This is a genomic window from Lysinibacillus sp. RS10, assembly GCF_041956855.1.
GTDB classification, from domain to species: Bacteria; Bacillota; Bacilli; order Bacillales_A; family Planococcaceae; genus Lysinibacillus; species Lysinibacillus xylanilyticus_A.
Genome location: NZ_CP167122.1, coordinates 865,070 through 922,740, shown reverse-complemented (window position 1 = coordinate 922,740; position 57,671 = coordinate 865,070). Strand labels below are relative to the sequence as shown.

Annotated in this window: 61 protein-coding genes and 1 riboswitch (2 of these 62 running past the window's edge); of the genes, 12 read left to right on the top strand and 49 right to left on the bottom strand. The window is 37.0% G+C overall.

The genetic code is table 11. From position 1 onward, the window contains the following. The 5 genes from ACB089_RS04685 to ACB089_RS04665 form a co-directional block, all read right to left on the bottom strand. Window positions 1-804, bottom strand: the 5' portion of a protein-coding gene (locus ACB089_RS04685) for a hypothetical protein (RefSeq protein ID WP_374965500.1). Its footprint begins 168 nt before the window's first position; the window shows 804 of its 972 coding nt (coding positions 1-804); it begins with the start codon at window positions 802-804; its stop codon lies beyond the left edge, outside the window. Window positions 805-1,397: 593 nt separating this feature from the next. Next, window positions 1,398-1,943 carry a collagen-like protein gene (locus ACB089_RS04680; protein WP_374965499.1) on the bottom strand — a complete coding sequence of 182 codons (546 nt, stop codon included), beginning with the start codon at window positions 1,941-1,943 and terminating at the stop codon, window positions 1,398-1,400. Between the two features lie 322 nt (window positions 1,944-2,265). Beyond that, on the bottom strand, window positions 2,266-2,628 hold the full coding sequence (locus ACB089_RS04675; protein WP_374965498.1) for a hypothetical protein: 363 nt from the start codon (window positions 2,626-2,628) through the stop codon (window positions 2,266-2,268). A gap of 187 nt (window positions 2,629-2,815) precedes the next feature. After that, on the bottom strand, window positions 2,816-3,064 hold the full coding sequence (locus tag ACB089_RS04670; RefSeq protein WP_374965497.1) for a hypothetical protein: 249 nt from the start codon (window positions 3,062-3,064) through the stop codon (window positions 2,816-2,818). Window positions 3,065-3,076: 12 nt separating this feature from the next. Further along, entirely contained in the window at window positions 3,077-3,304 is a 228-nt protein-coding gene (locus tag ACB089_RS04665; RefSeq protein WP_374965496.1) for a hypothetical protein, read from the bottom strand. Between the two features lie 151 nt (window positions 3,305-3,455). On the opposite strand from ACB089_RS04665, the gene ACB089_RS04660 reads away from it, so the two are divergent. Further along, window positions 3,456-3,704: an XRE family transcriptional regulator gene (locus ACB089_RS04660; RefSeq protein ID WP_374965495.1), complete on the top strand. Its 249-nt coding sequence runs from the start codon at window positions 3,456-3,458 to the stop codon at window positions 3,702-3,704. Window positions 3,705-3,774: 70 nt separating this feature from the next. On the opposite strand, the gene ACB089_RS04655 is transcribed toward ACB089_RS04660, so the two are convergent. The 3 genes from ACB089_RS04655 to ACB089_RS04645 form a co-directional block, all read right to left on the bottom strand. Continuing rightward, window positions 3,775-4,206, bottom strand: a complete 432-nt coding sequence (locus ACB089_RS04655; RefSeq protein ID WP_374965494.1) for a DUF4259 domain-containing protein — start codon at window positions 4,204-4,206, stop codon at window positions 3,775-3,777. Window positions 4,207-4,928: 722 nt separating this feature from the next. Further along, window positions 4,929-5,984: a tyrosine-type recombinase/integrase gene (locus ACB089_RS04650; protein ID WP_374965493.1), complete on the bottom strand. Its 1,056-nt coding sequence runs from the start codon at window positions 5,982-5,984 to the stop codon at window positions 4,929-4,931. Window positions 5,985-6,127: 143 nt separating this feature from the next. Next, window positions 6,128-6,499 (bottom strand): HesB/IscA family protein, encoded by a 372-nt coding sequence (locus ACB089_RS04645; RefSeq protein WP_368637803.1) that lies wholly within the window; start codon window positions 6,497-6,499, stop codon window positions 6,128-6,130. Window positions 6,500-6,680: 181 nt separating this feature from the next. Here ACB089_RS04645 and ACB089_RS04640 point away from each other — a divergent pair, with 181 nt between their 5' ends. Continuing rightward, a complete protein-coding gene (locus tag ACB089_RS04640; RefSeq protein WP_374965492.1) occupies window positions 6,681-7,373 on the top strand; it encodes a DUF2225 domain-containing protein in 693 nt (230 codons plus the stop codon). A 53-nt stretch (window positions 7,374-7,426) separates the two neighbouring features. Here ACB089_RS04640 and ACB089_RS04635 read toward each other — a convergent pair whose 3' ends face one another. Next, a complete protein-coding gene (locus ACB089_RS04635) occupies window positions 7,427-7,663 on the bottom strand; it encodes a NifU family protein (RefSeq protein WP_374965491.1) in 237 nt (78 codons plus the stop codon). A gap of 83 nt (window positions 7,664-7,746) precedes the next feature. Here ACB089_RS04635 and ACB089_RS04630 point away from each other — a divergent pair, with 83 nt between their 5' ends. Next, window positions 7,747-8,082, top strand: a complete 336-nt coding sequence (locus ACB089_RS04630; RefSeq protein ID WP_374965490.1) for a YuzD family protein — start codon at window positions 7,747-7,749, stop codon at window positions 8,080-8,082. A gap of 304 nt (window positions 8,083-8,386) precedes the next feature. Here ACB089_RS04630 and ACB089_RS04625 read toward each other — a convergent pair whose 3' ends face one another. Further along, a complete protein-coding gene (locus tag ACB089_RS04625; RefSeq protein ID WP_374965489.1) occupies window positions 8,387-9,451 on the bottom strand; it encodes an NAD(P)/FAD-dependent oxidoreductase in 1,065 nt (354 codons plus the stop codon). Window positions 9,452-9,797: 346 nt separating this feature from the next. Here ACB089_RS04625 and ACB089_RS04620 point away from each other — a divergent pair, with 346 nt between their 5' ends. Further along, window positions 9,798-10,034, top strand: coding sequence for a YuzB family protein (locus ACB089_RS04620; protein WP_368637806.1), 237 nt, complete (start codon window positions 9,798-9,800; stop codon window positions 10,032-10,034). Between the two features lie 176 nt (window positions 10,035-10,210). Here the strand turns inward: ACB089_RS04620 and ACB089_RS04615 are convergent, their stop codons facing one another. Together ACB089_RS04615 and ACB089_RS04610 are read right to left on the bottom strand one after the other, a co-directional pair. Then, the gene (locus ACB089_RS04615; RefSeq protein WP_374965488.1) at window positions 10,211-10,963 is read right to left on the bottom strand and encodes a TIGR01457 family HAD-type hydrolase; all 753 of its coding nucleotides are present in this window, start codon (window positions 10,961-10,963) and stop codon (window positions 10,211-10,213) included. After that, window positions 10,960-11,412, bottom strand: coding sequence for a DUF86 domain-containing protein (locus ACB089_RS04610; RefSeq protein ID WP_374965487.1), 453 nt, complete (start codon window positions 11,410-11,412; stop codon window positions 10,960-10,962). The genes ACB089_RS04615 and ACB089_RS04610 overlap by 4 nt, the downstream gene beginning before the upstream one ends. Before the next feature lie 88 nt (window positions 11,413-11,500). On the opposite strand from ACB089_RS04610, the gene ACB089_RS04605 reads away from it, so the two are divergent. After that, window positions 11,501-11,767 carry a DUF3055 domain-containing protein gene (locus ACB089_RS04605; RefSeq protein ID WP_100546184.1) on the top strand — a complete coding sequence of 89 codons (267 nt, stop codon included), beginning with the start codon at window positions 11,501-11,503 and terminating at the stop codon, window positions 11,765-11,767. Window positions 11,768-11,939: 172 nt separating this feature from the next. Here the strand turns inward: ACB089_RS04605 and ACB089_RS04600 are convergent, their stop codons facing one another. The 15 genes from ACB089_RS04600 to sufC form a co-directional block, all read right to left on the bottom strand. Beyond that, complete coding sequence (locus tag ACB089_RS04600) at window positions 11,940-12,131, bottom strand: hypothetical protein (RefSeq protein ID WP_175401764.1); 192 nt, start codon at window positions 12,129-12,131, stop codon at window positions 11,940-11,942. Between the two features lie 72 nt (window positions 12,132-12,203). Then, window positions 12,204-12,731 (bottom strand): D-glycero-alpha-D-manno-heptose-1,7-bisphosphate 7-phosphatase, encoded by a 528-nt coding sequence (locus ACB089_RS04595; RefSeq protein WP_374965486.1) that lies wholly within the window; start codon window positions 12,729-12,731, stop codon window positions 12,204-12,206. A gap of 66 nt (window positions 12,732-12,797) precedes the next feature. After that, window positions 12,798-13,163, bottom strand: a complete 366-nt coding sequence (locus tag ACB089_RS04590; RefSeq protein WP_374965485.1) for a hypothetical protein — start codon at window positions 13,161-13,163, stop codon at window positions 12,798-12,800. A 281-nt stretch (window positions 13,164-13,444) separates the two neighbouring features. Then, the gene (locus tag ACB089_RS04585; protein WP_374965484.1) at window positions 13,445-13,798 is read right to left on the bottom strand and encodes a YutD family protein; all 354 of its coding nucleotides are present in this window, start codon (window positions 13,796-13,798) and stop codon (window positions 13,445-13,447) included. A gap of 32 nt (window positions 13,799-13,830) precedes the next feature. After that, window positions 13,831-14,754 carry a lipoyl synthase gene (gene lipA, locus ACB089_RS04580; RefSeq protein WP_368637812.1) on the bottom strand — a complete coding sequence of 308 codons (924 nt, stop codon included), beginning with the start codon at window positions 14,752-14,754 and terminating at the stop codon, window positions 13,831-13,833. A gap of 103 nt (window positions 14,755-14,857) precedes the next feature. After that, a complete protein-coding gene (gene yunB, locus ACB089_RS04575; protein WP_374965483.1) occupies window positions 14,858-15,658 on the bottom strand; it encodes a sporulation protein YunB in 801 nt (266 codons plus the stop codon). A gap of 35 nt (window positions 15,659-15,693) precedes the next feature. After that, the gene (locus ACB089_RS04570) at window positions 15,694-16,788 is read right to left on the bottom strand and encodes an HD-GYP domain-containing protein (RefSeq protein WP_374965482.1); all 1,095 of its coding nucleotides are present in this window, start codon (window positions 16,786-16,788) and stop codon (window positions 15,694-15,696) included. Window positions 16,789-16,823: 35 nt separating this feature from the next. Next, window positions 16,824-18,191, bottom strand: a complete 1,368-nt coding sequence (locus ACB089_RS04565; protein ID WP_374965481.1) for a bifunctional metallophosphatase/5'-nucleotidase — start codon at window positions 18,189-18,191, stop codon at window positions 16,824-16,826. Window positions 18,192-18,292: 101 nt separating this feature from the next. Then, window positions 18,293-19,120 carry a sulfite exporter TauE/SafE family protein gene (locus ACB089_RS04560; protein ID WP_374965480.1) on the bottom strand — a complete coding sequence of 276 codons (828 nt, stop codon included), beginning with the start codon at window positions 19,118-19,120 and terminating at the stop codon, window positions 18,293-18,295. Further along, a complete protein-coding gene (locus tag ACB089_RS04555) occupies window positions 19,120-19,977 on the bottom strand; it encodes a DUF72 domain-containing protein (protein ID WP_374965479.1) in 858 nt (285 codons plus the stop codon). Before ACB089_RS04555 ends, ACB089_RS04560 begins: the two co-directional genes overlap by 1 nt. A 574-nt stretch (window positions 19,978-20,551) precedes the next feature. After that, a complete protein-coding gene (gene sufB, locus ACB089_RS04550) occupies window positions 20,552-21,949 on the bottom strand; it encodes a Fe-S cluster assembly protein SufB (protein ID WP_031417705.1) in 1,398 nt (465 codons plus the stop codon). Window positions 21,950-22,065: 116 nt separating this feature from the next. Continuing rightward, window positions 22,066-22,491, bottom strand: coding sequence for a Fe-S cluster assembly sulfur transfer protein SufU (gene sufU, locus ACB089_RS04545; RefSeq protein WP_374965478.1), 426 nt, complete (start codon window positions 22,489-22,491; stop codon window positions 22,066-22,068). After that, the gene (locus tag ACB089_RS04540) at window positions 22,481-23,710 is read right to left on the bottom strand and encodes a cysteine desulfurase (protein WP_374965477.1); all 1,230 of its coding nucleotides are present in this window, start codon (window positions 23,708-23,710) and stop codon (window positions 22,481-22,483) included. Before ACB089_RS04540 ends, sufU begins: the two co-directional genes overlap by 11 nt. Beyond that, the gene (gene sufD, locus ACB089_RS04535; protein ID WP_374965476.1) at window positions 23,710-25,017 is read right to left on the bottom strand and encodes a Fe-S cluster assembly protein SufD; all 1,308 of its coding nucleotides are present in this window, start codon (window positions 25,015-25,017) and stop codon (window positions 23,710-23,712) included. Before sufD ends, ACB089_RS04540 begins: the two co-directional genes overlap by 1 nt. An 18-nt stretch (window positions 25,018-25,035) precedes the next feature. After that, window positions 25,036-25,815, bottom strand: coding sequence for a Fe-S cluster assembly ATPase SufC (gene sufC, locus ACB089_RS04530; protein WP_276563163.1), 780 nt, complete (start codon window positions 25,813-25,815; stop codon window positions 25,036-25,038). A 598-nt stretch (window positions 25,816-26,413) separates the two neighbouring features. Between sufC and ACB089_RS04525 the strand changes: the two genes are divergently transcribed. The 5 genes from ACB089_RS04525 to ACB089_RS04505 all read left to right on the top strand — a co-directional run bounded on the left by ACB089_RS04525 (window position 26,414) and on the right by ACB089_RS04505 (window position 30,071). Continuing rightward, the gene (locus ACB089_RS04525) at window positions 26,414-26,671 is read left to right on the top strand and encodes a hypothetical protein (protein WP_374965475.1); all 258 of its coding nucleotides are present in this window, start codon (window positions 26,414-26,416) and stop codon (window positions 26,669-26,671) included. Between the two features lie 153 nt (window positions 26,672-26,824). After that, complete coding sequence (locus ACB089_RS04520) at window positions 26,825-27,727, top strand: LysR family transcriptional regulator (RefSeq protein WP_374965474.1); 903 nt, start codon at window positions 26,825-26,827, stop codon at window positions 27,725-27,727. Between the two features lie 26 nt (window positions 27,728-27,753). Next, the gene (locus ACB089_RS04515) at window positions 27,754-27,951 is read left to right on the top strand and encodes a hypothetical protein (RefSeq protein WP_374965473.1); all 198 of its coding nucleotides are present in this window, start codon (window positions 27,754-27,756) and stop codon (window positions 27,949-27,951) included. A gap of 124 nt (window positions 27,952-28,075) precedes the next feature. Next, window positions 28,076-28,786 carry a LytR/AlgR family response regulator transcription factor gene (locus ACB089_RS04510; RefSeq protein ID WP_374965472.1) on the top strand — a complete coding sequence of 237 codons (711 nt, stop codon included), beginning with the start codon at window positions 28,076-28,078 and terminating at the stop codon, window positions 28,784-28,786. A 553-nt stretch (window positions 28,787-29,339) separates the two neighbouring features. Beyond that, on the top strand, window positions 29,340-30,071 hold the full coding sequence (locus ACB089_RS04505; protein WP_374965471.1) for a sensor histidine kinase: 732 nt from the start codon (window positions 29,340-29,342) through the stop codon (window positions 30,069-30,071). 191 nt (window positions 30,072-30,262) lie between these two features. On the opposite strand, the gene ACB089_RS04500 is transcribed toward ACB089_RS04505, so the two are convergent. From ACB089_RS04500 to ACB089_RS04485, 4 genes are read right to left on the bottom strand one after another with little or no spacing between them, the layout of a single operon-like run. Next, window positions 30,263-30,964: a hypothetical protein gene (locus tag ACB089_RS04500; protein WP_374965470.1), complete on the bottom strand. Its 702-nt coding sequence runs from the start codon at window positions 30,962-30,964 to the stop codon at window positions 30,263-30,265. Window positions 30,965-30,987: 23 nt separating this feature from the next. After that, window positions 30,988-31,701, bottom strand: a complete 714-nt coding sequence (locus tag ACB089_RS04495) for an ATP-binding cassette domain-containing protein (RefSeq protein ID WP_374965469.1) — start codon at window positions 31,699-31,701, stop codon at window positions 30,988-30,990. A 6-nt stretch (window positions 31,702-31,707) separates the two neighbouring features. Then, window positions 31,708-32,481, bottom strand: coding sequence for an ABC transporter permease (locus ACB089_RS04490; RefSeq protein WP_374965468.1), 774 nt, complete (start codon window positions 32,479-32,481; stop codon window positions 31,708-31,710). Further along, on the bottom strand, window positions 32,471-33,397 hold the full coding sequence (locus ACB089_RS04485; RefSeq protein ID WP_374965467.1) for an ABC transporter ATP-binding protein: 927 nt from the start codon (window positions 33,395-33,397) through the stop codon (window positions 32,471-32,473). Before ACB089_RS04485 ends, ACB089_RS04490 begins: the two co-directional genes overlap by 11 nt. Window positions 33,398-33,951: 554 nt before the next feature. On the opposite strand from ACB089_RS04485, the gene ACB089_RS04480 reads away from it, so the two are divergent. Continuing rightward, a complete protein-coding gene (locus ACB089_RS04480; RefSeq protein WP_374965466.1) occupies window positions 33,952-34,392 on the top strand; it encodes a hypothetical protein in 441 nt (146 codons plus the stop codon). A 44-nt stretch (window positions 34,393-34,436) separates the two neighbouring features. Here the strand turns inward: ACB089_RS04480 and ACB089_RS04475 are convergent, their stop codons facing one another. The 15 genes from ACB089_RS04475 to ACB089_RS04405 all read right to left on the bottom strand — a co-directional run bounded on the left by ACB089_RS04475 (window position 34,437) and on the right by ACB089_RS04405 (window position 52,146). Further along, the gene (locus ACB089_RS04475; protein ID WP_374965465.1) at window positions 34,437-35,600 is read right to left on the bottom strand and encodes a dicarboxylate/amino acid:cation symporter; all 1,164 of its coding nucleotides are present in this window, start codon (window positions 35,598-35,600) and stop codon (window positions 34,437-34,439) included. A gap of 293 nt (window positions 35,601-35,893) precedes the next feature. Then, the gene (locus ACB089_RS04470; RefSeq protein WP_374965464.1) at window positions 35,894-36,988 is read right to left on the bottom strand and encodes a polysaccharide deacetylase family protein; all 1,095 of its coding nucleotides are present in this window, start codon (window positions 36,986-36,988) and stop codon (window positions 35,894-35,896) included. A 22-nt stretch (window positions 36,989-37,010) separates the two neighbouring features. Then, window positions 37,011-40,202, bottom strand: a complete 3,192-nt coding sequence (locus ACB089_RS04465) for a hypothetical protein (protein ID WP_374965463.1) — start codon at window positions 40,200-40,202, stop codon at window positions 37,011-37,013. Then, window positions 40,199-41,623: a glycosyltransferase gene (locus ACB089_RS04460; RefSeq protein ID WP_374965462.1), complete on the bottom strand. Its 1,425-nt coding sequence runs from the start codon at window positions 41,621-41,623 to the stop codon at window positions 40,199-40,201. The genes ACB089_RS04465 and ACB089_RS04460 overlap by 4 nt, the downstream gene beginning before the upstream one ends. Continuing rightward, the gene (locus ACB089_RS04455) at window positions 41,620-42,663 is read right to left on the bottom strand and encodes a HEAT repeat domain-containing protein (protein WP_374965461.1); all 1,044 of its coding nucleotides are present in this window, start codon (window positions 42,661-42,663) and stop codon (window positions 41,620-41,622) included. The genes ACB089_RS04460 and ACB089_RS04455 overlap by 4 nt, the downstream gene beginning before the upstream one ends. Window positions 42,664-42,665: 2 nt before the next feature. Further along, entirely contained in the window at window positions 42,666-43,562 is an 897-nt protein-coding gene (locus ACB089_RS04450; protein WP_374965460.1) for a response regulator transcription factor, read from the bottom strand. Between the two features lie 868 nt (window positions 43,563-44,430). Beyond that, window positions 44,431-45,270: an amidase gene (locus tag ACB089_RS04445; protein WP_374965459.1), complete on the bottom strand. Its 840-nt coding sequence runs from the start codon at window positions 45,268-45,270 to the stop codon at window positions 44,431-44,433. Window positions 45,271-45,551: 281 nt separating this feature from the next. Further along, complete coding sequence (gene ltrA, locus ACB089_RS04440; RefSeq protein ID WP_374965264.1) at window positions 45,552-46,817, bottom strand: group II intron reverse transcriptase/maturase; 1,266 nt, start codon at window positions 46,815-46,817, stop codon at window positions 45,552-45,554. A 573-nt stretch (window positions 46,818-47,390) separates the two neighbouring features. Next, the gene (locus ACB089_RS04435) at window positions 47,391-48,227 is read right to left on the bottom strand and encodes a MetQ/NlpA family ABC transporter substrate-binding protein (protein ID WP_374965458.1); all 837 of its coding nucleotides are present in this window, start codon (window positions 48,225-48,227) and stop codon (window positions 47,391-47,393) included. Between the two features lie 67 nt (window positions 48,228-48,294). Further along, a complete protein-coding gene (locus ACB089_RS04430; protein WP_374965457.1) occupies window positions 48,295-48,963 on the bottom strand; it encodes a methionine ABC transporter permease in 669 nt (222 codons plus the stop codon). Next, window positions 48,953-49,981, bottom strand: coding sequence for a methionine ABC transporter ATP-binding protein (locus ACB089_RS04425; protein ID WP_068985359.1), 1,029 nt, complete (start codon window positions 49,979-49,981; stop codon window positions 48,953-48,955). The genes ACB089_RS04430 and ACB089_RS04425 overlap by 11 nt, the downstream gene beginning before the upstream one ends. 340 nt (window positions 49,982-50,321) lie before the next feature. Further along, window positions 50,322-50,425: riboswitch (SAM riboswitch) on the bottom strand. A 53-nt stretch (window positions 50,426-50,478) separates the two neighbouring features. Then, complete coding sequence (locus tag ACB089_RS04420) at window positions 50,479-50,790, bottom strand: thioredoxin family protein (protein WP_068985360.1); 312 nt, start codon at window positions 50,788-50,790, stop codon at window positions 50,479-50,481. A gap of 14 nt (window positions 50,791-50,804) precedes the next feature. Next, window positions 50,805-51,146, bottom strand: coding sequence for a hypothetical protein (locus ACB089_RS04415; protein ID WP_068985361.1), 342 nt, complete (start codon window positions 51,144-51,146; stop codon window positions 50,805-50,807). 180 nt (window positions 51,147-51,326) lie between these two features. Beyond that, a complete protein-coding gene (gene gcvH / locus ACB089_RS04410; protein ID WP_368637829.1) occupies window positions 51,327-51,707 on the bottom strand; it encodes a glycine cleavage system protein GcvH in 381 nt (126 codons plus the stop codon). Window positions 51,708-51,789: 82 nt separating this feature from the next. After that, window positions 51,790-52,146: an arsenate reductase family protein gene (locus tag ACB089_RS04405; protein ID WP_374965456.1), complete on the bottom strand. Its 357-nt coding sequence runs from the start codon at window positions 52,144-52,146 to the stop codon at window positions 51,790-51,792. 105 nt (window positions 52,147-52,251) lie between these two features. On the opposite strand from ACB089_RS04405, the gene ACB089_RS04400 reads away from it, so the two are divergent. Beyond that, the gene (locus tag ACB089_RS04400) at window positions 52,252-52,467 is read left to right on the top strand and encodes a hypothetical protein (protein WP_374965455.1); all 216 of its coding nucleotides are present in this window, start codon (window positions 52,252-52,254) and stop codon (window positions 52,465-52,467) included. Between the two features lie 98 nt (window positions 52,468-52,565). Here ACB089_RS04400 and ACB089_RS04395 read toward each other — a convergent pair whose 3' ends face one another. The 3 genes from ACB089_RS04395 to ACB089_RS04385 all read right to left on the bottom strand — a co-directional run. Continuing rightward, window positions 52,566-54,350, bottom strand: coding sequence for an acyl-CoA dehydrogenase family protein (locus ACB089_RS04395; protein WP_374965454.1), 1,785 nt, complete (start codon window positions 54,348-54,350; stop codon window positions 52,566-52,568). A 128-nt stretch (window positions 54,351-54,478) separates the two neighbouring features. Beyond that, on the bottom strand, window positions 54,479-55,651 hold the full coding sequence (locus ACB089_RS04390; protein WP_374965453.1) for an acetyl-CoA C-acetyltransferase: 1,173 nt from the start codon (window positions 55,649-55,651) through the stop codon (window positions 54,479-54,481). A 53-nt stretch (window positions 55,652-55,704) separates the two neighbouring features. Further along, window positions 55,705-57,671: the 3' portion of a 3-hydroxyacyl-CoA dehydrogenase NAD-binding domain-containing protein gene (locus ACB089_RS04385; protein ID WP_374965452.1), read on the bottom strand. It continues 418 nt past the right edge of the window; only the last 1,967 of its 2,385 coding nucleotides appear in the window; its start codon lies off the right edge, out of view; the stop codon is at window positions 55,705-55,707.

The window sequence follows — 57,671 nt, the reverse complement described above, 5'->3', positions numbered from 1 at the left end:
CAGCTTATCTACAGCTGCGCGTTGAGTTTTAGTAAGTTTATGAACGTTACTCTCTGTAAGTTGGGGTAAAATCGCTCTATATAAATCTGTCGGGAATTTTAATGTAACGTGCATCGATCTTAGAGTGTCATACCTATCCTTACGATAAATTCGTCGTTTACCATTTCGTGCTAGTTCTAACTCTCCGAATTTAGTAGAGAACGCAGTATTCACATATTTAACAATCTCGCGCTCTGATCGGGAAGCATCTACATATTTCAATGCTCGTTCTAACGCTTCGAGTATATTTACTTCTACCTTACGCTCCGCCTCTGCTAATTTAGCTGACTGTTCTAATATGGTAGTCTCGTACTTTTTAAATTGCATCTTGAATGTATAATAATCGCTGCCGAAAACTTCTGACTCGATACGTGGCATTAGTTCGCGCAAGTTTTCAATTAATTCCGGCGTCAGTCTATAATAATATTGCCATTCATCGTGTTGTAAGATTTCACCTTTAAAATCAATTCCGTAATCAATCGCTAGTACAGATAGTATTCGGCTAAATTCCCTTGTCTCAACATTTTGTCGCTCTCCTCGATATTTTGACAAAGCGAAATCGCGTAGCGCGCGAATGTGATATGAAATATAATACTCATGGCGTGGTAAATCGATTGTTACCTTTAACTTATCTCCAATCTGCATATGCTGGCGCGTTGGATCGTTCATAAAATCAAAGGTAGCTCCGTACAAAATTTCATCAATTACTAATCTATCGCCACTGTTTTGGTAGTTTCTAATTCGTTCTCTGAAATCTGTCGTCATAATCATATCTGCTCCTTTTCTTCTCCTCAAAAAAAATTACCTGCCTTTTACGTCCCGAAATCGACGAATTACCTGCCTTTTACGTCCAAGCAGAAAACACAGTCAAACGCTTGTCGCTGTAAGGCTCATGACTATTTTTACATTATCTTGTCTATCTTATCAGTAGTATCACGTAAGGATAACGCCTAATATCAACAGTAACGATAAAGGTTCCGTTTGGTTGGAACAACCATTTAAAACCTTTGCGTCCTCATTTTGCAAAGAACGCAAAATAAGTCCGCGTCTATCTATTACATTGATATTATTACAATCACTAGATATCATCAATAATGTAATGAGACGGAGGCTTTAGCTGACGTAGAGGATTTGCGTTAGCAAAGACTCGTAATATCTTTTATCTTCTTAAACGTTTGTTTCGTCAAGGTTACTTTAAACAGTTATACCAAAGTGGAATTTTAAATTTCATCGCTATATTGAATGAATATCTGAAACATATTGTTTAAAGAAAAAAAGGAGTAATTCCTACCCAAAAGGTTAATCACTCCTAACTATGAAATCTATTGAAGTTTTGAAATGAAGAGAGTTTTATATCTCTAGACAATAGGACTTAACATTTTAAGGAGAATAGAAGCATTTACGTTTATTTGTGTGCCTCCTGCTAAAGTTTGAAGAATTACTGCTGCGGCAGAAGAATGATTCCTAAGTGTAAGAAACCCGCCGGATGGTATAGAAATTATTACCTGACCTGTGTTTTGTTGAGTACCAGCTCCTGAACCATAGACTGCTTGCGTAACCGGTGCACCATTTAAATATAGTGTGAATTGGCAATCTTCAACACCTGATACGATGAAAGTAACCTCGTAGATTCCCGGTGTGGTAACAAAAATTTGAGAGGTTCCTGGTACATGCGTAATACCCGGTGTAACTATACCTGTCGAATCAAAAATAATATCTGCCTCTACAGCTACAGTTTCAGGACCTAGATTATATATATAACCATATTCGCAAAGACCGCTACATGCTGTTGGTATTACAGGAGGAATAGAGCCCGTAATTCCACAGAGATCGACTGCTGTGAATGGTCCTATTTGGCTTCCACATAAACAGGAACGTTTATTACAGTTACTACAGTTATCCATTTTTTCACCTCCATTTGTAGTATTTTATTCGTGTGATAAATAGAGCAAAGGGCAATAGGCTATATTCAATTAATAATTTAGACATCATTATCGATATTATATTTCACATAAATTGGTAATACAGTTTAAATAATTTATATAAAGGTTACTGAACATTTTGCCTAGCTTATTTGCTACCGTTGGCGCGATAGCCTTTCCCTAAAGCCAGTTGGCGCTGACTCTAGCGTATTTATTGCCCGTAATGTTGGCGCAAAACGGACGACTCAACTCGTTGGCGTGAGTGAGTTTACTAATAACATTTCACCTAATATATCGTCCAAGGTCAATTAGAAGTCGTTATTACTTCCTCTAACGTTAACGTCATTTTAAAATCTCTTTTCCAGCGTCTGCTAACTTTCTTACGAGTGTTTACCGACGATTCAATTTCCCCTGTTACATTACGTAGTGGATTTAAAACCGCATCCAAGCGAGCCATTTCATCCTTCACTACTCGGCGCTTTTTAAGCGTTTCATGTAATTGAGTAACAAAGCTTAGAGCAAATTCTTCCGATGGATCAATTCCCTCTAAGTCGTGATACATACTACTAATATACTTATCTAGACGAGACAACTCTTTAGTTAATATGCCTCGCTGGTTGTTTAATTCCGACAATAATCCGTTAAATTTTGAATGGTACTCGCACATATTAACTCCCCCAATCGTTTATTCAGGTACAAATGACGTCATAGATAACGTCATCACACTTATTTAGAATGGAATAACGTCATTTTAAGCGTGATTTAACGTCATCCGGAACAAACTCCGTATAATTCACCGTATCAAATTCCTGTATCGGCAGCTGATACCGTAGTTTTCGGCTTGAAATTACGTATTATGAAGCTAAGCGATCAACTTGCGCCAATGCCAATAGAAGTTGCTCCGCTGTATAGTCGCTAAGATTCCCTATGATATTCGCTAATTCTGTTGTATAAACTAGATTGATATCCTGATCATTAATCATTAACGTAGCCTCACATTCATCTGCGCAAGTAATTAGCTGTACACCTTCCATCAATTGCGTTGTTACCATTGTCACTGAGTAGTTGTCGTCTAGAGTTACGTGTTCAATCGTTTGATTCATTTGTAAAACCTCCTATTTATTAATTGCTACAAAAACAAATGTTCCAATTGCTACATATAATGCTGTAGCCCCGTAATAACAGGTTTTCAAATCATCTTCCGAGCCATCATCTGCGAAGAAGTATCCCTCCACCTTTTGCGTTGTGTTAGTCGCTTGTTCCGTGAGTAACTTTACATACGATTTGATATAACCACGCTCAAACGACTGCGCTGATGCCTTACGTGTCGTTGCTTGCTTCATATGCTCACACCCCTAAACTAAATCATACTTTTAAAGTATTACTTATTACGTAATATTAATATATCATGGCTCATATATTACGTCAAGAGTAATACGTAAAAAGATTTAAAAGGTGTATTTGCGTGTTATAATACGTACTAGAGGTGATAATATGAAAATTAGAATAACACTTAATGAAACTTTGGAAGGTAACCGCAAACTAACACGAAACGCAATCGCAGTACAAGCTAAGATACGTCCAGCAACGTTATATGATATTGTAAAAGGAAATTCAAAGAGTATTACATTTGCGACACTTGGCGCAATCTTGGACGCTATGAATGAGCTAGATGATACGCGCAGCTACGATATATGCGATGTATTTGTATATGATAACGAAGAAAAAGCGCAAGCCGACTAATTGGCTGCGCTCTTTTTATTTTGTTCAGGGATAGAGAGAAATGTTATTGGAGTTGGGAGAGTTTTTTATGCTATCCAAGGCTGTGAAGCCGTGCCTCCAACTTGGCAATTAGCTGCTGCACATGTGCCCGCCATTCGTCCCAGCTCGACGATTCTCGCCACAGCTCCGCCAGATCCCCCTCGCAGTCTCCCTCAATATCAGCCCAAATCACATTCAAATGCTTCAGCAAAGACCCAAGCGCGGCTCGATCTGCTGTGAACGCCCGTACTTGTGTCAAGGAGTGCTCCTCCTCATGATCGTAGTCCATGCTGCCATTCTCCTGGAACTCGATATACAGCTCTGCGAGGGCAAGTACTGTTTCGTCATAAAGGAAATCGTCTTCTCGAAACTTCGCCATCAATTCGCCCAAATCCAACGTGTCACGAGGAAGCAAGTCCTCGATCGCTGTCAGTATATCCAACCCTTCATCGCTTTCCAATGCTTTGATTCCCCATGCTCCCATTCGGCTTCCTCCTTGTTTGCGTCTTTCTTTTTTCATTGTAAGGTGCGCATCCAATGCGTGTCAAACAGACTAATATCTAACCCAATGGGTATAAGGCTTTTAATAGTTTTACGCTTGACAACAGAACCCGATTTTTCAACAGAATGGCTGATGAAATTAGGAAATTGGCGCAAAGTTGTTACCTTATATCTAAAACTCAAAAAAGAGTCATAGACATAAAGTAACTACGCGATCATTCAACGTCATGGAGATTTATTGAGGTTGCTCGTCGCCTTGTTTCGTAGCAGACTTTCGTCTGTCACACTCTTACGCAATTATCGTCCTGCGTATGCGGTTGTCGTGAAGCTTGTCCGCATGAGTGCGATTACCCTGCCGTAACAGCCGATAATCCACCGCACCTTTTCAATTGGCAGATGCGCGCCTTCATCACAACCGTAAACAAGGAAACAGCTTGACCTGTGATATAGCCGAATTTACTGCGTTGGCTCGGCGTAACCTGACGTGTTTTTTAATGACGCTTAAACGGCTTCTCGTCAGTGAGCGTTCCTAAAAAAGACAATAGGAAAGCAGGCCTTTGACATTCTAATTTTTTTAAAGTAGAATGAAGGCATCTAAAATCGCTCGTATTAAGTTATGAGTGAAACACTTATGCTGGCAGGCATATTTGTGTTAAATCGGATTAAGAAAGGTCTAGCGTTGCGAGCGCTAGGCTTTTTCTTTTTTTATTTACGGAGCTTTGTTCTCAATTTCCGTAAAGGTGAATACTCTAAGTGCTTAACCTGTACATCACCGTCAGTCATCTGGACATACCTGCGAGTCATTGAAATACTGGAATGTCCTAAAATTCGCATTAGTGTATACGGATCACCACCATTTAAAATGAAATTGCGGGCAAACGTATGTCTCCAGGTATGTGCGGTACTTCGAATTTCTTTACCTACCCCAGTAACATCTCCGTAATACTTTAAACGTTTATTCATCTGCGTATCTCGCACTTCTTCACCGTAACAAGACAAGAAAATACGTTTAGATTCCGGGAAATGTTGCTTATTCTCGTCTACCAACTCAAATAGAAGTTTTAATGTATCCTGCGATATTGGAACAACTCTATATCGACGATTTTTATTAAACTCCGCACCTAAATGAATACAACGAGTCTTAACGTCAATTGATTCAGGTGTAATCGAAAGCAATTCATTCATTCGCATTCCCGTATCCAATAGACAGATTTGAAAAACATAATCGCGGAATCCTACGTAAGTTCGTCGATCGCAGGCGTTTATTAATGCTTCAATTTGTTCATCTGTAAACGATTCTATTTTATCTACATCATCTTTTTGGCATCTGATATTATCCATCGGACTTATGCGTACCATATTCTCCGCCTTCCAAAAGTTAAAGGCCACTTTTAAAGCTCTAATCCGCATATTAATAGTTGCAGACGACAAACCTTTGCCGTAGTCACCGCTCATGTATTTGTGATTCTTAAAACGCGGTGCTTCTTCTGTTAAATATCGAATGTAATCACGGCACATTGTCGATGTAATATCGTTTACATAACGAACTTTATAATCAGCCTCGAATAACCATTCGGTAAAATAACGCCATGTGTTCGAATAATCCTCTTGCGTCCTTCTTCGGATACCTTCGCCAATCTTAGCAGTAATGAAATAATTCCATGCGTCAGACAGACCGATTCTATGAACGGTCGTAATCGATTCATTTTCCCGTGTCTCTACTCTTGCTCTACGTCGTTTAATAGAACGGTTTTCAGACATAAAAAAGCGCTCCCTTCCGTATCGTTTTTCAATACGTAAGAAAGCGCAGTTTAGCGTAAATATTCATATATCCGATAAAAACCAACTAACAACTAGTCGGTATAAATACGTAAGCATGACGTTCTACTGTCCGTTCAACTAAATTAATCACAAATCTCAGGTGTACCTTCGCGTTTTGCTGTTTTAAATGACGTGCCACAGCCGCATGATGCGATTGCATTTGGATTATCGATGGTGAAGCCACCGCCCATTAGCGATTGTTTATAGTCAATTTTTGTTCCCATTATAATCGGCGCATCTTCACGGGAAACAAGAATTGTTAAACCATGTTGTATATCTTCAAAATCATCTTCTTTTTTCTCTTTATCAAAATGCATGCCATACGATAGACCGCTGCATCCGCCACCATTAACAACTACACGTAAAAAAGATCCTTGCTCTTCATTGTGCTCCATCATTTCATTAATATGAAAGATTGCAGCTTCAGTAACTTCAATTACTTGCTTACTTGTCATCCCAATCACCTTCCTTATTTATTATCATATCAATTTTGACTATTGTATGACAAACATTCAGCTCAAGAGGGTTTTTAGTAAAAATTCTAATATTTTTCACATTATAGGTATTTTTTATTCATGTTTATAAAAACTACCTTGGTATAATAGTTATACTAAGTCAATGAAAGAGGTATAAAATATGGAGATTTCACCTTATTACGAAAAAAAAATTCAATGTCATAATTGTCAAAAAGAATTTCCAACATTAAAAGTACGCTCTAAATTCATAAAAGTAGATCATACAGAAACAGATTTTCACCCTATCTATGCAGACGGTGTAAATGCCCTTTATTATAATGTATTTGTTTGTGAGCATTGCGGCTTTTCATTTACAGAAGACTTTACAAAATATTTTGCGCCTGGCACACAAGATGAAATTCGCGCGCACATTACTGAAAAATGGGTTCATCATGATTTTAAAGGAGAGCGCACTGTATTCCAAGCGATACAAGCTTATAAATTAGCATTTCTTTGCGGTACAATAAAAAAAGAAAAATTTGTCGCAATAGCGGGACTTACCTTGCGTCTTGCCTGGTTATATCGTTCACTTAAAAACGAAGGCCAAGAACAACGCTTTATGACACTGGCTAGAGATTACTATATGGATTCTTATTCCACTGAGGATTATAGCTCAACTCAAATGTCAGACGTACGAATTATGTATATGATTGCCGAATTATCACGACGTATCGGTGATTTAGAAAATGCGACACGCTTCTTTTCAAAAGTTATTGAAAAGCAAAGTCATGGCGGAGAAGCAAAAATAATCGATATGGCTAAAGAACAATGGGCAATTATTCGCGAGGAAAAAGAACACGCTCGCCAAATATAAGAAAAAAAGTTCTAGTCTGAGAAATCAGCTAGAACTTTTTTATAATCAATCGATTAGAATACTTGCTCAACTTCAATTATACCTGGTACTTCTTCTAATAATGCACGTTCGATACCAGCTTTCAGTGTAATTGTTGAACTTGGGCAACTACCACATGCACCTAATAAACGTAATTTTACAATGCCGTCTTCTATATCTACTAATTCACAGTCTCCACCGTCACGTAGTAAGAATGGGCGTAATTTATCTAATACTTCTTGAACTTGGTCGGTAATTGTTGCTTCAGCCATTTGTCTCGACTCCTTTCCTTATAATGATTATAATGTTAGCAACAGAAAAAATCCAATATAGAATCACAAGGAGAGGAAATACTATGGAACAAACAAAACCGATGATTGAAATTTATGGAACAGCAGTAATTTGCGCGAGCTGTGTCAATGCGCCATCTTCAAAGGATACATATGAGTGGCTACAAGCGGCCATAGATCGAAAATATCCAAACCAAGCATATGATATTCGCTATATCGATATAGAAGGACCAATTGAGAATGAGCGCGATCAAGATTATGCTACACGTATTCAGGAAGATGAATTTTTCTATCCTCTTGTTCTTATAAATGATGAAGTTGTAGGGGAAGGCTATGTGCAGTTAAAGCCTGTATTCACAACACTTGAAAACTTAGGCTTCACGCCAGACGAAACTGTATAAAATGAAACTTTAATCAGTGGGGGTTCTTTATCCCCACTGGATAAATGAACACAAGCTAAAACCTTCACATCCTGTGAAAACCCTTGTGTGACCAACATCCTGTTGCCCCTAACCAATCGGGCCTTTACGGGCCGTTCATCTTCCCCCTAATTTCTTTGCTTTCGATGAATTTTGAAGTGAGATTCTTGTACCTGACGCTTCGCTTTTGGTACAGATAAATTACTGCCCGTTAATGCGGGATAAAAAATAAGGGATTGCTTCGAAATTTATTTCGAAACAATCCCTTTTTATAAGGCTCAACGAATTAATCATTTTGACGTTTGTAATACCATAATAATCCTGATTTCATCAAGCGAGCAATACGTCCTGTTACTGTTGTATCTGCTAAATATACAAAGCCTTGTTTTTTACCAAGGGCTCCCATGAAACCTTTTAATTTAATGTCAGGCATTTTCTCAGGTAAGTTTTCGCCTTTCCAACGCATGCGAAGTACTTTGACGATTTGTTCTGCTTGCTCCTCAGCTAACTGAGCAGTTGGAGGTAAATCTGAAGCAGCACAGTCACCTACAACATATACATGCTCATCATCAAGAAGATTGAAATATTGTGTTACAAGTGGACGACCTTGTTTATCTTTTTCAACTCCCAAATCGCGAACAATTTTGACAGGCTGTACACCAGCAGTCCAAACTACAGTATCGAGTGCAATTTCTTCTTCGTGATTGTAAATTTTACCTTGCTCAATTTTTGTAATATTTGAATTGGCAATGACTTCAACATTATGTTTCACAAACCAGTCTTTCACGTATTTACTTAACTTTTCTGGGAAGTCCTTCAAAATACGAGGACCACGGTCGAATAGCTTTATTTTTAAATCTGATCGACTTTCACGTAACTCACTTGCAAGCTCAATACCACTTAAGCCAGCACCTACAATTCCGACTGTAGAGCCTGCTGGTAAACCACAAAGTGATTGGAATGTTGAACGTGATTTCGCCATTGTCTGAATGCTATATGTGTACTCCTCTGCACCTGGTACACCATGATATTTATCCTCACAGCCAAGACCAATTACTAAATCATCATATTCAATACGTTGACCATCTTCTAGAATGACTACTTTTTCCACACGATTAATTTCAACGACTTCTCCATAGACAGCCGATAAACGTTCATGCTCTGGGAAATCTACACGAATTTCTTTATCTGTTGCAGTCCCTGCTGCTAATGCGTAAAATTCTGTTTTTAAACTATGGAAAGGGGCTCTGTCTACTAGCACAACTTCTGTGTCTAATGGAATGTTTGGTAATAATCGAAGCATAAGACGCATATTGCCGTAGCCGCCACCTAAAAGTACTAATTTACCCATAATAGTCTCCTTTTATATCTCTTGTAATAATTGTTCACAAAGTATCCACAAATGAGTATAACCGATTGTGAGAAGTTTCACAATATCAGAATGCAATTTTGTGAAAGTTTTCACAAAATGACTGATAACTTGCTCTTTTCTAACGATATTTGCATCATTTACTACTTAAAATACGCCAAATATATTGTTTTCTGTTACTTTATTCTTGCACAAATCACTTGTCCCTGTAGCTTATTTTTGTTTACGTCCTAATATAGCACTTAGTATTTGCTGTTGTTCATGATAAATTTAAATCATTGACGAATGTTTTAAAAGCGAGTAGCATTACTTTGGTGAGGTGACATGTATGAATCCAATGGTTGAATTTTGTATAAGTAATTTGGCAAATGGCTCTCAAAAAACTTTTGAAATACTAGAGCGCGATCCTAACATTGACGTTTTGGAATATGGCTGCCTCAGTTACTGTACAAAGTGTTCAGAATCATTTTACGCAATCGTCAATGGTGAATTAGTTGAGGCAGATTCTCCTGAAGCGTTGACGAATGCTATTTATCAATTTATCGAAGATAACCCTTTATGGTAATGAAAAACCTTCTACTTATAAATTTGAACATATGAAAAGGATGTTATGCCAAAAAATTCGACATAACATCCTTTTTTTTGTTTAGTCCCAATAGACTAATCAATTATACCTCGGCATAATTGCGTCCGGAGGCTTTAACTTCTTTCAGCAGGTGTCCAAACACCTGCTGAAAGAAATTAAACTAAAGCTTCCACTACATAAGTAGGCTGCTGCTCTTTTTCTAGCACAACCTTTGTTGGGGTAACACCTGTATTAACATGGATTGTGTCACAGCCAAAACGAATGCCACACATTATATCTGTGTCATAATTATCGCCAATCATTACCATCTCATCTTTTGCAAAGCTATGCTCTGTCGCAATGACTTCAAGCATTGCAGGTGATGGTTTACCGATGTAGATGGGCTCAACGTCTGCAACCTCACCTACTAATCGGGCGAAGGACCCATTCCCCGGGAGAAATCCATATTCTGTAGGAAATTTAATATCTTGATTCGTTGCGATAAACGTTGCTCCATTTTGCACGGCAATCGTCGCTTTTGCAAGTGCCATATAATCTAGATTTCGGTCAATCCCCATAACAAATACTTCCGGCTCTTCCTCGATAGGTTCAATGCCTTCATTAAATAACGCTTTACGTATACCATCAGAACCTAACATGGCCACTTTTTTGCCTGGGAAATTCAACGCTACATATTTCGCTGTAACTAATGCACTAGAATAAATATGCTCTAACGGTGCTTCCACACCAATAGCGCTTAAAGCTTCCTGCAGCTGCTCTCTTGTCTTAGAAGAATTGTTTGTTACGTAAAATGGCTCAATTCCTGCTTGTTGTAAACGATGAATAAAAGTAATCGCTGAAGGAATAGCTTCCTTTCCACGGTAGACTGTACCATCTAAATCAAAGCAATATGCCTTGTACGTTTTCATTGATGATCCTCTGGCAAAAATGCTGAAACAGGGCCTAGTTCATTTGTTAAATAACTACTCACGGCAGGTGAAAATTGCTTTAACACAGATAGATTCGCTGTTAACACATTTACAACTTCCTGAATATCTACATCTATAAATTCACGAACAAGCATTTTACGTAAGCCAACTACTGCTTTTAGTGGTGCTTCCATTTCAGTAGATACGACTTTTTCATCGATTAAAATATCAATAATATCCTCATAGCTTCCTGGATCACGCATAATGAAGCCGTCAATCATTAAATTTCCTACATCCATCATTGACTCCATCACATTGTGACCAATTCGCTCGATTGCTAATTTCTTAATATCATTTTCTAGCCAGCTATCTTCTGACTCTAAAATTTCTAATAGTCCATCTAAATACTGTAAGTTTTTTGTGATTTTATTACGATCTACAAAATACACAAGGAAAGCCCCCATTCAAATCTTTAAAAGTTGATAGTCATTTCTCTTCTATAGTACCATATCTATAGGACTGGAAGGAGATTAAAAGATGGAACGCTTTTTTTTATATGATGATGTAGAGGATACGAAAACACGCTTTGTTAGTTTTGCTGGAAATAAGTTACGTTATGATTTAGCCATTTTGCAATCAGGTCGCTTCTTTGGTAAAGTGCTTGTCATGGATATCCAATTTGGACGCTTTGCTATAATTGGCCCAGATGATATAGAAGAGCCGGGCTACCTAGAACATGTATACAATCGTACAGAAGAAGATACAGTAGAACTACGTGAATATTTACGTGAATTATTGAACTAACACCCTTGATTGGGTGTTTTTTTATGCTTCCATAATAAGATTCAATACAAAAAAATTCCGCTCTTTCTGCAAGCATATAGTAGCTTTGTGCACCGTTCGGCAGAAGGTAAGCGAAATTTTTTTGTAAATATCTCAAATTTAAACCTGAATGGAGAGCATTTATCGGGCCATTCTACTCATTATTATTTACAATTGCAGGATTATCCTTATTGTGAGGCTTGTCTTTATTTTCATTATCATTTTGCTTTTTCGCTTGTTGATTTTGTCCAATGACAGCTAAATCATCTACACTAATATCAAAGCCATAACCATATTCTTCTCGGTCTAACGGTTTTTTATTGCGTTTTTCTTTAGTCAAATTCATCACCTCCAATAAATAAATTATCCTTTTTTAATGGATTTATACGTATCTTGGATGATGCTTTGCTACATCGAATTATGCTGTTGTATCCTTTATAATCCAAACAGCAGCACTTATTAAATCTGGAAAAACGGCATCGGCAAGTGGATCTTTCTCACCTAAGAATACTCCCTTAGTCCCTGCTCGTTTACCTGCTATAATATCTGTATCCGTATCTCCCACCATATAGGATTGTGTTAAATTAATATTATACTTTTCACCCAGATCAACGATTAATTTACTATTGGGCTTGCGGCAGGCACAGCCCGACTTTGGTTTATGGGGACAATATACGACTTCATGAATAGTAGCCCCTTCCTTCTTCAATTCCTTCATCATGTGCTCATGTATTTTTTGAAGCTGCGTTTCTTTCATATACCCTAATCCAACCCCACCTTGATTGGTTACCACAAATATATAGTCAAAGTACTTATTCAATTTTTTTATAGCTTCCGGGACATGCGGCAGGAAATAAAGATCCTTAGGCTTATTCACAAATTTAACGCGATTCGTTAAGACTTCATTGATGACCCCATCACGGTCCAAAAATACAGCTTTTTTCATCTAAACAACACACACCTTTAATATAAAATAAGTAGGTTGGTATAAAAGTCAAAAAATGCAGGCCCATCACCATAACGTGTGGTTGATTTCCGTTCCGACTGGGCGCTTTGCCGCTGACGCTTCGCTTTCGCACAGATAAAACATTTGTTGCTGACGCTTCGCTTTCGCACAGATAAAACATTTGTTGCTGACGCTTCGCTTTCGCACAGATAAAACATTTGCCGCTGACGCTTCGCTTTCGCGCAGATAAAACATTTGTTGCTGACGCTTCGCTTTCGCACAGATAAAACATTTGTTGCTGACGCTTCGCTTTCGCACAGATAAAACATTTGTTGCTGACGCTTCGCTTTCGCACAGAGCAAAGCTTCCTGGGGGCGTCCGATGAGCCGCTTTTGTTGTTGCTGACGCTTCGCTTTCGCACAGATAAAACATTTGCTGCCGCTACGTTAGCAACAGGATGTTGGTCACGAAGGCGTTATCACAGGACGTGATGATTTTAGCCTGCGTTCCTCTATCGCTGATTCCCAAGGAGTCGCCCAGTCTCCACTCCAATCAACCGATATACATGGTATACGTTTCAATAAATAACATCCCTAATTTTTGGTAATAAAAAAATAAAGCATTTTTTAATCATTTATTATTATTCCCAATTATAAAAAAACCTATCACTACAAAATAAAAACCTGATGCAAATTACATCAGGCTTGAAAAGTTTATTCTGCTAGTCGTTCATTCTCAACAGGCTTTGTCACTTCGCTCGCTTCACTCACTACAACTTCTGGCTGTTGAATAGACTTACCGGATTTGTGCAAAACAAAATATGCACAGCCAAAATTACAATACTCGTATAAGTAATCTTGAAGTGTACTAATTTTTGTATCGAACGTAGCTTTCTGGTTTTTATCGTCAAAAAAGCCTTTTAAGCGCAATTGATTATAGCCCCAGTCGCCCACAATATAATCATATCTGGCTAAAATATCTGAGTATCGTTCCTTGAACACTTCTTCTTGAAAAGCTTCTCGGTAATCTTCAATAAGCTCGTATTCATATCCTTCAATATTAATCAAAGGGACACCACCTTCTATTTCAACATATGTTTTTACAGTTCTGCATGTAACTGACGTGCTTTTGTTGCTTCGTTAACTTGTTCATCAGCATGATAGCTACTACGTACAAGTGGACCTGCTTCACAATGCTTGAAACCTTTTTCCATCGCTATTTTACGCAGTTTACCAAACTCTATTGGAGAATAATACTTTTTGACAGATAAATGCTTTTTCGTTGGTTGTAAGTATTGGCCAATTGTCATAATATCTACGTCATTTGCTCGTAGATCGTCCATAACTTCTATAATTTCTTCCTCTGTTTCCCCTAAGCCAATCATTAAAGATGACTTCGTAGGGATATCTGGCTGCATTTCTTTTGCTAAACGCAGAAACTCTAATGAACGCTCGTATTTTGCACGTGCACGTACTCTTGGCGTTAAGCGACGCACTGTTTCAATATTATGATTTAAAATATCTGGCTTCGCATCCATTAAAATTTGAAGGTTTTCTTCCAAGCCACCTAAATCAGATGGTAATACTTCAACAGATGTAAGCGGACTTTTACGACGAATCGCACGCACTGTTTCAGCTAATACTTGTGCACCGCCATCCTTTAAGTCATCACGTGCTACCATTGTAATAACAACGTGCTTTAAGTTCATAATAGCTACTGAATCTGCTACGCGTTCTGGCTCTGCTAAGTCTAACTCATTTGGCAAACCTGTTTTAACAGCACAGAAACGGCAAGCACGCGTACAAACCGACCCAAGAATCATCATTGTTGCTGTACGTCGTTCACCCCAGCATTCATGAATATTAGGACAGCGTGCTTCTTCACAAACTGTATGCAGATTTTTTTCACGCATGAGCTTCTTTAGCCCTTTATATTCATCATTTGTGTTTAGTTTTATTTTTAGCCAATCTGGTTTTCTTAAATGTTGTTCTTTATCTTTGCTTGTAGGTTTACAAGATGTCATACGAATATCGCCCCTATCAAAAATATGCATTTTTATAAAACTATCTTCACTGTTGTCAATGTAACATAATATATGAACTCCAACAACTATCACAGTAACTTTTCTATTGGTCATTAGTAAGAGGGACTTCAATTGACGGCTGTGTTGCTCCTTCTCCATTTGAATAAACATTTGGCACTTTACCCTTCACTATGCCCATTGCTACTGGAATATCCTGAGAAACTATAGCGGTTTTACTAGCAAAAGGGACAATAATTTGTACATTTACCTCTAAATGAATTCCTATCTTCACAAATGCACTATTAATACCATATTCCTCTATTGAAGAAGTAACATCACTATGCACATTACCAATTACATGGAAGCGCACTGGAATTTTAGGTCCTAAATTCCCGAGTAAAGGGATATTGGCCGCCTGGCTGATAGGTACATAAAATACAATTCCTTCCTTCTCTTTCATCTTGTTGTAATCATATTCTATGTTATCAAGATTTGGTAAATCCGATAACTCCCCTTGCTCTGCCTGTTCTAAATTCATTTTTACTTGCTTTACCGTTTCGGCACGAACTCGATTAATCATTTCTGTATTAATTTTCAAATTAGAGTTATCACCAGGGGATACTTCTACAATAATATCATTAATATCTAAAACATTTGATGTGGCATTACTGACAACATAAGAGGCAATCTTGTTCGTTTGTACTTCAGCATACTCTAAATAGGTTGGCATAAGCCTTTCATTTAGAAGATAAATAAATAAAAAAACACCAACAATAACACATACAATTAATAAGGTTAAACGATTTAATCGACTTCCCTTTTTTCGATAGTTTCCAGAATTGCTATATGATCGTAATTTCATCCTTTTTCGAGGGAAAAACAAAAAAATCTCCTCCTGTTCCATAACGTATGAACAAGAGGAGATGTTTATTCGATTTTCTATGGTATATAATCCGCTTCAACACTTTCAATTGTTACGGATGGGTAGTCCATTAAATTAATTTCATATGTAGCTGCCAATACTTGATTTTGCTTCTCAAAAATACGAATCCACGGTAATGCTGCACAAGATGTATTTTGTCTTGATACAATACCTCGACTCCCATCTGATAATTTCAAAATAACACCGTTTGGATAATGGACAACAGACTTTTTCAATGCTTGCACAATACGTGCATCGTATATAGTTCCAGAGCCTGCTTCTACAATTGCTAGGCCCTGAGAAGGTAGCATTTTTTCACGATATACACGACTTGTAGTCACCGCATCAAAGACGTCTGCTACACCAATAATTTTTGCAAACGGATGGATTTCAAAATCAACTAAGCCCCTTGGATAGCCACTCCCATCAATTCGTTCATGATGTTGGAAGGCACAGTGTGCGACAAGCAATGATATGGAATGTAAATTACGTAACAAATCAAAACCATATCGAGTATGCTGCTTCATCGTTTCAAATTCCTCATTCGTTAGTTGCCCTGGTTTTGTTAGGATCTCTATTGGTACCATCAGCTTCCCAACATCATGTAACAAAGCGCCAATCCCAATCAAACGTAAATCCTCAGCGGAATATCCAAGCTCTTTAGCAATTGCTATCGAATAAAGAGTGACTTGAAAGGAGTGTTGATATAAATATTCATCAAATAAATAAGCATCTGTTAGTATTGTTAGAATTTCATCGTTACTACTAATTGCAGACAATAACTCATCTACAATTGAAATAATTGCTTTTGATTGCTTGTCAAGTACATAAGAGGCATTTACTGAATTTAAACCATTGATTGATTGGAAAGACTCTTTAATGGTTGAAATGGCTTTATTTCGAATAACAGTTGGAACGGTTTCCTTAACCTCAATACCTTCAGAAATTTCATCATTTATATATACATAATGTGTATTTAATTGTTGCAGTCTTTGAATAATACGTGCATTAATGACAACGTCTTTCTTTAAAAGAGGGTGTCCTGCCTCATTCCAAATGGTTCTCCCTAATAGCATTCCTTCTTTTACTGCATCGATTGAAATTAATCGCATGACCTCTTCCCCATTCCATTCTAAAGCATCTTTATCTATTGCTTAAAGAATCTTTGCCCATAATCTATCATAATATTTCGTAAAAATTCTGGTAGAATATATTTCTTCTTCGCATATTTAAAGCTTGGATAAAAATAACCGAACGTAAACAAATCCAGCGTTACTAATTTGTAAATTCGATCGTTATCTGCAACCTTACCATTGATAAGTAATTGACGATCCTCATTCATTGAAAAGCCATAAGTCAGCATCTTTCCAAAGATAACGCCTCTAAACCCTAATCCTTTGAGCTCAATATAGGGCCACTCTTCATTTTTAGATTCCTGAAAAATCTCTTTCATTTCAGCAACTGATAATTCAATCGTACATAAATTTATAGGATGAGGGAAGATTCGATGCAAATCTAGTGCAGTCACTGTTCCTTTAGGTAAACCATCTAAAAAAATACCCGCATTAAATAACGCACAGTCAGCTCCACTTTTTTCTATAATGGCCTGCGCAAACAAATCTGATAATTGCGAATGATGGAACCATTCCTTGTTGTACGATTTTTTCGTGATGAATACTGGAATATCAAGTAATCGTTTACCTTCTTCCTCAAAAGACTGTACAATACTTTTTTCGTATTGAACAGTTGGCAAGTCCTTATTATGAATTAATATATCCTTTTTTTCAACAATCTTCCTCATTTTTTTATCATATTCTACAACAAGATGACCAGTATATTGTCCAAATTTCCCTCCGCCTGTTAATAAAACGCCATTCACTAGTTTTCCATTCGGGAGAACATGATGTGTATGTGAGCCGAATATTACATCAATTTCTGGGCATTCCTCCGCTAAAAGCTCATCCTCTGTTATCCCTAAATGTGACAGACAAACAATAATATCTACTTCTTTACGGAGCTGCAGTGCTAAGTGAATGAGTGTACTTCGTGCCTCATTCATCTCCCAGTTTAATTCCTTATAATAAATTTCAAACATAGCAGTGGCTGCAATAACTGCAAGCTTTGTACCATGAGCAGTTGTTAATACAACATACGGCTTCATCCACGCTGGATTTGTTCCTTGCGAGGCATACACATTAGCAACGACAACATCAAAAGCTGCTTCATCATACAGATGATATAGCTCCTCATGGGACAATGTTATCCCTTCATTATTACCAATTGTCACTACGTCATAGCCAGCTTCATTCAATAACATCACATTGCCCTTACCGACTGTTGCTTCTGTATAAATATTTGAACGATCTAAATGATCTCCGACATCAAATAAATAACTTGTTTCCCCCAGGTTTGTAAGCCCGCTACGCATCTCTTTCACATAGCTTTGCATTCGTGGCCAATACTTAAAATGACTGTGCAAATCATTCGTATGAAAAATATGAATTTTTTCCTGCATAAAAGCCACCTCATCTTTAAAATAGCTTCTGTTTCTGTATAAGTGCTATAAACTCATCAGACCTTAATGTCTGTATAAAGTCGATTTCTAGACACTTCCAATCAAGTTGACAATAAACCCTCGATAATAGAACGAATTCCCAATAACAACAAAATAACTCGAAGTGCTACTACAAGAGTATCCGATTTAATTCTTTTGTTTAATGCTGCCCCAAGCTTTGCCCCAATATAAGCTCCTGGAATAACTGGTATTGTATAGAGCCATGGTACATGCCCTAAATAAATATGACTCGCTGAGTTAACAAGCGACGATAGAAATACCATAAACATCGATGTTGCCACTGCCACATGTGGTGGGAACAAAAATAAAATAATCATAGCAGGCACCATCATCGAGCCCCCACCGATACCAAATAATCCAGAGGCAAAGCCTATGCCAAATGTTAATATAATGGCAAACCAAATTGGATAGCCGTATACAAAAGTATTTCCTTCATTATCCGTGAATTCCTGTTGCACACCATTTTTTACAAACCATTTTACAGGTTTCAATCGATCACGTACAAGTAATATCGTCGCTAAAATGATCAATAAAATACCAAAATATAAATTAAATGATGGTAAATCTAATCCCTTATTTACCCATGCCCCCAGCATTGTCCCAGGAATACTCCCTATGAAAAATATAAAACCGCTTTTATAATCAACTGTTTTCGATTTCATAAAGCTTAACGTAGAGGCAAGACCAGTGAAAATCATCATGACAACAGATAAACCAACCACTTTTTGGGGAGTCATATCTGGAATCATCCCTAGATTTAATCCAATGAATAATGTTGCAGGGACTAAGATAATTCCTCCACCGAGCCCAACTAATGAGCCAATTAACCCTGAAAATAATGCAATAATCGCTAAAAGAATAAATTCCATTATAGTTCCCCTTCAAACATGTTTAATTGTTTAGGCGCTAATCCTACATCTCTAATCGCTAAAATCCCTTGTAACTCCTTTGCATTTTTAGCAGCATGGAGCCCTGAATTATTATTGAATAATACATACAGATCCTGTACCTCTGATTGGAGACGTTTCACATGCTGACCAAGCTGCTGTAATTCTTCACTATTATAATCATATAAAAAACGAACCTTGCGCCAGTTTTCGGCATTACCAGTATTGCGCCACCCATGAATGTTACGTCCATGAATACGTACAAGTGCCTTAGTCGCAGTAACAGTAGGATAAAATGGTACAGAGCCTACGCCAGCCTGTGGTTCATCACAAATAGTGTGAATAAATTGATGCTCTCGTAATAAATCCATCGTTTGCTGCACTACATTGTCCGCATACCATGTCCGATTGCGAAACTCTATAGCTACGTCAAAGCCTTTGAGCTGCTGCCTAATATACAAAAGATATTGAACATTTTTGGCCTGACAATCAAACCATGGTGGAAATTGTGCTAGTATCATCGCTAGCTTCCCATGACGTTTAAATTCATTAGCACATTCGATAAAGGCATTAAACATGTCATTCTTCGATTCAAATGGTATGTCCCCACGTAAATGACCAGTCATCCCTTGATAAGCCTTCACAACAAAACGAAAATTTTCTGGCGTATCTACACACCATTTCCGAACATTCTCTATCGAAGGTATGGCATAAAAAGAAGTATCTACTTCTACCGTTAAAAAATGACCTGTATAATCGAATAATTTTTCCTTTGAGGCAGTCACTCCACTATAAAGTGAAGGATGATCACCCCAACCAGTTAATCCAACTCGAATCATGTGACTCCCTCCTCTATGTACATTATCATAGCACACACTTTCTAACGAAATATAAACGTATCATAAAAAAACATAGCTCATAAACAAGGGAAATATGGATAATTCCCTTGTTTATGCGATAAAATATAGGATTATCATCAAAACGTGTGGTTGATCTTCGTTCCGGCTGGGCGCTTTGTTGGGGGGCGCTTCGCTTTCGCACAGAGCAAAGCTTCCTGGGGGCGTCCGATGAGCCGCTTGGGCCAAAAGGATGTTGGTCACGAAGGCGTTATCACAAGACGTGATGCTCTTAGCCTTCGTTCCTCTACCTGCTCGCTCTAGGGTCTCGGTGCAGCTGGATGGCTTCTAAAAACTTAATTCGATTATCGAAAATGATTTTTCACACCGAACAGGCGATTATGAGATGACATATGCAAAAGGAGAATCACAGCGTAAGGTGACGTTGATAGTACTATTTATTGAATTTTATTCTTAGCATCAATTCTTGTTTTTTTAAATCCGAGAAGGCTATTCCTCCTAAAAAAAGACATAAAAAAACCCGTCACAAACATTGCTGTGACGGGTTTTTGAAGTTTTATCCGATTGAACCTTCCATTTCAAACTTGATCAGACGGTTCATTTCTACTGCGTATTCCATTGGTAATTCTTTTGTGAATGGTTCAATGAAGCCCATTACGATCATTTCTGTCGCTTCTTCTTCAGAAATACCACGAGACATTAAGTAGAATAATTGTTCCTCTGATACTTTTGAAACTTTCGCTTCATGCTCTAAAGAAACATTATCATTTAAGATTTCGTTGTAAGGAATTGTATCTGAAGTAGATTGGTTATCCATGATTAACGTGTCACATTCAATGTTCGCACGTGCACCACTTGCTTTAGGGCCGAAACGAACTTGACCCATATATGTTACTTTACCACCTTGTTTTGCAATCGATTTCGAAACGATTGTTGAAGATGTGTTTGGTGCCATATGAATCATTTTCGCACCTGCATGTTGGTGTTGCCCTTTACCTGCTAGCGCGATTGATAATGTCATACCACGAGCGCCTTCACCTTTAAGGATACAAGCTGGATATTTCATTGTTAACTTAGAACCGATGTTACCATCGATCCATTCCATCGTACCGTTTTCTTCAACAACTGTACGCTTTGTTACTAGGTTGTAAACGTTGTTCGCCCAGTTTTGAATCGTTGTATAGCGGCAGTATGCGTCTTTACGTACAACAATTTCTACTACTGCTGAGTGTAAAGAGTTTGTTGTGTAAACAGGAGCTGTACAACCTTCAACGTAGTGTACGTGAGCACCTTCGTCTACGATAATTAGCGTACGTTCGAATTGACCCATGTTTTCAGAGTTAATACGGAAGTAAGCTTGTAATGGTGTTTCCACTTTTACACCTGGTGGTACATAGATGAATGATCCACCTGACCAAACAGCTGAGTTTAATGCAGCGAATTTATTGTCAGTGTAAGGAATCACTTTACCCCAGTACTGTTTGAAAATATCTTCGTTTTCACGTAAAGCTGAGTCTGTATCTTTGAACACAATACCAAGGTCTTCAAGATCTTGTTTCATGTTGTGATACACTACCTCAGATTCGTACTGAGCAGATACACCAGCAAGATATTTTTGTTCTGCTTCTGGAATACCTAATTTATCGAAAGTAGCTTTGATTTCATCAGGTACTTCATCCCAAGATTTTTGTGTAGCTTCTGATGGTTTTACGTAGTACGTAATTTCATCAAAATCTAAGTCTCCTAGGTCGCCACCCCATTGCGGCATTGGTTTTGTATAGAAAGTTTCAAGTGCTTTTAAGCGGTATTCAAGCATCCACTCAGGCTCTTGTTTCATATTTGAAATTTCACGGACGATTTCTTCAGTTAAACCACGTTTTGAACGGAAAATTGATACGTCCTTGTCATGGAATCCGTATTTGTAATCGCCAATATCAGGCATTTTTTTAGCCATTGTTTCTCCTCCGTTCATGAATTATTGTTATTTATCTAGTCTAAAACGAAACCCCTCGTCCTGAATGAAAACATGTACTATTGCTTTTATTCAAGTGTTTGTTTGGGATAAAATTATTACTTTACGCCTTTTTCCATCGCTTTCCAAGCTAACGTCGCACATTTAATACGTGCAGGGAATTGTGAAACACCTTGTAGTGCTTCAACATCCTCAAGGTCATATTTTTCGCTATAGTCTTCACCCATCATCATTTTAGAAAAGATATCAGCAAGGTCTAATGCTTCCTCAACCTTTTTCCCTTTGATAAGTTGTGTCATCATTGATGCAGACGACATCGAAATTGAACAGCCTTCACCGTCAAATTTCGCATCCTCTACAATACCGTCAGTCACTTTAAGCGTTAAATGAATACGGTCACCACAAGTTGGATTGTTCATATCAATCGTTACAGCATCTTCTTCAATCGATCCTTTATTACGAGGATTTTTATAATGATCCATAATGACTGAACGATATAGTTGATCTAAATTATTAAAAGACATCGCCAAAATACTCCTTCGCAGAACGTAACCCTGTAACTAGGCGGTCAATATCTTCCTCTGTATTATACAGATAGAAACTTGCACGCGCTGTTGCTACTTGTTGAAGACATTTCATTAGTGGCTGAGCGCAATGATGTCCTGCACGAACAGCAATACCGCTCATATCAAGAACCGTTGCCACATCATGTGGATGTACATCGTCTAGGTTAAACGTTACAAGTCCACAACGCTTCATTGGATCACGCGGGCCGAAAATTTTAAGTCCGTCAATTGTTTCAAGCTGATCCATCGCGTAGCCTGCAAGCTTATGCTCATGCTCCGCAATATGATCAAGCCCAACTTCAGTTAAGAAATCAATAGCGGCTCCTAAACCTATTGCACCTGCAATAATAGGCGTTCCACCTTCAAATTTCCACGGTAATTCTTTCCACGTTGAGTCATAAAGTCCAACAAAGTCAATCATCTCGCCACCAAATTCAATTGGCTCCATCTTTTCAAGGTGTTCCTTTTTACCATATAGTACACCTATTCCTGTTGGTCCGCACATTTTATGCCCTGAGAATCCTAAGAAATCTACATCCAAATCCTGGACATCGATTTTCATATGTGGTGCTGCTTGTGCCCCATCAGCTACCATTACAGCACCATTAGCATGTGCAATTTGAGCGATTTCTTTAATTGGATTAATCGTTCCTAATACGTTTGAAGCCATTGACACCGACACAATTTTTGTTTTAGGCGTAATAGTCGCACGTACCTTCTCCAAGTTAAGTGTGCCATCTGCTTCAAGTTCAATGTATTTCAGCGTTGCATTTTTTTCCTTTGCTAGCTGCTGCCAAGGAATAATATTAGAGTGGTGCTCCATATGAGTAATGACAATTTCATCACCCTCAGCAACATTAGCACGACCATAACTTCCTGCCACTGTATTTAAAGCGGTTGTAGTACCACGAGTAAAGATAATTTCTTGTGTTGATGTAGCATTGATAAACTTACGAACCTTTTCACGTGCTCCTTCATACTTGTCAGTAGCACGATTTCCTAATGTATGCACACCACGGTGAACATTGGAATTATCGAATTCATAATAATGCTTCATTGCTTCTATCACTTGAATAGGTTTTTGAGAAGTGGCTGCACTATCAAGATAAACAAGCTTATGACCGTTTACTTCCTGATTTAAAATTGGGAAATAGCTTTTAATGTCTTTATTCATCATTAGCGAACTTTCCTTTCAATAACCTCCGTCAGTTGCTTTTGAACGCCCTCAATTGGTAATTGCGTAACAACTGGCGCAAGGAATCCATGGATAACAAGGCGCTCTGCTTCTGCTTTTGAGATACCACGACTCATTAAGTAGTACAGTTGTAGTGGATCAACTCGACCAACAGATGCTGCGTGTCCTGCTGTTACATCGTCTTCATCGATTAATAGAATTGGATTTGCATCGCCACGAGCTTTTTCAGAAAGCATTAATACACGTGATTCTTGTTGTGCATCAGCTTTTGTTGCACCGTGTTCGATGTAGCCAATACCGTTAAAGATTGATTGTGCTGCGTCTTTCATCACACCATGCTTTAAGATATGACCGTTTGAGTTTTTACCCCAGTGACGAACTTCAGTAGTAAAGTTAAGTTTTTGTTCACCGCGACCAACAACTACTGTTTTTGTATCAGCATGAGAACCGTCACCAATTAGATGTGAAATGTTTTCAGAAATAGTATCTGAATCATTCATTAAGCCAAGAGCCCAATCTACTTTCGCATCACGAGCTAGTCGAGCGCGACGATTAACATAAGTAGTAAATCCTTTAGCAAGTACATCAACAGCACCGTAAGTTACTTGTGCATTATCTTGCACTACTACTTCTGCAATAATATTTGCTTGACCTTTTGCTTCTTCAACTGTTGAAATATATGTTTCAACATACGTTACAGCTGAATTTGCTTCAGCTACAACTAACACGTGGTTATATAAAGAAGCTTCTGCGTTATCGTTTAAGAATACTACTTGAAGCGGCTGTTCGATAATTACATTTTTCGGTACATATACGAACACACCACCATTTACAAGTGCCGCATGAAGCGCTGTTAGCTTATGCTCATCAACTTTTACTGCTTCTGTCATAAAGTACTTTTTAACAAGCTCATCATGTTCACGAATTGCTGTTAAAATATCTGTAAAAATAACACCTTTATCAGCAAGTTCCTGTGATGTTTTAATGAAAGCTGGTGTGTTATTGCGTTGAATATAAAGATTTTCTTGTGCCTCAAAATCAATTAAGCCTTTTGCTTCTTCTGGTAATGCATCAAGTGAAGCGAATCCTTCACTGTCAACTGTATGAGTTGGGAAATTCACAAAATCCCATTTTGTAATATTTGTTCTGTCTGGTTTTGGCAAATCTAAACCAGTTACTTTGTCTAGTGCTGCCGCGCGAAGCTCTGTAAACCAAGCCGGTTCACCATTTGCTTCTGAGAACGAGCGCACGTCCTGTACTGTTACAGGCAAGTTAAGTTCCACTGTCATGCTAGTTCGTCCTCCCTCTTATGCTTCTTGTTCTTCTGTTTCTTCTTCGATACCTAATTCTTTTTTAATCCAGTCATAGCCTTCTGCTTCTAAACGTTGTGCTAATTCTTCGCCACCTGATTTAACAACACGACCTTGCATCATTACGTGTACATGGTCTGGTGTAATGTAGTTAAGTAGGCGTTGGTAGTGAGTGATCATTAAGCAGCCGAAGCCTTCTCCACGCATTGCATTGATGCCTTTTGATACAACTTTAAGTGCGTCAATATCAAGACCAGAGTCAATTTCATCTAAAATTGCGATAGTTGGTTTAATCATCATTAATTGAAGAATTTCGTTACGTTTTTTCTCACCGCCAGAGAAACCTTCGTTTAAATAACGTTGTGCCATATCTTCATTCATTTCAAGGAATTCCATGTTTTTATCTAGTTCACGGATAAATTTCATTAGTGAAATTTCATCGCCTTCTTCACGACGTGCATTAATAGCTGAACGTAAGAAATCAGCATTTGTTACACCAGCGATTTCAGAAGGATATTGCATTGCTAGGAATAGACCTGCCTGAGCACGCTCGTCTACTTCCATTTCAAGTACATTTTCGCCATCAAGTTCAACTGTACCAGAAGTTACTTCATATTTAGGGTGACCCATGATTGCAGAAGCTAGTGTAGATTTACCAGTTCCGTTTGGTCCCATAATTGCGTGAATTTCATTTGTATTGATAGTAAGGTTTACGCCTTTTAATATCTCTTTCCCGTCGATTTCAACGTGAAGATCTTTAATAACTAAAGTTGACATGAAAATACCTCCATAGTGTGTTCAGTGAATGGTGAACCATTCCTTAATTATCATCATTCTAATCTTAACTGAAAATCGTTCTCTATGCAAACCATTTCAATCACTTTCATTCTCTTCTGATATAATCCCTAAAAACAAAGACTTTGTAAGCATTTTCAGATTATTGCCAATCATTATTGACAATGAGAATCGACTTCCTTCATTTTCAATAAATAAGTTCTAATTGAGAATTGATTTCATCTAGCATCATAGTGGAAACCTCGCAGGAAGCGTTAATTGTAGCGGTTTTGTGACAGTTATGCATAAATAACAATATCTATACTATAACCTTTTTCATTAGAATGGAATCAATTAAGGGAAAGAAATAAGGGACGTAAGATTTTATCGGAATCTTATTCTGCTTATTACAAAGATTCAGGGATGACATTAGTAATAAAAACGTATGCCATGTATATACGTTGATTGGAGTGGAGGCTGGACGATTACTTGGGGATCAGCGATAGAGGAACAAAGGCTAAGAGCATCACGTCCTGTGATAACGCCTTCGTGACCTACATCGTGTAGGCCCAAGCGGCTCATCGGACACCCCCAGGAAGCTTTGCTCTGCGCGAAAGCGAAGCGTCAGCAACAAATGTTTTCTGCGCGAAAGCGAAGCGTCAGCAACAAATGTTTTCTGTGCGAAAGCGAAGCGTCAGCAACAAATGTTTTCTGTGCGAAAGCGAAGCGTCAGCAACAAATGTTTTCTGTGCGAAAGCGAAGCGTCAGCAACAAATGTTTTCTGTGCGAAAGCGAAGCGTCAGCAACAAATGTTTTCTGTGCGAAAGCGAAGCGTCAGCAACAAAGCGCCCAGCTGTAACGGAAATCACCCCTTCGTTATAGCGCAGACCCTTTCTTGCCAATACTTAATTGATTGAGACATCTGTTTTATTTACAATCATTTTTCATCTTAAATAGTATATAATTGAGGTATAATCAATCGTATTTTTCGATTAATAGAGGTGAATATCTAGTGGAGTTACGTCAATTACGTTATTTTGTTGAAGTTGCTGAACGTGAACACATTTCTGAGGCTGCTGAACATCTTCATGTTGCTCAATCTGCAATTAGCCGACAAATTGCTAATCTAGAAGATGAATTAGGCACACCACTTTTTGAACGGGTAGGACGAAATGTTAAATTGACACCGATTGGAAAAACGTTTCTTGAGCACACAATTACCGCTCTGAAAGCCATTGATTTTGCCGCAAAGCAAGTAGAAGAATATTTAGATCCGGCTAAAGGTACGATAAAAATCGGTTTTCCAACAAGCTTGGCTAGCTATGTATTGCCAACTGTTATTTCAGCCTTCAAACGTGAATATCCAGATTTGCAATTCCAGCTCCGTCAAGGCTCCTATCGCTTTTTAATTGATGCAGTCAAAAATAGAGAATTAAATTTAGCATTTTTAGGCCCTCTTCCACCGAAAGATGAAGCGATTCAATCAACTATTTTGTTTACTGAAAATATCGCCGCTTTACTACCAGCAAAACATCCACTAGCTAAAAGGGAAAGTATTCAACTAGCTGATTTACGTAACGATTTATTTGTGCTATTCCCAGATGGATACATATTACATAAAGTAGCCATGGATGCCTGTCGAGCTGCCGGCTTCTCGCCAAACATCATCTCCGAGGGTGAAGACTTAGATGCACTAAAGGGGCTTGTCGCTGCAGGCATTGGGGTCAGCTTATTACCAGAAAGCTCCCTGTATGATTCAGCTGCCCGCTTCACAGTAAAGGTGCCGATTACATCACCTACGATTCCAAGAACAGTCGGCATCATTTCACCCGTAAATCGTGAAATTGCACCATCAGAAAAAATATTTTTAAATTTTGTTACGAACTTCTTTTCACGCCTTTCTCAATTCCAATAAAAAAATCGCCAGCTACGGCGATTTTTTTGGGTTTATGTGTTTCTTTCCGTCAGATTGGCTGTTCTATCCACGACTTTGACTGTTCTTTCCGTCGCTTTGGCGTTTCTTTCCGTCGTTCTTGCCTTTCTTTCCGTCGCTTTGATATCCATCCGTCACTTTGGCTCTTCCATCCGTCGCTCTCGCATTTCCATCCGTCGCCTCGGCACTTCTATCCGTCGCTTTGATGATTCTTTCCGGGCTTCCCCTTTTTCGGCGGTCCATTTAACATGGGGCACAAAAACGACACTTTACTATATCAAATTGCTTAAAAGAGTTAAAAGCAATACAATTGTAATTGGAGGGATAATTATGATTAAGACAGCTATCTGTGATGATATACCCCAAATGGCGGATGCAGTAGAAGAATTGTTAATACAATATAATCAAAAATTATTTGAGTCCAATGTTTTCTATTACCCTGAAAAGCTAATCAGACATATGAAAAAAACTGAATTTGATTTATTTATTTTAGATATTGAATTTCCTAATACTACAGGTATTGATCTTGCTGAAATAATTCGCCAAAACAATTTAAATGTTCCTATTATATTTTTAACTAATTACAAAGAGTATATGGAGGACGTCTTTAAGGTACAAACCTTTGATTACATAATCAAACCTGTAACTAAAGAGAACTTATTTCCAGTTTTGGATAGAGTAATGAGATATCTAGATGTAAGAGAAGAGAGGTTCATTTTTTCCTATAATAAAATATCTTATAGCCTCAAAATAAATGATCTTGTTTATTTCGAGAAAAATCGTCGCCAAGTTATTATTCGTACGTTAAGTGAAGATTATGTCTCTAATATGTCTACCACTACGATTCTATCTAAACTTAATGACTGTTTTGTTCAAGTACACACGTCTTTTATAGTTAATGTAAAATATATCAAAGAAATCGGGAACAATTTCTTGATATTAAAAAAAGATAACAATAATTCTATTGAAATACCAATGAGTAGAAAATATAAAGAAACCGCTCGAGATAAAATACTAATGAAATTAAGGGACATAGTATGATAATCAATATATTTATTCGACTACTAAGCTTTGTAACTTATATTTTCTTACTTAACTTTTTTTCTCAAGCTGGTCTACGTCCAAAAAATTATTTAGTAAACTAAATTTGTTAATTATCCTACTTCTTTTCCTGACTGTAGGAAGTTCCTTCATTATTAATGGAACTTTTTTGCCCTTCGTTAATATCCTACTAACAGTTTCATTGATATTGATAATCGCTAAGCAACATGATGTTCCCATTAAAGAAACTTTTTTTTGGACAATAGTTCTTTTATCAATTAACTTCATATGCGAATCACTGTCTCTTGCATTATTCAAAAATTTATTCTCATCAACCGTCTATTACTCAAATAATACCATTTTCATTATTATTACTACTAGTTTTACAACGATTTTTGGAATACTAATATTTTCTGGAATTAAAATCTTATTTCTTCAAAAAGACAATCTTTTTCAATCCATTAATATTTCTGCATTATTTGCTCTAATTTCAATCCCTGTTATTTCGATAATTGTTTTGTTAGGCTTCTTATTATCCGAGATAAACATCAACATGAACTCACAACTAATTGAGTTTTTGGTAGTACCGGGTATTTTATTTATGAACATATGTGTTTTGTATTTGTACAATAGTCTAATCAAACACTTAAGAAAAATAAATCATATTTCAATCCAAAAAAAGGCACTTGAATCAGAAATAAAATATATTGAAGAAGTTAAAAAAAATCAACTAAATATCAAAGCTATAAAACATGATTTAAAGAATCAGTTTCTCGTTTTATTAGGTCTACTTGATCGTGAAGCTACCGAGGAAGCAAAAGATTATTTGATGAGTTCCATTGAAGGACTAAACCAACAATCAAATTTTTACACTAACGACAGTGTGCTAAATTATTTATTGAATGAGAAAATATCAATTGCTAAAAAGGAACAAATTGATTTCAAAGTTAAGATCTTTCTATCAGAAAAAATTAGTATTGATAACGATATTCTTGCAATAATAATTGGAAACTTAGTCGACAATGCATTAGAAGCTTGCATTAGAATAAAAAAAAGTGAAGACAAAGAAATATTTCTAGTAATCAAGCAGTTCAATAGAAACCTCTTGATTGATATATCTAATACTTTCGATCCCTTAGAAACAAAATCTAGAAGAGATCGTCAAAATGAAGGAATAGGTGCTAGAAGTATAAATGCTTTAGTTGAAAAGAATGGTGGTTTATATAAGCATTGGATTGAAAACAAGAAGTATTTTGTAAGTATTGTACTTTTTGATATCTATTAACTTTATGACAATCTATTCTTAACCAAAATATTTTTAATAGATAATCACTCGACCTCAAAATTTTGGCTATTAAGGTCGAGTGATTATCTATTTTTTGTTTCTTCTGAAAAGGTGCATTTGATTCCGAACAAGAAACATAACACTAATATAGCAAGATCTAATAGCGATAAAAACATTACTAATAAAGTTCGTTATATAGTCTCGCTTTCATCTATTCTTTTACCAACATAACGAAGTATAGGAAGCATAGCCAATAATACACATGAAGCTCCTACGGATGCGGCAAATTGAAAGTTTATCAACGACAGTGCAGAAACGTTAGCTAATACAACAATAGAAATAATGCTAGTAATTACTGTATACATTGTTGATGAAAAATAAATACCAATAAAGCTAGAAAAGAGGACGATTGATAAAGTTAATAGTACACAAACTACAGCAACAAAAATAAAATCCACCCAATAACTTTTAATTGGTTTACCCAGTATTGGAAAAACAGTTTCTCCTATTGAAAAAATTAAGTTGACCAATAGTAGTGCTACAAATTGAGACAAACCAAGGATACATCCAAGTACTATGTTCTTGATTAAATACAATCTACTCCGCTTTATTGGAAATAAAAAAACTCTATTTCTATTATCACCAACATAATTTTTAACAATGTGACGGCTTATTACTACAGCTCCATATACTGAAATAATACACATAGTTATTGTGCTTGCTAAACTAAGTATTGCTGGGTAACTTGTTAAAATATCATCTACATCATTTTCCTCAAATTTCCCCACGATTACAAAAAAATAAGTAAAAATCAATTGTGAAAGAAAGGTTAAAGTAAATGTTGGGAATATAATTTTCTTCATTTTAGAAATCTCAAAATGATAATAATTCATTAAATAAACACCTCCATCTACTTTCACTTTGTTGCAGTTAATTGGTGGTAATAGTCTAATATTCCACCTTCATAAATACGATTTATATCATCAATTTTTCTCATCTCACTCGTTCTACCATTTGACATAAAAACAATGTCAGTTGATATATCTTCTAGGTCAGCGAAAGTATGACTTGTTATCAATATAATTTTTGTTCTTGCTAAAGATTTCAAAATGTTCTTAACTAATTCAATTCCATCAGGGTCTAGTCCATTAAAAGGTTCATCTAAAACTAAAATTTCCGGATTGTGTGTTAGAGCTACTGCCAACTGTAGCCTTTGCTTCATCCCTAAAGACATTTTTCCAATAACCGCTTCTGGAGAAACATTCAATTTCACCTGCTGCAAAAGAGGGAGCCATGAACTAGGTTTTTTTAACCCATAATAGTGAAAATGTTCTTCAAATAACTCATGAACAGTAAGTTCAGAAATACTGTCTAAAGAAGTAAATATCGTTCCTATTTTCAGTAAGTTTTTATAATTATCCTTTTGTGAAACAAGATTATCACCAAACCAGATTTCTCCCTCATCAACAACAACCAACCCACAAATACTTTTCAACAAAGTAGTCTTTCCAGCACCATTGGGTCCTATTAAAGCATGTATTCCTCCTCGTTCGAAACACAAATACTCTACGTCTATCACTAGATGATTCTTAATATACTTTTTTAAGTTTTTTAGCATGACTTGATTCACATTGACTTACTCCTTTCTCGATAGGGCAAATAATGATAATCCAAAAGTAAATAGTGCCCATATAATAACCACAAATAAATCCACAAATGAAATTGATCCTAGGCCAAATAGTGTAGCCCTAATCAGATTACTCGTTGGTACAAAGGGAAATACATTGTATATAATCGTCATCCAATCCGGAAGTCTATCAGCAGGGTAAGTAATGGGAGAAAACAGTAGGCCACCTATCATAATAATTTGTGTCACCAATGCAACAAAATTCGATGGAAGCCAATATGCTATCGCGAAGCCAATAGAAATCATTGCTACTTGTGCCAGCAGGGTAATAAGAATACTTGTAAGAGATACGTTGATTGATATATTAAATCTAATCATAGCAGCAAAGCATGACATAAATATTCCCGGTAGTGAAGCGATACCCCAAATGATAATATCCGCAATTAGAATACTCATACGATTAACAGGTAAAGTCTTTTGATATTTTACAATTCCATCTTGTTTAGCAGTATTAACTATTTGAGCTGCTAAAACACAACCAACAGCAATAATCCCCAAAGTAATCGCACCTGAAGATAGATATAGTGAAGTTACTTCATCTATTTCCGGTATCAATAAAGCAAGCCCATATACAATGGCGAGAGCTAAAGCTGCTTGAGCTATACTAAAAGTTGGCAATAAATATTTGTGCCTAATCAGACTCCAACGCATCAAACCGCAAAACTGTAGTAAACTATAGTTTTTTAGCATTGCTTCAAAATGTATGTCAAGTTTACGCTTCATTTATCAACTCTCCGTATAGATTATTTATTGAAGATGGTGCAAGCCGATAGTTGACTACTTCTTTTTGACTGATTTTTCTTAACACCCAATTCAAAGCATCTGGAACTTGTTCATGTGTTAGCTCGAAATCATATTGCATTTCCTCATCATTAAAATCAATATCTAGTGCTTCTGGAAAATCATTCAAGTCCAAAGAATTACTAACCGTTATCGTTAGTATGTTTGATACAGATAACCCTAAATTCACCTCTCTAATAGGAGAATCCTTAATTAATTTTCCTTGATCCATTAGAAGATATCTGTCAGTGTATTGTTCTACTTCTAACAAATTGTGCGTGACTACAACGATAATATGTCCTTTTTGCGCAAGCTTCCTCAAGTATCTCCAGATGATTTTTCTTCTCACAGGGTCTACATCATTTGTAGGCTCATCTAATAAAATAATAGGTGGCGGTGCTACAACTGCCATAGCAAATGAGGTTAGTCTTTGCAATCCCCCAGATAATTTTTCTCCAGATTTATTTGCCCATTCCTCAATCTGCAATTCCTGAATTATGTCATCAGTCAATTGCTTATTTTTATATCCACTAACACCTTTTATTCTTAAAACTGACTCAACAGATTGTCTCAATGTCACACCAGCTAACGGTGCATGAAACTGCGGCATCATTGATATTAAGCGTCGGGCAACTTTAGTTTCTTTAACCAAAGAATGTCCCTGATAAGTTATAAAACCACTATCTGGTTTTGTTACACCAATTATTTGGTTTAAGAATGTTGTTTTACCAGCACCATTGTGACCTGTTAGAGCTACAACTTCACCCGCAGAAAAACAAGTCGATATGTTATCGTTTGCTTGTACATTACCTTTTCGATAGCTTTTACTAATTGAGTGAATGCATAAATCATTTTTCATTTCTTCACCCCTCGTATTCTCTTATAAAATTTAGTGCACTATGTTAATTACACTATGCACAAAAGGAATAAACCATAGAAAAACTAATATGAGCGTAACGAATAATAGAAATCTTTTTACATAAAAATTAAAAGATTTTTCTTGCTATCGTTACCTTCATAATAATGTTTAATTCAAAAAATTGGTAATCTGTAACAATTGACAATCTAGATGTAATAATTAGCCATGTATGACTCATAAATCAAAAATGTGGTCAAATTCTTTCGTCTCCAATCGGAAACAAGAAATAGAAGAAAAATTATTGTTCATGAACGAGATACAAGCCCACAAAAAATTGAGATTCATTATAGTTTTGGTCTTGGAAAATTAATCATCACAGAAGATGAATTAATCAAACAGGAAAAAATAAGAAAAACAAAAAAGCAATATGACCACAAATGCGATCAATATTGCTTATTCTTAAATATTTCATATTTCCTTATGACAAGTTACCTAAATGGCGATGTCGAGCTTAATTTATTCTTTTTGTCACTTTAGCGATTCTATCAATCATTTTGATGTTTCTATCCACGACTTTGGCTGTTCTATCCATCATTTTGACGTTTCTATCCACGACTTTGACTGTTCTATCCGTCGCTTTGACTCTTCTTTCCGTCGCTCTCGCTTTTCTATCCGTCACTTCAGCTCTTCTTTCCGTCGCTCTCGCATTCCTATCCGTCACTTCAGCTCTTCTTTCCGTCGCTCTGGTTTCCTTCCGTCACCTTGGCTCTTCTTTCCGTCGCTTTGACGTTTCCATCCGTCGCTTCGACTCTTCTTTCCGTCGCTCTCGCTTTTCTATCCGTCACTTCAGCTCTTCTTTCCGTCGCTCTGGTTTCCATCCGTCACCTTGGCTCTTCTATCCGTCGCTCTGGTTCCATCCGTCACCTTGGCTCTTCTTTCCGTCGCTCTCGCATTTCCATCCGTCGCCTCGGCACTTCTATCCGCCACTTCGATAGTTCTATCCGCCACTCCGACGTTTCTATCCACCACTCAGCATGTACTAATTCGTTTTTTTACTAAAACGATCCACAATCATGGATAATGCACCATCTCCAGTTACATTTGTAGCTGTACCAAAGCTATCTTGCGCTAGGTACAATGCTATCATCAGTGCAACCATTGTTTCATCAAAGCCGAGCATTGTTTGCAGCAAACCAATCGCTGCCATAACAGCGCCCCCTGGGACACCTGGTGCAGCAACCATCGTAATACCTAACATAAAAATAAAGCCTATATATTGTGCAAAACTTATATCCATACCGTTCATCATCATAACACCTAAAGAGCATGTCACTAATGTAATCGTACTGCCCGATAAATGAATTGTTGCAAACAATGGGATTGTAAAGTTCGTTACTTTTTCTGAGGCTCCCGTTTTTTGTGCTTGACGCAATGTAACAGGGATTGCCGCTGCTGAAGATTGTGTGCCCAATGCTGTAAAATACGCAGGAAGCATAATTCGAAGTAACTTAAGAGGGTTTTTCTTATTTAAAATTCCCGCAGCTGTATATTGAACTAGTAATATTACCCAATGCATCACAATTATTAGTACGAATACAATTGCGAAAACAGATAAGATTTTTGCTACTTGACCACCAAATGTCATGTTCAAGAAGATACCGAAAATATGGAATGGTAAAAGTGGAATAATAACGAATGCTATCAATTTTTCAATGATAACATTAAACTCTTCAAAACCACGTTTCATAACATCACTTTGAATGGCGGCCATCCCAATACCTATAATAAACGCAAAAATTAGTGCAGCCATCACATCCATTAATGGTGGCATGTCCACTTTAAAAAATGCCTGCGCTAAAAACTCCTCAGGATTTTTCATACTTTCCATTTCACCGTTTGCAATGAAATTAGGCAATACATTTCGCGCTACGAAAAAGGCGACTATACCAGCCAGTATTGTTGAGAAATAAGCAAAGAATGTTGCCAACCCTAATAATTTCCCTGAGCCTTTTCCAAGCTGGGCAATACCTGGCGCAATAAATCCAATAATAATAAGTGGTACAACAAAATTTAAAAAATTGCCGAACAAACCATTAAATGTTGCAAATATACGTACAAATGGCTCTGACACAAAATTTCCAAGTATTACTGCTAATAAAATAGCAATAATAATTTTTGCCAATAGACCAAATTTTAGTTTCATCTTAATGTCCTCCTTAAAAAAACAACTGTCTTCCCTGAATGTATATTAGTAATTTATCATAAATCGTTCCTCTAATAAACTGTTTGATAAATAGACAGAATCGCAGAATTATTATTTATAATCTAAAAATAATCCCGACCTCGTTCTCAGAAAAGATAAAAAACCTTAAAGCAGACAAGTACAAAGTGTCTACTTTAAGGTTCCTTTTCAATTTACTACTATTACATAGAGAATTTGTAGCTCAAAGGATTAGCTTCATTCCTTACGTTCAAGTTGTATTGGATTCCACTTTCCTATTTAGTGAGCTGTAATCCTTCCTCTGTACTCACTGGTAAAATTGAATCTTTACCTAAATCATTAATATATTTCATAATCTGTTCTAAAATTTCTGGCGTTGTTTCATACTCTTCCAATCGCTCTTCTGTAATACCGTGCAACATAATAATAACCCAAGATTTCTCAGCAACCGCTTTATCAATCCACTTTTTCACATCCGAAAATTCTGTTGTATTTGTAATGGCATATGATTTTAGCCAGTACGGATCATAATTATTAGGTACATTCGTTTCTCTACCTAATACACGTATACCGTCAAAATATTGCATAGCAATTTTACGTATTTCTTCATTATAATCAGAATAAGGAATCGCAACAGTTGAAACGACACCTTTACCTAGTAAAGACTCGATTGTTTTTATGCTTTCAGCAAATTCATAATGAATATCGCCCACCGATTTTTTTGTTAGGAATTGATGATTTTGTGTATGAGATGCAATTTCTAACCCTAAATCATGTGCAACCCATACTTGAGATGGTGTCATATAAATCTCATCATCTGAGTACAATTTATTACCGATAATATTAAAAGTTCCCGGCATATTATATTTCGAATGAAGTGGTAGTGCCTTATCATACCAATTTCGATAGCCATCGTCATAGGATAGGGTTACAAGTGCCTGTCCATGATAATCAGAAGTATTTAAAGGCGTGATTTTTTTAATATTTTCGATCGCAAAATTGGTCGTAAAAATCAACTTAAAACTATTTTTTAAACGCTTTGATTTATCATTTTCAATATCAGTTTGGACATTTAACGTGTATGTCGTATAGTTTTCGTATGGTTTTTTAGGCTTCACTTTGACTTTATTCTTATTAATCTCTAATGTAATCGGAAAATCATTTCCCGCTTCATCTTTAATCGTAATTGACGAGCTAGTAATCGATTCTTTATTAATTGGATGGTTAAAAGTAATCGTCCATTCCTTATTTAAATCTGTAATTTCTTTGTGCTCTACCAAAGATTCCGCTTCTGTTATAGTAATACCATTTATGCAAAAAAGCACAAATGGTATCGCTAATACAACGATCAGCTTTCTCCACTGAATCAATCGTTCTCTCTCCTTTAAACCACTATTCAAACCTCTTAAATGTTTCTTGCATAATTCCATAGGATTTTTTTAACCGTTCTTCAGTTTTAGGCATATTCCAATTATCCCATGTAAAACTATGCAATTGATTAAGTTCACCTTTTTCAATCTCTGGCAACGAAGAGACAACCTCATGCTTATCATTAACAAACAATGCACCTATATTTATTTCATCTACAAAAACTGATACTTCTCCGTTTTCTTTATAAAAATCCCCTATAAATTCTTTATGACTAGGATCTTTTGATTGAAGAAGTAACCAAGGAATACGTAATTCTATCGTTCCGTCGTCGCTCCAATTATAATCGACAAGTGAATTATAATTCTCTGCCTCCGGATTACCATTCCCCTCTATTAATTTGCCTGTTTCATATGCTTCAAAAGGTACAGTTATATCCCGTTCTGGCAAGTATAGCTCCTTATTTAAAGCATAGTAAATCGGACTGAACGTAGTGTTCTCCTTCATAACGTTTGGAGATGGTATGTCGATAAGCTTTAATTCATGCCCATATAAATAAGAATAGAAATCATAATACGGGTCTATGACCATACGTGACTCTTTATTCTTATTGAGCTCGACAACAAACTCAATACCATTACTGAACGTTACTCCTTTTAAATCTGATTTGGCTGCTTTTCCTTGATTCGGAATAACATCTAATAGAATTTGAGTCGAAGATGTTTTATTGAGTAAATCTCCTTTTAATTGAAGGTACAAGTATCTTTCATCATAATCCACGCTCATTGAAGGCTTGTTTTTTTGTTGTTCATATAAGGGAGGAGCTTTCCATTCTGACGTATTTCCGTCAACCTGTACCTTATGCCGATCAAAGCTTAGTAAACCAAATTGTTGTTCATTTGTTTGTGCATTAGACCAATAAGGGCGTTGGTTTGGATTATCATAGTCCATCGTATTCCATGTACGTTTAAACCACTCATCTTGCCAGGTAAATACTAATCCGCCCAGTAAATCCTCTGCCATAATATCCTCAAACAGATGGGTTAATATTTCACCTTGTTCCTGCTCTGATACAAATCCTTGAGTCCAGCCGTACGGATTATCATGAGTTAAACCACGTGAACCAGGGATTCCAAACTCAGCGATTAATATCGGCATACGATGTGCAGCGTGTAAATCTGCTAAATAAGCTGCATAACTATTTTTTTCTCCACGATGATCCACATACGACAAGTATTTTTGATCATAGTTAAAGAAATCTGGGTAGTATGGATACACATGGTACGATGCAAATTGACCCGTTTGTTTCGCTAACCCTTTTGTATAAATGACATTCGGATTAACACTTGCAATATCTTCATCTGTATTCGGCTCAGATGGATGATCTAATAAATCTGTTGTAACCCAGTTTGTAAAGCTCATAGGGTGCATCCAGCCATAATTATTTTGCTCATATTGCGTAATGTAATCCATTTGCTCTGCAAGCCAATATTCAAATGGGGAAGCATCTTTCGTTTCGAAATAAACACCATCATATTGTCCAATATTTGCATGCTTTTCATTTGTTCCGTTTACCATATGAGGGTACCATTCGATACCAACAACCCAACCAATTATATACTGAGAAACATCCGTATCATAATAACCAGAAGCATGTCCTACTTCGTGTTCTACATATTTATTTCCGTGAATAACATCTACAAGGGTTTTCATTTCTGCTCGGAATTTCTCAAGCGTTGCAGGGTCATAAGCATCTAAAGTTTCCTCTAAACCTTCTTCTTCAATCCACACTCCATGTAGTACATATAAAGGGTTTTCTGCTTCTTCATTATATCTTTTCAAAGCTCTATAAAAGCCAGGTGGATGTAACGTATAGACTCGAATTGTATTGGCATTCATTTCACCAATCTGTTGGAACCAACGATAATATTCATCCTCCGTAATGGCTGCCTCTCCAGGGAAATAACCGGGTTTTGCCATCCCCAGATTAACACCTTTAAGGGTGATCGCTTCCCACTGTCCATCTTTTAAGATTTCAAATGTTTGATCATTAATACGTGCATTATACCCTAATTTATTTGTTGCTGAATCGTTAGCTTTCTGCTTAACTTCTTTTTTCTCGAACTCTTCCAAAATAGACTTCATCATCGGTACATAGGCTGACCAATAAAAATCTTCATCTGAAAAATGTTGTAAAACTTTATAGACTGATGCTAGCCCTTTCATCTTATAGAAAAATGGCACTTTATTCATATCATTAAAATCGCCTGCAAAATAATAATTCGTAGCGTTTTTTTGTTCACCTGAAACAACAGCTGCGAATGAAAGAGGAATATCATGTTCATTTAAGAATTTTTTACCTTCATTCGTTAAACTCCACTCATAATTCGCTAAAACATCTTGCTCATTTTCCGCGGTAACAATATCAAACCAGTAATCATAACGAGGGCTTGATGAAACATCCAAGAACTTTTGTCCTTCTTTAGTGAAGTTAAGATAAATACCTTCTTTATCAATATGTTTATTGAATTCTAAAACAATAACCTCATCTGTAAAGTCATTCACTAATATGAAGCCCCCACCTTCATATTTCCAGTCATCCATAAATTTATCAACAACCCATTGTGGTATTTCATTATTTTTTCTATAGTCTAATTCTTCAAAATAGCGACCAATCCAGCCAGTCCAATCTATTTTCAAATACTCTAGCACTTGATTTCGAACTTCTGGAGATGTTGGTGATGCAATAGAGTTAAATTCTGCTATAAATAAACTTTTTTCTTCACTAGTTAAACGTTTCATAATAGCATCCCATTCTTGCGATTCTAATCCACCAACAATTTTCTTTGATCGTGCCCCCAATCTTTCTTGCTTTGGGTTAAGATCATCTTCATAGACACCATACGTATCTGCTAAATAGATTGCATCATAACCTTTGTAATCTTTTGGCATTTCAGAAGTAGACACACTGTTATTTTTTACATCTGGAATTGTACCAAAATAATCTTCGGACTCATCATATTGGTCTTCTTTATGTTCGTACTTCAAATAATTTAATAGCCAAGTTAACCCTAAATGCTCTCGATATGAATCATCCTTCACTGTTTTATCAATAATTGCAACATTCAGTTGTTTATTAGGTGACACAAACCAAAGAGCTATTGGTATCACTATAAGTAATAGCACTACTATTATTCCCAAATAAATACGTTTCATATCGATTCTTGCTCCTTGCTTGAAATACCTTTACGATCCATTTTGCCCCACTCTCGTCTTCTTACTAAAAAGTTTAAAAGACCTTCACAGCGCCAAATGAGTGTAATGGGACGATACCAAAAAATTTCTGTGAAACTTAATAACATCATACGTATTAAATCAGCAACCTTGAACGTTTTATTTTTGCTCCATGCTTCAAATAACACAGCCATCATTGAAAATACAACACCATAAAGTACAAATGTTAAAAGTAGCAAAATGGCTATCTCATAATAGATATCACCTAAGAAAAAAGCACAAACAATATAAATATACCCACCTAGTTCAATAATCGGCCCTAAACCTTCTACGAGCCAAAAATACGGGAAGGATAATAACCCAATACCGCCATATCTCGGATTTAAAGTCATTGTTTTATGATTCCATAAACTCTCCAATAACCCTTGATGCCATCTCCATCTTTGTCGCCTTAAAACAGCCATCGTTTCTGGTGCCTCTGTCCAACAAACAGGGTTCTCTACAAATTCAATACGTTTTTTTTCTTTCTTTTTACGGATATATCGATGCAGTTTTACTACAAGTTCCATATCTTCACCAATCATACTTTTAGTATAACCACCTGCTTCTACTACCCATTTTTTTGAAAACACACTAAATGCACCTGAAATAATTAAAACCAAGTTAAATTTACTTAATGTAATTCGTCCTATCAAAAAAGCTCTAAAGTATTCAATAATTTGCATAGTAACTAAATAATTTTTAGATAAGTTTGTTTCTAATATGGAACCAAGTTGCATGTTCATTCCATTGGCTATTTGAACATTTCCTCCTGCCGCAATTACCTCACCATCAGATAAGGCAATTGGCTTCATTAAACGCAATAAAGATGTACTCTCCAAAATTGAATCTCCGTCAACAGAGCAAAAATAAGGATATTTTGCAACATTAATACCTACATTCAAAGCATCTGCCTTTCCACCATTCTCTTTCTCTACTAAAAAACAATTTGGGTGTATTTGGGATTGATAGATTTGAATAATGGGACTTGCTAGGATTTCCATTTTTATTACTTTTTCAATTTTTTTCATTTGAAATTGCTCAATAACTATTTCTTGAGTACGATCAGTAGAACCATCATTGACCATGATGATTTCAAATTCTGGATAGTGTAAACTAAGTAGAGAATGAATACTATCCACAATACCTACTTCTTCATTATAAGCAGGTATAATTACAGATACTGGCTTAGAATAGAACGCATCAATATATGTTTCATCCATTTCAGTTTGATCAAGCCTATATTCTTTTCGTAGCTTTAAAAGGGCAAAGAAGAACATAAGGCCATACGTTACTATAACTAGTAGCATATAAATGATGATTAACCCGCCAAAAAACCACATTAAATAGTCAAGTATTATCATACTGCACGCATCCTTTTTTCTAATACTTCATTAGCCATATCAATTGCATATTGGTCATTTGTTGTTGCAATGAATTCTTTTAATCTCTGATAACCTCGTGGATCTTCAATGATCGTGTTTGCTGCTTGTGATCGTACCCACCAATTACTATCCTGTAACAATTTTTCTAAATGCTCGGCAGTATATGTTAAAGGTGCATATTTAAATAATTTTGCGACCATTAATTTTTCTTCCCATATAGACGAATTGACAAATGGAATATACGTCTCTAAATTTCGGATAACGCCAATTCTTTCAAGCCCTCTAAGAGTACGAATACGAATTTCAGTATCCTCACTTACGAGTAATTCTTCAAGTCCCTCTATAACAGCCATACTGCCCTTTGCTGCAATTGTATCAATCAATGCATATTGTGCTGCTTGTTGTAAATTCTCCATCTTTTCCATAAGGCGTTGAAGCATCTCTACTTCTAAATATGAGAATAACTTTTTATATTCACTTTCTGAAAAAGAATAATTACATAACAATATTTCTTGTATAAATTTTTCTTTTTCAAGAATAGAATATATTTTTAATAGCTGAAATACTTCTATAGAACGTTTGTGTTTAATCGATACTTCGCAAGTACCGATAAGCTCTTGTATATGAAAATCAGCAATGCGGTACATGGCATTCATTTTCCTACTCCAGTTTCTGGATTTTAATTCATTTTGGTAATATTCCTTTAAATACATCTGTGCAAAAGTATAGATTTTTTGTTGAATAGTTGGATTGGATATATTTCTTAAATACGATAAAAATATGTGTTCTACCGCTAATATTTGATATTTATTTTTAGGAATTAGCGTCACAGTAAATTGGTCGTCGCCTAAAAAGTACCCCTGCCAAAGTATTTTTGTATTTTGTATATACTCCTCCATCTCATGATTCTTTCTTTCTTCGTTCCTTTTTTGATAAATTAAATAAATCATTGCTACACCACAAAATCCTAAGAGAATAGCAATAATATACAATAACAATTGAATAGATAATTCAATCATAATCATAACCTCGCAAATGTTCTTTTTAATTGTGCTTGAAATAAATTTAAATCAAATGGCTTAATTAAATACTCATCAACGCCACTTTCATATGCGTAAATCATATCTGACTGAGATTTTCTATTTGTCATCATATAAATAATAAATTTCTTTTGATTAGCCATTTGCCTTAATGTGTGCAAGACATTGAGGCCATTTTTACGAGGTAAAATATCATTCATAATGACGATATGCGTATGTCCAGATAAATACCAATCTGACTGTAAAAATTCGTATCCATCTGAAAAAACTTTTGTTTCCAATTGAAAGTGATCTACTATCATTTTTTGAACTGTCAATTCTAATACTTCGCTAAAAATAGCATTTTCCTCTAAAATACTAACCTTCACTCTTTTAATTGGCTGTGCCTTAAAGCTCGTCACGATTTCGATTTCCCAAGGTTCCGATAGTTGACTTAAAACTTCAAACTGTTTATCTATTAAATCTTCAAACATTACTTGATCATTTTTAATCTCTACAATGATTCCCTGCAATGTAAAAGCTGAATCGATTTTAGTAGGGAAGTTCTCATTTTTTACGAGTTGAAAAATTCGATTTAAAAACGCTCTTCCCTCTTCCTCACCATTTTGTGGTAGCAAAATTCCCCATCGCAAACTTCCCTCTAACTTAAAAAGCATATCGGTGTTCCGAACTTCGGATACAAAAAAATGAGCAATTTGTTCTTCTAATTTTTCAATCACGTTAAATTGATTGGAATCAGTTACAGTTGCCTTTAAAAAAATAACTGTCATTTCCATATGTGAACGAATAACATTTGCCTTTAACACATCAAAAAGCGGCATAATATTACTTTCATTCAAAATTTTTACTTTTTGTGTAGCTTTAATTAAAGTGTCCATCCTATACTCCTCATACATTTTTTAATATAATATTTGTTTGTTCTGTAAAACTATCATGATCAATAGATAGTTTTCATAGTTTCATGCGATTTTCTTATTTTTAAGTTCACTTATTGAAGTGCGGGGAATCCATTACTGTAAAATTAAAAAGAATATATTCCACAAAAAATTGATGATTGCTAATACAATATCCGCTATAACAAATTTGTATAGACCCAATCATCTAATCCACCCTAAAATAAACTTAGTTTTATCAAATGAGTATAACTGCTTCTAGAACTTTCTACATAGAGGTACAAGCATTCTGTAGCTGACGCTTTGCTTTCGCAGCAAAACATCTACTGAAGGAAGATAAAAAATAGTTAACGGTCACACGAATATATACAAGATTTTTTTCCTTAGTAATATGTGCTTCTTGGAGATAAAGATAAAGGTAGGATATTACTTTTTACTCGATTTCGTTATGTGCTTTTTCAACGTTTTACAGTATATCATATTAGAATCCTTTTTTAAGAATATCAGTTCAAACTAAACAATTTCTAAACAAATCAAAAATTCGAAAAATTCCATCAAAATACCATAGGATAAAATGAAAAAATCGGGTGTTTTCCCCACATAAGCTGAAGAAGTTTTACAGATTATTAGCTCATCACCATAACGTGTGGTTAATTTCCGTTCCGACTGGGAGCGTCCAGCCTTCATTCCAATCAACCTATAAACATGGCATTTTAACAAATGTCATCCACAACTTTTCGTGATGAGCTAGATTATTTCCTTTTATGACAACGAACAAATAAAGGAAAAATGCCTTTTTATTGCTGATTACAAGACAACTTTATCTCGGTTAATTAAATAGCCGATAAGATATTTATGGTCGCATTTCAATCCAACTTTCAAGATGGTGGATTGCAATACCATTAAAGCTCTGTTTTCCGGAAAAATATTTTTGAATTTTGTTCAATTGTCGATTCATATACGCTTCCCCTTCTTCTGAGAAGCTAACTAAGTCGCCCTCTGCTGACTTCAAAGATTCAACACCTACAACAACTTTTTTGTCCATTCGTTTAGCATATTCAATTTCATTTTTTACGATTTGTATAATGTCCTGTGAATTATCTCGATAAGCCATTATCGTCACACCATCTGAATAATTAATTAACCATTCAGATAAAATGCCTTTACCATATTTAGTCTCAAATGAAATTTCGTCATACCAAAAAGGTATATCTAATTCTAGAGGTAATTTTAATGACCTTGCTTTCTTTTTGGCATGTATAACTAACTGTTGATAGGTTTGAATCGCGGTTGTTTGTTTTGTAGACCAAATATTTGTATCATATGGCTCAATATCTAGATGAATTCCTAAAAAACGTTGCGCCTCTGTTGCTTCACGTTGATAAAGCTCTAGCCAATTCATAAGTTGATTTTGATACTCAATGCAATTCTCTGTAATCCAATAGGCTTCCCCAGCAAGTGCGTATATTTGGATGTTTTTTGCGGTAGCCTTTTCAATAAAGCTTCGATAAACGCTTCTCGACATTTCATAATCAATTTGTAAATAAACTTTGTTTATTCGTTTACTTTCTAAAAATTGCAATGTACTGGTTTCGTTATCTACAAGTATCCACGGATTCCATATCCATGTAGAACGTTCATCTTCTGTAATACTATCTGCCTTTATAGTTGTACTATTTAGCGACATAAACATTATGCATATGATCACCAACTTTAACTTTCGACTATTAATAATTTCAGCCAGCCCCATTCATTCAAACTAGTTATACCATATCGAAAATTTATGTAAATAGAAATAAACAAAAAGAAGGATATCTCTCTTTTTACTATTATTCCTTATAAAGCAGGATTTTCTTCTTAGAAGACTGGTCAATCTCTCTCTATTTTTTATCGAGTAGGAGACTAGCCATTAATTGACTAGTCGACCTCTCACACCACCGTACGTACGGTTCCGTATACGGCGGTTCGAAAGTTTTATGGTTTTAAAATGATTTGGGAGAGACTTTTTAAATTTTGTTTCTCCCAGTATTTATTATTTAGGGCTCTATTTATGATTGGATTATTGGATGAACGCCAATATCCCTTTCGGGTATTTGCTATTCTGTAAGCGTCGTTCGGGCAGATACCAAGTTTCTTAAGGTTGCGATACTTGGTTGTGGTTTTCTTCCACTCTTTCCATCGACACGCTCTCAATCTTCGGCGTATATGGGCATCCATCTTTTTAGCGTATTCTCCAATGTCCGCGATTTTAAAGTAATTAACCCATCCCTGAATCAGGTAGTTGAGGCATTTAATTCTTTCATCCATTCGCATGCTTCGATTGCGATTCGTGAGATGGCGGATTCTATCTTCCAATTTCTGTTTACTTTTCTTCGGCACGTAAATCCTTGTTTGTTGCTTGTTTCGGTAGAAACTCACTCCTAAGAATGTCCGTGCTCTCGGCTTTCCCACTGCGGATTTCTCCTCATTTACCTTAAGCTTTAGTTTCTTTTCGATAAATGTTGTCATCCCTAATTTCACACGCTCTCCTGCTTTTAGACTTTTAACATAGATATTGCAGTCATCTGCGTAACGGACGAATCTGTGACCTCGTTTTTCAAGCTCTTTATCTAGTTCATGGAGAAGGATATTACTAAGTAGTGGACTCAGTGGGCCACCTTGTGGCGTGCCTTCTTGGCTATGTACTACGACCCCATTTGCCATAGTGCCAGCGTTGAGAAACTTACGGATTAGCTTTAAGGTTGGCTTATCCTTAATATATCCCGCAACTAGTGACATCAGTTTATCGTGTTGGACACGGTCAAAGAATTTTTCAAGGTCCATGTCTACCACGAATTTGTAGCCTTCATCCATATAAGATTGCGCTTGTGTAATTGCTTGATGGGCACTTTTATTTGGACGAAAACCATAGCTATAGTCACTGAAAATTGGGTCGATGATTGGTGTTAAGATTTGAACAACCGCTTGTTGAATAACGCGGTCTGTTACAGTTGGGATTCCCAATTTTCTCGTATCACCATTTCCTTTCGGAATTTCTACCCGTTTTACCGGTTGCGGTGTATATTGCCCTGTTTGAATTTGGCGAGTAATCTTTTCTTTATTTTCTTTTAAGTATTGGCGTGTTGCCTCTATATCTTTCGCATCGACTCCGGCAGCCCCTTTATTTCTACGTACCTTCTTAAAAGCTTCATTTAGATTATCTCGGTCTGTTATTAAATAAATTAGTCCATTTGTATCCATATGTTCTCATGGTATAGGTATGCATATGAACAGTTCCACTCTTTTCGTTGCGCGATTCACGTTCTGCGTTTCAAGGCAGCGAAAAGTCTTACGATTGGCTGTGTCTTCACTGTCATATAATGTGCCCTTCCATGTTCACTCCTTTCGTTCAGCCCTTCCCATTACTGGTACTATGGCTTCTGCTGACTTCTGATGATTCAGCTATCTATCACTAAATAGGTTCTGTTTCCAGGTATTCATCAGATCTCCCGGGGTAAGTCCGTCCACTTTCACCTCATATATCCGCCACATTTATTGCCCTGACTTCCGTGGATATTTTGGATTTTGATTTGTTTGGCAATCTCGTCCAGTCAGGACAACCTCGAATGTGATTCGTGTACCTCGGACCAAGGTTTTACCGCCTGCTTCCTTCAGATTCCGTGTCACCACGGACACCCTTGCACTTGGCTAGTGGTTCGCATATCCCAACGCCCACAGTGAACTTTCATCACCTAGTTGACGGACATGCCCGGCACACCAAAAAAATAGTACAAACCTAAGTTTGTACTATTACATCCACTGAATGAGGATTAATTATTTAACTGGAACTACCGAGCCTTCCCACTTTTCAACGATGAAGTCTTGGATTTCTTTAGACGTTAATACTTCTACTAATTTTTTAATTTCTGGTTTTGTTTCATCACCAGCGCGTACTGTAATAATGTTGACATATGGAGACTCTTTATCTTCAAGAGAAATAGAATCTTCCATTGGATTTAGACCGTTGTCGATTGCGTAGTTAGAATTGATAAGAACTGCATCACCTTCATTATTTTCATACATTTGTACAAGCATTTCAGGAGCTGTATTTGCATCGAATTTGAAGTTTTTAGGATTTCCTTCGATATCTTTAAGCTCAGCAGATGTTTTATCTACCCCATCCTTTAGTTTAATTAAGCCCTTAGCTTCTAATAATGAAAGCATGCGCCCGTGGTCTGCAACAGAGTTAGAAAGTAAAATTGTTGCACCCTCTGGTAGATCATCAAGAGATTTATACTCTTTAGAGTAGATACCGATTGGCTCGATATGAATACCACCAGCGTTTACAAAATCATAACCTTTATCTTTAATTTCCTTCTCTAAATAAGGAATATGTTGGAAGTAGTTTGCATCAATTTCTTCAGATTCTAAATCTTGGTTTGGTAATACATAATCTTGATATGTTGCAATTTCAAGATCGATACCTTGTTTAGCTAAAATTGGTTTTGCTTGTTCTAGAATAACTGCGTGAGGTACATTTGAAGCACCTACTTTTAATGTTACATTTTCTTTACCGTCTGTTCCGTTTGTATCTTCTTTTTTACCAGCACCACAAGCAGCTAAAGCTAGTACCAGTACTGATAAGAATAATCCTGCTAATAATTTCTTCATTTTATTACACTCCTTTAATCTTGTTTAAATATGTTAGTGGTATAAAACCAAAATAACCCTGTAATTCTTAGCGTTTATCGGTTTTCGCTGTAATCATATCGCCAATCCATTGAATGATAAATACAACTACTAAGATTAAAATAGTCGCCATTAATGTCACATCTCCATGATTACGTTGGAAACCGTCTAAGAAAGCTGAATTCCCCAAACCGCCTGCACCGATAATACCTGCCATCGCAGTATAACCAACAAGTGCTACGGCAGTAACTGTAATACCTGAAATAAGTGCTGGTAACGATTCTGGAATTAATACTTTCCAAATAATCGTTGACGTTTTAGCCCCCATTGAACGAGCTGCTTCAATAACACCCTTATCAATTTCACGTAATGCAATTAATACCATTCGTGCATAGAATGGTGCAGCACCAATAATTAATGCTGGTAAAGCTGCGTTCGCTCCGCGAATTGTGTCAAGTAAAAATTTCGTAAATGGAATTAATAAAATGATTAGCACAATAAACGGAATAGAACGAAAAATGTTAACAATCGAATTTGTCAAAAAATTCACAATTTTATTTGCCCATAGTTGGGTTGGACTTGTTAAAAATAGTACGATCCCAATTGCTAAGCCAAGTATAAATGTGATAACTGTAGAGATCGTTGTCATGTACAATGTTTGATACGTAGCTTCCCACATTTTTTCCCAGTCGACATTCGGAAAGAGACTAGTTAGCATTTGCAATCACCTCCGTTTGTACTTCGACTGTATTTAAGTAGTTAAGTGCATCCGCAACATTATCCTTTGAGCCGTTTATTTGCACTATAAGTGTACCGTACGCACCATTTTTCGTTTGCGAAATATTACCATGTACAATGCTTACTTCCACATCAAACTGTTTCACAAGATGTGAAATGACAGGCTGCTCTGTTTTTTCTCCTACAAAGATCAGCTTTACAAGTTGTCCAGTAGGGTAATTTGCTTTAATTTGAGCCACAGTTTCCTGTGTTTCTTTCGTATCTGTAATTTGAGAAACAAATTTTTTCGTAATGGTAGCTTGCGGTGCTTGGAATACTTGTAATACCTCACCACGCTCTACAATTTCTCCGGCTTCCATAACCGCTACACGATGACAAATTTTGCGAATAACGTGCATTTCATGTGTAATTAATACGATCGTTAGACCTAAGCGTTCATTAATATCGACAAGTAGATCAAGGATAGCATCTGTTGTCTCCGGATCGAGTGCAGACGTTGCCTCATCGCATAATAATACCTCTGGGTTATTAGCAAGCGCGCGCGCAATACCTACACGTTGCTTTTGTCCCCCTGATAGCTGTGATGGATACGCCTTAGCACGTCCCCCCAAGCCAACAAGTGTGATCAATTCGTTCACTCGTGCTTCACGTTGTGCCTTTGGAACACCTGCGATTTCTAGTGGGAAAGCGATATTTTCCTCAACAGTTCTTGACCAAAGTAAATTAAAATGCTGGAAAATCATACTTACCTTTTGTCTAGCATCTCTGAGCTTTTGCCCCTTTATAGATGAAAATTCTTGATTGTTAACCGTCACCGTACCAGTTGTAGGCTTTTCTAAACCGTTTAATAAGCGAATCATCGTACTTTTACCAGCGCCACTATAGCCGATAATGCCAAAAATTTCACCTTTATTGATTGAAAGATTGACGTCTTTGACTGCAGTTAATTCGCCATTCGCGGTTTTGTATTTTTTTGTAATATTCTGAAGTTGAATCATAGCGAATTCTCCTTTTCTCATATCAATTATGCCCCGACATAATAGCGTTCGGAATCGGTTTGTGCTTAGGCCTGCACGAGGGACGACACGATGTCGGTCATTTCGATAATGCCACAGGACGTGGCGTTTTTACCGATGCAGGTCAGTTAGCCGTTATCGCATGGATGCGATGATTTTAGGCTAACATCCTATATTGAACTCATTTCCGATTCCATGACATCCGCCGAAGGCATTGAGCCAACGTGATGTTGGTCACTCAGTCGTGTGTTGAAAGTAGTTAAAAAGACCCCTTCACTTATAGACAAGTAGAAGGGGTCACGTAATTATACGCTAAACCGTTCTCTCATCTTTCAAAGATAAATCTTTGAGTGATTTGGCACCTTTTCACTTTGTGATGGTTGCCGGGCTTCATAGGGCACTTCCCTCCGCCACTCTTTATAAGAGTTCGATATATTTATTTTTTTTAGTATATTCGTACTTTATCACGCTATCAAAGTTCAGTCAATTGATTTTTTTAGCAATTCGTATAAAAATGGTACGGATTGAAAGGCATATACCTTTTCTGTTACTTTTCCGCCATCACACACGAGTAAACATGGTACACTTTCGATTTTATTATCAAAAGCTATGTGCTCTATAAAATTAATATTCGCTTTACCAACCTGTAGCTGTGGCAGCAATTGCTCGACAATCGTCATCATTTTCGATGCAACTGCACACGTTCCACACATAGGCGTATATAAATAAAAGGCAGCCTTTTCACCGGACTGTACAGCCGTATCCCACTGCTCTTTTGACCATTCTTCCATCTTTTCACGCAACCTTACAAAATATATTCATTATGGATTGAGAAGTGTGCACGCAGCAATATCATCGCTAACACCTTTCTCGGAGTTGTCTCAACTTCCTTATATGTCGGCATCGTACGTAAATGCTCAGCCTCTGGATAATGTCTGTCCATTAATGCCCGTAGCTTATCACCCGATGTATCTGCATCAAAAAATGTATAAAGCTCACAGCCCTCATATGGATCGAGTAACTCTTCTAATTGATGTACACCAATGGTACCATTCGTACAAAGTATTATAACATCTTCACTTAAAATAGGTTTAATTTGAAGTTTATCCGAACGACCTTCGACAATTAAGCATTTTCCCTCGAACATCACGCCACCCCCATTAGACATATACCTTATAGCTCATTATATCCATTACGCTCTGTCGGTGATCATATAAGACACCCATTGATAAGGGCCTACAACGGCTTTCGTCTCCCCAACTATAGTGGGAAATGATTAAAGATAATAAAAAACGCCGGTGATTTCCGACGTTTTTTAGGGCTTGTCTTATTCAGCAATCATTTCTTCGTATTGCTCAGCTGTCATAAGCTTTTCAACTTCTGATGCATCAGCAAGCTCTACAACGATCATCCATGCTTTTTCATATGGTGATTCATTCACGAATTCTGGGCTATCTTCTAAATCTGCATTTACTTCAACTACTGTACCTGAGATTGGTGCGTATAATTCAGAAACTGTTTTTACAGATTCTACACTACCGAATGGATCATCTGTTTTAATTTCGTCGCCAACTTGTGGAAGCTCAACGAAAACGATATCTCCAAGTTCAGATTGTGCGAAGTGAGAAATACCGATACGTACTTTACCATCTTCTAATTTTACCCATTCATGCTCTTCAGAGTAACGTAAGTCTTTTGGTGTGCTCATGCAATAAACCCCTCCATAAAATATGTAGTATATTCACTTTCAGTTTGCCATACTTCTCCTATAAAAACAAGGATAAATAGGGTTATTTCCAAGCTTGCTCAAAATCTGATTCTTTAAACCCTAAAGTTACTTTTTTCCCATCTGTTACGATTGGACGTTTAATCAGCATACCATCTGAAGCAAGCAGTTCAAGCTGCTCCTCTTCAGTCATGTCAACAAGCTTATCCTTTAAGCCAAGCTCACGATATTTCATACCAGAAGTATTGAAAAATTTCTTTAATGGCAGTCCACTTTCTTGCCATAAATTCGTTAATTCGTCCTTTGTAGGCGGTTGCTCGACAATATGTACCTCTTCGAATGAAATCTCATTGTCCTTTAACCATTTTTGAGCTTTTTTACAAGTAGTACATTTTGGATAATGAATAAATTGAATCGTCATTTAAAGGCTCCTCTACTATCATTTTTAGGACACTACATTTTCAGCGTCTCCCTCATTTTCTGTAGTATACCATCATAACCGTTACGAACCAAAATGAAACTCATTATGACAAAGCGTGGGGGTGATTTCCGTTCCGGCTGGCTGTGCGAAAGCGCAGCGGCAGCAACAATTTGGGCGAAGGAAATGTCTCGTTGCTCCAAAATGTCGATCGCTGATAAAATATCTAGAACCGCTGATAATAACATGAAAATCGCTGATAAAATACCAAGAATCGCTGATAACAACATGAAAATCGCTGATAAAATAGAATCGCGCGCCTAGCTGGAACGGAAATCCCCCCTCATTTTGCAAGAGCTATACTTTTATTTTCAACAAAAAACCTGGCTATCACATGTCGGATAGCCAGGTTAAGTCTGTTATTAAACTACATATTTTTCAGCTTCAATTAATTTAACAGAAGCTTCGCGTTTCTTCGCGATTAAGTTGTACGGATTGTTGCGCGTTAACTTACGTAGTGCAGACAATGTCATGCGTGCAGCGTCGCCGTCTGCTGAAGCAAGAATCGTATCCTTTGCTTCTTTTTCAATTTCTGCAAATGCTTCTTGGCAGAAGATTTGAGTGTAAAGTAATTTTTGATGTGCTTTTTCAACTCCGTCACGAGCAATCGCTTTTTCTGTACGTAATACAGCTGATTCCATAGCGAACAGTTGGTTTGTGATATTTGCAATATTCACCAATACTTCTTGCTCTTGATCAAGCTTTGCGCCGTAGCGTTGTGCTGCTAAACCTGCTGCTAATACAGCAATTTTCTTCGCATTTTTTACAAGATATTTTTCTTGTGCTAGCGGCTCTGTGCCAACATCCTCAGGCATTAGCATAAGAAGCTCCTGTTGTAAGTTTTGAGCAACTTGTAGCAATGGCAATTCACCTTTTAATGCCTTTTTCATAAATGTACCTGGTACAATCATGCGGTTAATTTCATTAGTACCTTCAAAAATACGGTTAATACGTGAATCGCGATAAATACGCTCTACTTCGTATTCAGCCATAAAGCCGTAACCACCGTGTAATTGAACCGCTTCATCTGCAATGTAATCTAAAGTCTCAGAACCAAATACTTTCGCAATAGAACATTCAATAGCATACTCAGCAATTGCACTAGCAATAACTTTCCCTTGCTTTTGCTCATCTGGGCTTAGCTGGCTTAAACGATCCTCAAATAAACCTACAGTACGATAATTTAATGACTCAGACGCATACAATTGTGAAGCCATTGTCGATAATTTTTCTTTTGTTAGATTGAAATCAGACAACTTTGTTTTAAATTGTTGACGTTGGTTTGTATATTGAATCGCTAGCTCTAAAGCACGCTTCGAGCCACCAATCGTTCCTACCCCCAGTTTATAACGACCGATATTTAAAATATTAAAGGCAATAACATGACCGCGACCCACTTCACCTAATAAGTTTTCTGCAGGTACTTCCGCATCTTCAAGTACTAATGTACGAGTTGATGAAGATTTAATACCCATTTTCTTCTCTTCTGGGCCAACCGATACACCATTGAAAGTACGTTCTACGATAAATGCTGAGAATTTGTCGCCATCAATTTTTGCATAAACAACAAATACATCTGCAAAGCCTGCATTTGTAATCCATTGCTTTTCACCATTTAAAATATAATGTGTACCTGCATCATTTAACTTCGCAGTCGTTTTTGCACCTAATGCATCAGAACCTGAACCTGGCTCTGTTAATGCGTAGGCAGCAATTAATTCACCTGACGCAAGCTTCGGTAAATACTTTTTCTTTTGATCTTCATTTCCAAAAAGTACGATTGGTAAAGAACCAATACCTACATGTGCACCGTGTGTAATAGAGAAGCCACCAGCAACAGACATTTTTTCTGCGATTAATGCAGAAGAAACTTTGTCTAAGCCTAGACCCTCATATTCTTCAGGTACATCTGCACTTAGTAAGCCGAGCTCACCTGCGCTTTTTAGTAGACGAACTGAATGCTCAAATTCATGGTTTTCTAATTTTTCAACGACTGGTAACACTTCATTTGCAACATACTCTTCTGTTGTTTTAGCAATCATCTTATGCTCATCTGTGAAATCTTCTGGTGTAAATACACGATTTAATTCCACATCTTCAATAATAAATCCGCCGCCTTTAATGAAATCCGTTGTTTTTTCTGTCATTCTAAATTCCTCCCTATGCATCTATTGTTAATGGCTTTTTTTCCCGATATATAGAAAAGCTTGAAGCACCTTGTCCGGAGGCAACCAGAAACGCCGCACTCCAAGCTTATCTAGCGAAAATAAAGAAGTTAAAGAATTTCAAATACTCCTGCTGCACCCATACCGCCGCCAATACACATTGTCACGACACCATATTTTTTACCTTGGCGCTTCAGTTCATGAATAAGCTTTAATGTTAAAATGGCTCCCGTTGCACCGAGTGGGTGACCAACGGCAATTGCTCCACCATTGACATTTACTTTATTTTGGTCAATGCCTAATTGACGTACGACCTGTAAGGACTGTGACGCGAATGCTTCATTAATTTCCCATAAGTCAATATCATCTATTGATAAACCTGCAATTTCAAGTGCTTTTGGTACTGCCACGATTGGACCAATACCCATCACCTCAGGAGGTACGCCACCAACTGCAAAGCCTAAAAACTTAGCCATTGGTGTAAGCCCTTGCTTTTCAGCTTCCTCACGATCCATCACAAGTACTGCTGCTGCACCATCAGAAGTTTGAGAGGCATTACCAGCTGTAACACTTCCCTGTACATGGAAGGCTGGACGAAGCTTCGCTAAACCTTCTACAGATGTCCCTGGACGTACACCTTCATCCATACTAAAAGTGAATTTTTTCACTTGTGGTTTGTTGTTATCATCTACATAATGTTGTTCCACTTCGATAGGTACAATTTCATCATTGAATTTACCTTCTTTAATCGCTTTTTCTGCAAGCTCATGTGAACGAACAGCAAATGCATCCTGATCTTCTCGGCTAACATTGTACTGACGTGCCACTTCCTCAGCCGTATGCCCCATCCCCATATAATATTGCGGAGCAGTTTCTGCTAAAGTCGGATTTAAGCGAGGTGTATTACCGACCATTGGCACCATACTCATCGACTCGACGCCACCCGCAAGAATCGCCTTAGAATGTCCTAGCATTACACGCTCTGCTGCAAAAGCAATTGCTTGTAAACCTGATGAACAGAATCTATTAATTGTCAGCGCTGGTGTTGTATCTGGTAACCCGGCAAGCGCTCCTATATTACGCGCTACGTTCATGCCCTGCTCAGCTTCAGGCATTGCACATCCTAAAATTAAATCGTCAATCGGACCTTCATAGCCCGCTCTTTTCAATGTTTCTTTGACAACAACTGCTCCAAAATCATCTGGTCTAACTGTTGCTAAAGAACCCTTCTTCGCTTTTCCAATCGGAGTTCGTGCTCCTGCTACAATAACGGCTTCACGCATCGTATTAATCCCCCTTTGTTTCATGTGCAAGTATGGTTAATTCAGTCTTAACGTTAGTTACGCAGTGGTTTTCCCTTTAAAAGCATGTGTTGCATTCTTTGTTGAGATAAAGGATCTGCAACTAAGCTTAGGAACGCCTCACGCTCAAGGTTTAAAAGGTATTGTTCATCGACTAATGTGCCATATGGAACTTTACCACCAGCAATGACATACGCTAATTTTTTAGCGATTTTTAAATCGTGTTCACTAATATAGCCTGATTCAAACATTCCTTGCGCACCGATTAGTAGCGTACCGTAGCCTGATGCACCGACTACAGGAACTTTCGTAGGTACAGGTGCTTGATAGCCTGCCTCATAAAGCGCTAGTGCAGCTTGTTTTGCATCATATAGTTGGTGATCCGGGTTAACAGAAATCCCATCGGCAAAATTCAAGAAATTATTATCACGCGCTTCTTCACCTGATGTCGAGACTTTTGCCATCGCAATTGTTTCAAATACTTTATTAGCAATAGTTTGATAGTCTACCTCAACGCCATTTGGTAAGCCTTTGAGGAATTTTTGGTAAAGTGCCTTATTCCCGCCACCGCCAGGAATTAACCCTACACCGACTTCTACTAAGCCCATATACGTCTCCATTGTTGCTTGAATATGTGCAGCTGGTAAGCAGACCTCCGAGCCGCCGCCAAGTGTCATGCCAAAAGGTGCTGCCACAACTGGCTTGCGAGAGTATTTAATCTTTTGCATGGCATCTTGGAATGCTTTAATAACGAAATCTAGCTCAAAAATATTATCATCCTGTGCTTCTACTAAAATCATTCCTAGATTAGCACCAACACAGAAGTTTTTCCCTTGGTTACCGATGACTAAGCCTTTATAGTTAGCTTCTACTTCATCGATCGCAAAGTTAATCATTTGAATAATGTCTAAGCCTATTGCATTTGATTGAGAGTGGAATTCAAGTAATGCAATTCCGTCACCTAAATCTATTAAGCTAGCACCTGTATTTGATTTAATAACGCCATGTTTTTTCTTATAGCGTTTTAAGTTAATTTCTTTTTCATTAACTGGCACTTTAACGTATTCAGAGCCATTATAAAATGCAAGGTCACCGTCAATTTCTGAATAGAAAGTTTCAAAGCCGCTTGCTAACATATCTTTGACAAATGCCGGCACCTCACGACCCTCCGCCTCCATTTTAGCTACGGACTCTTTCACGCCAATTGCATCCCATAGTTCAAACGGACCTTGCTGCCAGCCGAAGCCCCATTTCATAGCATTGTCAATCGCAACAATATCATCAGCAATTTCACCGTGTAGCTGTGCTGAGTAAATTAACGTTGGCGCGAATATCCCCCATAATAACTCTCCTGTACGATCCTTAGCATACGTTAATGCTTTCACTTTATTTGCTAAGCCACGAGTTTGTTTCACCATTTCGATAGATGGTGTTTTTAATTTTTTCACTGGGCTATACGTTAATGTGCTTGGATCAATTTCAAGTATTTCTTTACCTTGCTTTATGAAGAACCCTTGACCAGATTTTGCTCCTAGCCAACCGTTTGTGACCATTTTCTGTAGGAATTTTGGTACTGCAAATACTTGCTGCTCTTCACCTGTCGTTTGATCATAGACGTTTTTCGCTACGTGGATAAATGTATCTAACCCAACTACATCTAGCGTTCGGAAGGTAGCAGATTTTGGACGCCCGATTAATGGACCCGTTACAGAATCCACCTCACCAACCGAATAACTACCTTTCATCATTTCTTGTAAAGTGATGAGTAAACCGTACGTTCCAATTCGATTGGCAATGAAGTTCGGTGTATCCTTAGCAAGTACGACACCTTTCCCAAGTACATCTTCGCCAAATGTTTTCATAAAGCTTACAACCTCTGGCGCTGTTGTGTTCGCCGGAATGACTTCCAGTAATTTCAAATAGCGAGGTGGGTTGAAAAAGTGAGTTCCCAGGAAATGCTTTTTAAAATCTTCGGAACGCCCTTCTGCCATTGCATTTATGC

Coding starts and splice junctions, on each gene's coding strand:
- ACB089_RS04420 (WP_068985360.1), bottom strand. CDS start 50,790: ATGGAAGAATGGTCAAAAGAGCAGTGGGATACGGCTGTACAGTCCGGT.
- ACB089_RS04600 (WP_175401764.1), bottom strand. CDS start 12,131: ATGAATTTGACTAAAGAAAAACGCAATAAAAAACCGTTAGACCGAGAA.
- ACB089_RS04405 (WP_374965456.1), bottom strand. CDS start 52,146: ATGACGATTCAATTTATTCATTATCCAAAATGTACTACTTGTAAAAAA.
- ACB089_RS04460 (WP_374965462.1), bottom strand. CDS start 41,623: ATGATAATACTTGACTATTTAATGTGGTTTTTTGGCGGGTTAATCATC.
- ACB089_RS04455 (WP_374965461.1), bottom strand. CDS start 42,663: ATGATTGAATTATCTATTCAATTGTTATTGTATATTATTGCTATTCTC.
- sufD (WP_374965476.1), bottom strand. CDS start 25,017: ATGACAGTGGAACTTAACTTGCCTGTAACAGTACAGGACGTGCGCTCG.
- gcvH (WP_368637829.1), bottom strand. CDS start 51,707: ATGAGCACACCAAAAGACTTACGTTACTCTGAAGAGCATGAATGGGTA.
- ACB089_RS04645 (WP_368637803.1), bottom strand. CDS start 6,499: ATGACAAGTAAGCAAGTAATTGAAGTTACTGAAGCTGCAATCTTTCAT.
- ACB089_RS04505 (WP_374965471.1), top strand. CDS start 29,340: ATGAACTCACAACTAATTGAGTTTTTGGTAGTACCGGGTATTTTATTT.
- ACB089_RS04595 (WP_374965486.1), bottom strand. CDS start 12,731: ATGAAAAAAGCTGTATTTTTGGACCGTGATGGGGTCATCAATGAAGTC.
- ACB089_RS04500 (WP_374965470.1), bottom strand. CDS start 30,964: ATGAATTATTATCATTTTGAGATTTCTAAAATGAAGAAAATTATATTC.
- sufB (WP_031417705.1), bottom strand. CDS start 21,949: ATGGCTAAAAAAATGCCTGATATTGGCGATTACAAATACGGATTCCAT.
- ACB089_RS04415 (WP_068985361.1), bottom strand. CDS start 51,146: ATGTTCGAGGGAAAATGCTTAATTGTCGAAGGTCGTTCGGATAAACTT.
- ACB089_RS04630 (WP_374965490.1), top strand. CDS start 7,747: ATGGAACAAACAAAACCGATGATTGAAATTTATGGAACAGCAGTAATT.
- ACB089_RS04435 (WP_374965458.1), bottom strand. CDS start 48,227: ATGAAGAAATTATTAGCAGGATTATTCTTATCAGTACTGGTACTAGCT.
- ACB089_RS04655 (WP_374965494.1), bottom strand. CDS start 4,206: ATGGGAGCATGGGGAATCAAAGCATTGGAAAGCGATGAAGGGTTGGAT.
- ACB089_RS04620 (WP_368637806.1), top strand. CDS start 9,798: ATGAATCCAATGGTTGAATTTTGTATAAGTAATTTGGCAAATGGCTCT.
- ACB089_RS04670 (WP_374965497.1), bottom strand. CDS start 3,064: ATGAATCAAACGATTGAACACGTAACTCTAGACGACAACTACTCAGTG.
- ACB089_RS04430 (WP_374965457.1), bottom strand. CDS start 48,963: ATGCTAACTAGTCTCTTTCCGAATGTCGACTGGGAAAAAATGTGGGAA.
- ACB089_RS04635 (WP_374965491.1), bottom strand. CDS start 7,663: ATGGCTGAAGCAACAATTACCGACCAAGTTCAAGAAGTATTAGATAAA.
- ACB089_RS04570 (WP_374965482.1), bottom strand. CDS start 16,788: ATGCGATTAATTTCAATCGATGCAGTAAAAGAAGGAATGCTATTAGGG.
- ACB089_RS04675 (WP_374965498.1), bottom strand. CDS start 2,628: ATGTGCGAGTACCATTCAAAATTTAACGGATTATTGTCGGAATTAAAC.
- ACB089_RS04590 (WP_374965485.1), bottom strand. CDS start 13,163: ATGTTTTATCTGTGCGAAAGCGAAGCGTCAGCAACAACAAAAGCGGCT.
- ACB089_RS04485 (WP_374965467.1), bottom strand. CDS start 33,397: ATGAAAAATGATTTATGCATTCACTCAATTAGTAAAAGCTATCGAAAA.
- ACB089_RS04490 (WP_374965468.1), bottom strand. CDS start 32,481: ATGAAGCGTAAACTTGACATACATTTTGAAGCAATGCTAAAAAACTAT.
- ACB089_RS04650 (WP_374965493.1), bottom strand. CDS start 5,984: ATGTCTGAAAACCGTTCTATTAAACGACGTAGAGCAAGAGTAGAGACA.
- ACB089_RS04465 (WP_374965463.1), bottom strand. CDS start 40,202: ATGAAACGTATTTATTTGGGAATAATAGTAGTGCTATTACTTATAGTG.
- ACB089_RS04510 (WP_374965472.1), top strand. CDS start 28,076: ATGATTAAGACAGCTATCTGTGATGATATACCCCAAATGGCGGATGCA.
- ACB089_RS04560 (WP_374965480.1), bottom strand. CDS start 19,120: ATGGAATTTATTCTTTTAGCGATTATTGCATTATTTTCAGGGTTAATT.
- sufU (WP_374965478.1), bottom strand. CDS start 22,491: ATGTCTTTTAATAATTTAGATCAACTATATCGTTCAGTCATTATGGAT.
- ACB089_RS04425 (WP_068985359.1), bottom strand. CDS start 49,981: ATGATTCAACTTCAGAATATTACAAAAAAATACAAAACCGCGAATGGC.
- ACB089_RS04605 (WP_100546184.1), top strand. CDS start 11,501: ATGGAACGCTTTTTTTTATATGATGATGTAGAGGATACGAAAACACGC.
- ACB089_RS04540 (WP_374965477.1), bottom strand. CDS start 23,710: ATGATGAATAAAGACATTAAAAGCTATTTCCCAATTTTAAATCAGGAA.
- ACB089_RS04640 (WP_374965492.1), top strand. CDS start 6,681: ATGGAGATTTCACCTTATTACGAAAAAAAAATTCAATGTCATAATTGT.
- ltrA (WP_374965264.1), bottom strand. CDS start 46,817: ATGGATACAAATGGACTAATTTATTTAATAACAGACCGAGATAATCTA.
- ACB089_RS04400 (WP_374965455.1), top strand. CDS start 52,252: ATGACAAAGCGTGGGGGTGATTTCCGTTCCGGCTGGCTGTGCGAAAGC.
- lipA (WP_368637812.1), bottom strand. CDS start 14,754: ATGACATCTTGTAAACCTACAAGCAAAGATAAAGAACAACATTTAAGA.
- ACB089_RS04475 (WP_374965465.1), bottom strand. CDS start 35,600: ATGAAACTAAAATTTGGTCTATTGGCAAAAATTATTATTGCTATTTTA.
- ACB089_RS04615 (WP_374965488.1), bottom strand. CDS start 10,963: ATGAAAACGTACAAGGCATATTGCTTTGATTTAGATGGTACAGTCTAC.
- ACB089_RS04665 (WP_374965496.1), bottom strand. CDS start 3,304: ATGAAGCAAGCAACGACACGTAAGGCATCAGCGCAGTCGTTTGAGCGT.
- ACB089_RS04445 (WP_374965459.1), bottom strand. CDS start 45,270: ATGTTTATGTCGCTAAATAGTACAACTATAAAGGCAGATAGTATTACA.
- sufC (WP_276563163.1), bottom strand. CDS start 25,815: ATGTCAACTTTAGTTATTAAAGATCTTCACGTTGAAATCGACGGGAAA.
- ACB089_RS04565 (WP_374965481.1), bottom strand. CDS start 18,191: ATGCAGGAAAAAATTCATATTTTTCATACGAATGATTTGCACAGTCAT.
- ACB089_RS04555 (WP_374965479.1), bottom strand. CDS start 19,977: ATGATTCGAGTTGGATTAACTGGTTGGGGTGATCATCCTTCACTTTAT.
- yunB (WP_374965483.1), bottom strand. CDS start 15,658: ATGGAACAGGAGGAGATTTTTTTGTTTTTCCCTCGAAAAAGGATGAAA.
- ACB089_RS04450 (WP_374965460.1), bottom strand. CDS start 43,562: ATGGACACTTTAATTAAAGCTACACAAAAAGTAAAAATTTTGAATGAA.
- ACB089_RS04660 (WP_374965495.1), top strand. CDS start 3,456: ATGAAAATTAGAATAACACTTAATGAAACTTTGGAAGGTAACCGCAAA.
- ACB089_RS04390 (WP_374965453.1), bottom strand. CDS start 55,651: ATGCGTGAAGCCGTTATTGTAGCAGGAGCACGAACTCCGATTGGAAAA.
- ACB089_RS04680 (WP_374965499.1), bottom strand. CDS start 1,943: ATGGATAACTGTAGTAACTGTAATAAACGTTCCTGTTTATGTGGAAGC.
- ACB089_RS04625 (WP_374965489.1), bottom strand. CDS start 9,451: ATGGGTAAATTAGTACTTTTAGGTGGCGGCTACGGCAATATGCGTCTT.
- ACB089_RS04395 (WP_374965454.1), bottom strand. CDS start 54,350: ATGACAGAAAAAACAACGGATTTCATTAAAGGCGGCGGATTTATTATT.